The organism is Pseudomonas sp. RIT411 (assembly GCF_003057735.2).
Classification (GTDB): domain Bacteria; phylum Pseudomonadota; class Gammaproteobacteria; order Pseudomonadales; family Pseudomonadaceae; genus Chryseomonas; species Chryseomonas oryzihabitans.
In genome coordinates, this window is the sequence record NZ_QBIZ02000026.1 from 1 (window position 1) to 54,358 (window position 54,358).

The 54,358-nt window shown below is 68.1% G+C and carries 48 protein-coding genes; 13 read left to right on the top strand and 35 right to left on the bottom strand.

The window, feature by feature from the left end; translation table 11 throughout:
* Positions 1-313: 313 nt before the first annotated feature.
* Positions 314-2,746, bottom strand: a complete 2,433-nt coding sequence (locus DBY63_RS23005; RefSeq protein ID WP_108582913.1) for a glucose/quinate/shikimate family membrane-bound PQQ-dependent dehydrogenase — start codon at positions 2,744-2,746, stop codon at positions 314-316.
* Between the two features lie 324 nt (positions 2,747-3,070).
* On the opposite strand from DBY63_RS23005, the gene DBY63_RS23010 reads away from it, so the two are divergent.
* From DBY63_RS23010 to DBY63_RS23040, 7 genes are all read left to right on the top strand, one after another.
* Complete coding sequence (locus DBY63_RS23010) at positions 3,071-4,021, top strand: AEC family transporter (protein ID WP_081347979.1); 951 nt, start codon at positions 3,071-3,073, stop codon at positions 4,019-4,021.
* A 183-nt stretch (positions 4,022-4,204) separates the two neighbouring features.
* Positions 4,205-6,097 (top strand): methyl-accepting chemotaxis protein, encoded by a 1,893-nt coding sequence (locus DBY63_RS23015; RefSeq protein ID WP_108582938.1) that lies wholly within the window; start codon positions 4,205-4,207, stop codon positions 6,095-6,097.
* 120 nt (positions 6,098-6,217) lie between these two features.
* Positions 6,218-8,107: a methyl-accepting chemotaxis protein gene (locus DBY63_RS23020; RefSeq protein ID WP_108582914.1), complete on the top strand. Its 1,890-nt coding sequence runs from the start codon at positions 6,218-6,220 to the stop codon at positions 8,105-8,107.
* A gap of 344 nt (positions 8,108-8,451) precedes the next feature.
* Positions 8,452-13,308, top strand: coding sequence for a PAS domain S-box protein (locus DBY63_RS23025; RefSeq protein ID WP_108582915.1), 4,857 nt, complete (start codon positions 8,452-8,454; stop codon positions 13,306-13,308).
* A complete protein-coding gene (locus DBY63_RS23030; RefSeq protein ID WP_027601031.1) occupies positions 13,305-14,246 on the top strand; it encodes a diguanylate cyclase in 942 nt (313 codons plus the stop codon). The genes DBY63_RS23025 and DBY63_RS23030 overlap by 4 nt, the downstream gene beginning before the upstream one ends.
* A 294-nt stretch (positions 14,247-14,540) precedes the next feature.
* On the top strand, positions 14,541-15,551 hold the full coding sequence (locus DBY63_RS23035) for an AI-2E family transporter (protein ID WP_007161081.1): 1,011 nt from the start codon (positions 14,541-14,543) through the stop codon (positions 15,549-15,551).
* Positions 15,551-15,985: an NUDIX hydrolase gene (locus DBY63_RS23040; RefSeq protein ID WP_108582916.1), complete on the top strand. Its 435-nt coding sequence runs from the start codon at positions 15,551-15,553 to the stop codon at positions 15,983-15,985. The genes DBY63_RS23035 and DBY63_RS23040 overlap by 1 nt, the downstream gene beginning before the upstream one ends.
* A gap of 12 nt (positions 15,986-15,997) precedes the next feature.
* On the opposite strand, the gene DBY63_RS23045 is transcribed toward DBY63_RS23040, so the two are convergent.
* The 5 genes from DBY63_RS23045 to DBY63_RS23065 all read right to left on the bottom strand — a co-directional run bounded on the left by DBY63_RS23045 (position 15,998) and on the right by DBY63_RS23065 (position 22,298).
* Positions 15,998-16,240 carry a hypothetical protein gene (locus tag DBY63_RS23045; protein WP_042137455.1) on the bottom strand — a complete coding sequence of 81 codons (243 nt, stop codon included), beginning with the start codon at positions 16,238-16,240 and terminating at the stop codon, positions 15,998-16,000.
* A gap of 59 nt (positions 16,241-16,299) precedes the next feature.
* On the bottom strand, positions 16,300-17,016 hold the full coding sequence (locus DBY63_RS23050) for a carbonic anhydrase (RefSeq protein WP_027598772.1): 717 nt from the start codon (positions 17,014-17,016) through the stop codon (positions 16,300-16,302).
* 176 nt (positions 17,017-17,192) lie between these two features.
* On the bottom strand, positions 17,193-18,098 hold the full coding sequence (pbpG, locus tag DBY63_RS23055; protein ID WP_027598771.1) for a D-alanyl-D-alanine endopeptidase: 906 nt from the start codon (positions 18,096-18,098) through the stop codon (positions 17,193-17,195).
* Between the two features lie 248 nt (positions 18,099-18,346).
* Positions 18,347-19,882, bottom strand: a complete 1,536-nt coding sequence (locus DBY63_RS23060) for an acetyl-CoA hydrolase/transferase family protein (RefSeq protein ID WP_042137459.1) — start codon at positions 19,880-19,882, stop codon at positions 18,347-18,349.
* 964 nt (positions 19,883-20,846) lie between these two features.
* Entirely contained in the window at positions 20,847-22,298 is a 1,452-nt protein-coding gene (locus DBY63_RS23065) for an anion permease (RefSeq protein ID WP_108582917.1), read from the bottom strand.
* Positions 22,299-22,599: 301 nt separating this feature from the next.
* Here DBY63_RS23065 and DBY63_RS23070 point away from each other — a divergent pair, with 301 nt between their 5' ends.
* A complete protein-coding gene (locus DBY63_RS23070; protein ID WP_108582918.1) occupies positions 22,600-23,124 on the top strand; it encodes a gamma carbonic anhydrase family protein in 525 nt (174 codons plus the stop codon).
* 765 nt (positions 23,125-23,889) lie between these two features.
* Here the strand turns inward: DBY63_RS23070 and DBY63_RS23075 are convergent.
* The 3 genes from DBY63_RS23075 to DBY63_RS23085 all read right to left on the bottom strand — a co-directional run bounded on the left by DBY63_RS23075 (position 23,890) and on the right by DBY63_RS23085 (position 26,543).
* A complete protein-coding gene (locus tag DBY63_RS23075; protein ID WP_108582919.1) occupies positions 23,890-24,813 on the bottom strand; it encodes an SdiA-regulated domain-containing protein in 924 nt (307 codons plus the stop codon).
* 70 nt (positions 24,814-24,883) lie between these two features.
* Positions 24,884-25,789, bottom strand: a complete 906-nt coding sequence (locus DBY63_RS23080) for an SdiA-regulated domain-containing protein (RefSeq protein WP_108582920.1) — start codon at positions 25,787-25,789, stop codon at positions 24,884-24,886.
* A gap of 88 nt (positions 25,790-25,877) precedes the next feature.
* The gene (locus DBY63_RS23085) at positions 25,878-26,543 is read right to left on the bottom strand and encodes a fumarylacetoacetate hydrolase family protein (RefSeq protein WP_027598765.1); all 666 of its coding nucleotides are present in this window, start codon (positions 26,541-26,543) and stop codon (positions 25,878-25,880) included.
* A gap of 224 nt (positions 26,544-26,767) precedes the next feature.
* Here DBY63_RS23085 and serA point away from each other — a divergent pair, with 224 nt between their 5' ends.
* Positions 26,768-27,997 (top strand): phosphoglycerate dehydrogenase, encoded by a 1,230-nt coding sequence (gene serA / locus DBY63_RS23090; protein WP_027598764.1) that lies wholly within the window; start codon positions 26,768-26,770, stop codon positions 27,995-27,997.
* Between the two features lie 266 nt (positions 27,998-28,263).
* On the opposite strand, the gene rpiA is transcribed toward serA, so the two are convergent.
* Positions 28,264-28,938 carry a ribose-5-phosphate isomerase RpiA gene (gene rpiA, locus DBY63_RS23095; protein WP_027598763.1) on the bottom strand — a complete coding sequence of 225 codons (675 nt, stop codon included), beginning with the start codon at positions 28,936-28,938 and terminating at the stop codon, positions 28,264-28,266.
* Positions 28,939-29,051: 113 nt separating this feature from the next.
* On the opposite strand from rpiA, the gene ilvA reads away from it, so the two are divergent.
* Positions 29,052-30,578 carry a threonine ammonia-lyase, biosynthetic gene (ilvA, locus tag DBY63_RS23100; RefSeq protein WP_305890890.1) on the top strand — a complete coding sequence of 509 codons (1,527 nt, stop codon included), beginning with the start codon at positions 29,052-29,054 and terminating at the stop codon, positions 30,576-30,578.
* A 234-nt stretch (positions 30,579-30,812) separates the two neighbouring features.
* Here ilvA and DBY63_RS23105 read toward each other — a convergent pair whose 3' ends face one another.
* From DBY63_RS23105 to DBY63_RS23210, 22 genes are all read right to left on the bottom strand, one after another.
* Positions 30,813-31,049, bottom strand: a complete 237-nt coding sequence (locus tag DBY63_RS23105; RefSeq protein ID WP_027599954.1) for a hypothetical protein — start codon at positions 31,047-31,049, stop codon at positions 30,813-30,815.
* A 59-nt stretch (positions 31,050-31,108) separates the two neighbouring features.
* The gene (locus DBY63_RS23110; RefSeq protein WP_007161066.1) at positions 31,109-31,558 is read right to left on the bottom strand and encodes a hypothetical protein; all 450 of its coding nucleotides are present in this window, start codon (positions 31,556-31,558) and stop codon (positions 31,109-31,111) included.
* A gap of 101 nt (positions 31,559-31,659) precedes the next feature.
* Positions 31,660-32,058 (bottom strand): hypothetical protein, encoded by a 399-nt coding sequence (locus DBY63_RS23115; RefSeq protein ID WP_108582922.1) that lies wholly within the window; start codon positions 32,056-32,058, stop codon positions 31,660-31,662.
* A gap of 23 nt (positions 32,059-32,081) precedes the next feature.
* A complete protein-coding gene (locus DBY63_RS23120; protein WP_042137474.1) occupies positions 32,082-33,314 on the bottom strand; it encodes a beta-ketoacyl-ACP synthase in 1,233 nt (410 codons plus the stop codon).
* The gene (gene fabG / locus DBY63_RS23125; protein ID WP_108582923.1) at positions 33,314-34,051 is read right to left on the bottom strand and encodes a 3-oxoacyl-ACP reductase FabG; all 738 of its coding nucleotides are present in this window, start codon (positions 34,049-34,051) and stop codon (positions 33,314-33,316) included. Before fabG ends, DBY63_RS23120 begins: the two co-directional genes overlap by 1 nt.
* The gene (locus DBY63_RS23130) at positions 34,048-34,497 is read right to left on the bottom strand and encodes a 3-hydroxylacyl-ACP dehydratase (protein ID WP_108582924.1); all 450 of its coding nucleotides are present in this window, start codon (positions 34,495-34,497) and stop codon (positions 34,048-34,050) included. The genes fabG and DBY63_RS23130 overlap by 4 nt, the downstream gene beginning before the upstream one ends.
* Positions 34,494-35,678 (bottom strand): beta-ketoacyl-[acyl-carrier-protein] synthase family protein, encoded by a 1,185-nt coding sequence (locus DBY63_RS23135; RefSeq protein WP_108582925.1) that lies wholly within the window; start codon positions 35,676-35,678, stop codon positions 34,494-34,496. Before DBY63_RS23135 ends, DBY63_RS23130 begins: the two co-directional genes overlap by 4 nt.
* Positions 35,675-36,175, bottom strand: a complete 501-nt coding sequence (locus DBY63_RS23140; RefSeq protein ID WP_108582926.1) for a hypothetical protein — start codon at positions 36,173-36,175, stop codon at positions 35,675-35,677. The genes DBY63_RS23135 and DBY63_RS23140 overlap by 4 nt, the downstream gene beginning before the upstream one ends.
* Positions 36,172-37,419, bottom strand: coding sequence for a tryptophan 7-halogenase (locus DBY63_RS23145; protein WP_108582927.1), 1,248 nt, complete (start codon positions 37,417-37,419; stop codon positions 36,172-36,174). The genes DBY63_RS23140 and DBY63_RS23145 overlap by 4 nt, the downstream gene beginning before the upstream one ends.
* Positions 37,412-39,736 (bottom strand): hypothetical protein, encoded by a 2,325-nt coding sequence (locus tag DBY63_RS23150; RefSeq protein ID WP_108582928.1) that lies wholly within the window; start codon positions 39,734-39,736, stop codon positions 37,412-37,414. The genes DBY63_RS23145 and DBY63_RS23150 overlap by 8 nt, the downstream gene beginning before the upstream one ends.
* Positions 39,733-40,317: an outer membrane lipoprotein carrier protein LolA gene (locus tag DBY63_RS23155; RefSeq protein ID WP_108582929.1), complete on the bottom strand. Its 585-nt coding sequence runs from the start codon at positions 40,315-40,317 to the stop codon at positions 39,733-39,735. The genes DBY63_RS23150 and DBY63_RS23155 overlap by 4 nt, the downstream gene beginning before the upstream one ends.
* Entirely contained in the window at positions 40,305-40,739 is a 435-nt protein-coding gene (locus DBY63_RS23160) for an acyl-CoA thioesterase (protein WP_007161056.1), read from the bottom strand. The genes DBY63_RS23155 and DBY63_RS23160 overlap by 13 nt, the downstream gene beginning before the upstream one ends.
* Entirely contained in the window at positions 40,732-42,258 is a 1,527-nt protein-coding gene (locus DBY63_RS23165) for an aromatic amino acid ammonia-lyase (protein WP_108582930.1), read from the bottom strand. Before DBY63_RS23165 ends, DBY63_RS23160 begins: the two co-directional genes overlap by 8 nt.
* Positions 42,248-43,168: a glycosyl transferase gene (locus DBY63_RS23170; protein ID WP_108582931.1), complete on the bottom strand. Its 921-nt coding sequence runs from the start codon at positions 43,166-43,168 to the stop codon at positions 42,248-42,250. Before DBY63_RS23170 ends, DBY63_RS23165 begins: the two co-directional genes overlap by 11 nt.
* Positions 43,165-43,902: a glycosyltransferase family 2 protein gene (locus DBY63_RS23175; protein ID WP_108582932.1), complete on the bottom strand. Its 738-nt coding sequence runs from the start codon at positions 43,900-43,902 to the stop codon at positions 43,165-43,167. Before DBY63_RS23175 ends, DBY63_RS23170 begins: the two co-directional genes overlap by 4 nt.
* On the bottom strand, positions 43,899-45,545 hold the full coding sequence (locus tag DBY63_RS23180) for an AMP-binding protein (RefSeq protein ID WP_108582933.1): 1,647 nt from the start codon (positions 45,543-45,545) through the stop codon (positions 43,899-43,901). The genes DBY63_RS23175 and DBY63_RS23180 overlap by 4 nt, the downstream gene beginning before the upstream one ends.
* Positions 45,542-46,114, bottom strand: coding sequence for a hypothetical protein (locus DBY63_RS23185; RefSeq protein WP_108582934.1), 573 nt, complete (start codon positions 46,112-46,114; stop codon positions 45,542-45,544). The genes DBY63_RS23180 and DBY63_RS23185 overlap by 4 nt, the downstream gene beginning before the upstream one ends.
* A 10-nt stretch (positions 46,115-46,124) precedes the next feature.
* Positions 46,125-46,379 (bottom strand): acyl carrier protein, encoded by a 255-nt coding sequence (locus tag DBY63_RS23190; RefSeq protein ID WP_027599969.1) that lies wholly within the window; start codon positions 46,377-46,379, stop codon positions 46,125-46,127.
* A gap of 10 nt (positions 46,380-46,389) precedes the next feature.
* On the bottom strand, positions 46,390-46,650 hold the full coding sequence (locus DBY63_RS23195) for a phosphopantetheine-binding protein (RefSeq protein ID WP_027599970.1): 261 nt from the start codon (positions 46,648-46,650) through the stop codon (positions 46,390-46,392).
* Positions 46,643-47,410, bottom strand: coding sequence for a lysophospholipid acyltransferase family protein (locus tag DBY63_RS23200; protein ID WP_074584799.1), 768 nt, complete (start codon positions 47,408-47,410; stop codon positions 46,643-46,645). The genes DBY63_RS23195 and DBY63_RS23200 overlap by 8 nt, the downstream gene beginning before the upstream one ends.
* Positions 47,407-48,129 (bottom strand): beta-ketoacyl synthase chain length factor, encoded by a 723-nt coding sequence (locus DBY63_RS23205; protein ID WP_108582939.1) that lies wholly within the window; start codon positions 48,127-48,129, stop codon positions 47,407-47,409. The genes DBY63_RS23200 and DBY63_RS23205 overlap by 4 nt, the downstream gene beginning before the upstream one ends.
* 368 nt (positions 48,130-48,497) lie before the next feature.
* Positions 48,498-49,733, bottom strand: a complete 1,236-nt coding sequence (locus DBY63_RS23210) for an MFS transporter (protein ID WP_256594512.1) — start codon at positions 49,731-49,733, stop codon at positions 48,498-48,500.
* Positions 49,734-49,882: 149 nt separating this feature from the next.
* Between DBY63_RS23210 and DBY63_RS23215 the strand changes: the two genes are divergently transcribed.
* Positions 49,883-50,773 carry a LysR substrate-binding domain-containing protein gene (locus tag DBY63_RS23215; RefSeq protein ID WP_108582936.1) on the top strand — a complete coding sequence of 297 codons (891 nt, stop codon included), beginning with the start codon at positions 49,883-49,885 and terminating at the stop codon, positions 50,771-50,773.
* A gap of 184 nt (positions 50,774-50,957) precedes the next feature.
* Here DBY63_RS23215 and DBY63_RS24930 read toward each other — a convergent pair whose 3' ends face one another.
* A complete protein-coding gene (locus DBY63_RS24930; protein ID WP_158541742.1) occupies positions 50,958-51,122 on the bottom strand; it encodes a hypothetical protein in 165 nt (54 codons plus the stop codon).
* Between the two features lie 289 nt (positions 51,123-51,411).
* Positions 51,412-51,804 carry a globin domain-containing protein gene (locus tag DBY63_RS23220; protein ID WP_108582937.1) on the bottom strand — a complete coding sequence of 131 codons (393 nt, stop codon included), beginning with the start codon at positions 51,802-51,804 and terminating at the stop codon, positions 51,412-51,414.
* Between the two features lie 217 nt (positions 51,805-52,021).
* On the opposite strand from DBY63_RS23220, the gene DBY63_RS23225 reads away from it, so the two are divergent.
* Together DBY63_RS23225 and DBY63_RS23230 are read left to right on the top strand one after the other, a co-directional pair.
* Positions 52,022-52,714: a bacteriorhodopsin gene (locus DBY63_RS23225; RefSeq protein WP_027599977.1), complete on the top strand. Its 693-nt coding sequence runs from the start codon at positions 52,022-52,024 to the stop codon at positions 52,712-52,714.
* A 2-nt stretch (positions 52,715-52,716) separates the two neighbouring features.
* Entirely contained in the window at positions 52,717-53,568 is an 852-nt protein-coding gene (locus DBY63_RS23230; RefSeq protein WP_077171458.1) for a beta-carotene 15,15'-dioxygenase, Brp/Blh family, read from the top strand.
* On the opposite strand, the gene DBY63_RS23235 is transcribed toward DBY63_RS23230, so the two are convergent.
* Positions 53,542-54,021 carry an Lrp/AsnC family transcriptional regulator gene (locus DBY63_RS23235; RefSeq protein ID WP_007161040.1) on the bottom strand — a complete coding sequence of 160 codons (480 nt, stop codon included), beginning with the start codon at positions 54,019-54,021 and terminating at the stop codon, positions 53,542-53,544. The genes DBY63_RS23230 and DBY63_RS23235 overlap by 27 nt on opposite strands.
* Positions 54,022-54,358 lie beyond the last annotated feature (337 nt).

Below are 54,358 nucleotides of genomic sequence, written 5' to 3' on the forward strand. Positions count from 1 at the left end.
AGAGGGGGAAAAGCGAGAGCTGTGCTTGGTTTGCCCTCTCCCTGGGGATGAGGCGCGGTCTCGACACCGTAGCGTGGAAAACGGCGCAGCCTTTTCCACTGGGGCCCCGGGTGCCAGGGGGCTCTCGTCCCCGCTCCCTTCCGGAAGGAGCAAAGCCCTTTTGATGGAAAGAAAACCCAGGCGAAAAAAATCCCGGCTGGGCCGGGATTTCGGGGTGGGGCGAGGGGGATTCCAACAGGATGTCAAAAATGCTCGAAGCATCCTCGCCCCGGACCCTCTCCCGGAGGAGAGGGGAGCTCGGGCGCGGGCGCCCTTACTTCTTCTCGGGCAGGGCGAAGGCCATCACGTAGTCGCCCTGCTTGGTGCCCAGCGAGCCATGGCCGCCGGCATAGACCAGCACGTACTGGCGACCGTCCTTGCCGGTGTAGGTCATGGGGGTGGTCTGGCCACCGGCCGGCAGGCGGCCTTTCCACAGTTCCTTGCCGTTCTTCACGTCATAGGCGCGCAGGTACTGGTCCAGGGTGCCGCTCAGGAAGGCCACGCCACCGGCGGTGGTGACGGTGCCGCCCAGGCTGGGCACGCCCATGGGCAGGGGCAGCGGAACCGGCGAGTTGTCGCGCACGGTGCCGTTCTTGTGCTTGTAGACCAGCTTGCCGGTGGTCAGGTCGAGACCCGCCACGTAGCCCCAGGCGGGTGCCTGGCAGGGCAGGCCCAGGGGCGACAGGAAGGCCGACAGGATCACGCCGTAGGGCGCGCCCTTGTTGGGCTGGATGCCCTCGGTCTCGCTCTTGCGCGCCGGCTGGTTGGCGATCTCTTCACGCGGTACCAGCTTGGAGGTGAAGGCCATGTAGCTGGGGTTGAGGAAGGCGATCTGGCGTACTGGATCGACCGAGATGCCGCCCCAGTCGAACACGCCGAAGTTGCCCGGGTAGACGATCGAGCCCTGGGTGGACGGCGGGGTGTAGATGCCCTCGTAGCGGTGCTCGCGGAAGGCGATGCGGCACAGCGCCTGGTCGAAGGGCGTACCGCCCCACATGTCGCTTTCCTTGAGGGTCGGCGCGGCCAGGTTGATCGAGGAGACCGGCTGGGTCGGCGAGGTGTGGTCGCCTTCCACCGCGCCCTGGGGCACCGGGGTTTCGGTGATCGGGTAGATGGGCTGACCGTTGGTGCGGTCCAGCACATAGATGCTGCCCTGCTTGGTCGAGGCCATCAGCGCGGGTTTAACGCCGCCTTCGGTCTTGATGTCCACCAGGGTCGGCTGACCGCCCACGTCCATGTCCCAGAGGTCATGGTGGGTGAACTGGTAGTTCCAGCGCACCTTGCCGGTGGCGATGTCGAGGGCGACCACGCCGGCGCTGTACTTCTCGGAGGCCGGGGTACGGTCACCGCCCCACTGGTCGGGCATCTGGTTGCCCATGGGCAGATAGACCATGCCGACCTTTTCGTCGACGGCCATCATCGACCACATGTTGGGCGAGTTGCGGGTGTAGATGCCGTCGGCGGCGATGGGCGCGGTGGCGTCCGGATTGCCGCTGTCCCAGTTCCACACCAGCTTGCCGGTGTGCACGTCGTAGGCGCGGATCACGCCGGACGGCTCGTCGGTGGAGACGTTGTCGGTGACGTGGCCACCGATGATCACCAGGTTGCGGGTCACCGCCGGCGGCGAGGTGGAGTAGTAGCCGCCGGGCGTGAAGCTGCCCATGTTGGCGGTCAGGTCGACCTGGCCGTTGTCGCCGAAGTCGCTGCACACCTTGCCGGTGTCGGCGTTGATGGCGATCAGGCGGGTGTCGGCGGTGGGCAGGAACAGGCGGCGCGGGCAGCTGCTGGCGGCCGGGGTGCTCTGCTCGTCGACCGGGACGGCGCTGCCGGTGGCCGGGCTCTGGCCCGCGGTGGTGGTGCCGGCATAGGTGGCGTCGTCGTGGTAGGCCACGCCGCGGCAGGTCATGTGCGCCCAGCCCTTGAAGCTGTCGGCGTGCTGGGTGCTCAGCTTGGGATCGAAGCGCCAGATTTCCTTGCCGCTGTCGGGATCCACGGCGATCACCTGGCTGTGCGGCGTGCAGACATAGAGCTTGCCGTTGACCTTGAGCGGGGTGTTTTCCGCGGTGGTCTCCTGGGGATCGTTCGGGCCGGGGATGTCGCCGGTACGGAAGGTCCAGGCCGGTTGCAGCTCCTTCACGTTGTTGACGTCGATCTGCTTGAGCGGCGAGTAGCGATCACCGAAGGCGGTGCGGCCATAGGACGGCCAGTCGCCATCGGCGGCGGTCGGCGCGGCGCTCTGGGTGCCGGCGGTGTCGCGGCCCAGGTCACCGTCCAGACGGTTGTAGTTGACGAACTGGGCGACCAGGGCGACGACCGCAGCGATCACCAGGGAGCCGACCAGCGGCAGGCCGCCGCTGCGGCTGTCCAGCGGACGGCGGAACACCGGGATCAGGAGCACCAGGCCAAGGACGAACCAGAGCGCCAGGCGCGGCACCAGCTGCCACCAGTCGAACTGGACTTCCAGTACGGCCCAGGCGGTGGACATCACCAGGAAGAAGGCATAGACCCAGACCCCGCTGGCCCGCCGGATGCACAGCAGGTAACCACTCAGGGCAAGCAGCACGCCGCCGCCGAGGTAGTACAGGGAGCCCCCGAGGGTGGCCAGTTTGATGCCCAGCCCCAAGAGGGCCAGGCCCAGGAGGATGAACAGGATGCCGAGTAACCTGGCAGGCAGGCCTCCCGGTCTCGCGTTGGAAGTGACAGTCATGGCAGCGCTCGCAATGCAATCGTGAAAAGAGACTTCGACTCGATCGACGACATCGCAAATCGGAACCGCATGCGGATCTGTCGTCTGCTACGTCTGAACCTGTTGTCTGTCTTATTGTTCCACCCCTTCGCCGGCTTCCCTGGCAGGAAGTTAGAGCGGTCGCGCTGAGGCGAAGCGGGGGATGGATCGGGGGCGTCGTCTGAATCGGGCGGGTAGATAGTAAGCTAAGCATTGACTGATGTCACTTCGCGATGACGGAAGGAAGGGCCCCGTGGCGCGCCGTGCCTGCTACCATCGCGAGCCGTTTCCGCGATGCCTTCCGCCATGTCCGACGTGCTTGCCCTGGTCCAGGCGACCTTCGACGTCACCGCCCCGGTCTTCGCCCTGGTGCTGCTGGGCTGCGTGCTCAAGCGGCTGGGCTGGATCGACACCCCCTTCATCAACACCGCCTCGGCCCTGGTGTTTCGCGCCACCATGCCGACCCTGCTGTTTCTCGGCATCCTCAAGGCCGATCTCGGCGAGGCGCTGCAACCGCTGCTACTGGGCTATTTCGCCCTGGCCACGGTGGTGAGTTTCCTGGCCGCCTGGGGCTGGGCGATCTGGCGCTGTCCCCATGCCGATCGCGGGGTCTATGTGCAGGGCGCCTTTCGCGGCAACTGCGGCATCGTCGGCCTGGCCCTGGCGGCGACCCAGTACGGCGACTATGGGCTGTCGGTGGGCGGGATCATGGCCGGCATGGTCATCCTCTTCTACAACGTGCTCTCGGCCATCGTGCTGGCGCTCTACAGTCCGCATCTGGAGGCCAACTGGCGCACCCTGCTGCGCAGCATCCTCGGCAATCCACTGATCATCGGCATCCTGCTGGCGATTCCCTTCGCCTATTTCCAATGGCAATTGCCGCGCTGGCTGGACACCTCGGCGCGCTATTTCGCCGGGCTCACCCTGCCGCTGGCGCTGATGTGCATCGGCGCCACCCTGTCGCTGGCCTCGCTGCGCGAGAGCAGCGGTCTGGCGGTGGGCGCCAGCCTGTGGAAGATCGTCTGGATTCCGTTGCTGGGCGTGCTGGGCGCCCTGGCGCTGGGCATCCAGGGACCGGCGCTGGGCATTCTCTTTCTCTACCTCGGGTGCCCGACGGCGGCGTCGAGTTTCGTCATGGCCCGCGCCGCCGGCAGCAATGCCCAGCTGGCAGCGACCATCGTGGTGCTCAGTACCCTGGGCGGGATGCTGACCACCAATCTGGGGCTGCTCCTGCTGAAAGGTTTCAGCCTGCTGTAGGGCACGCCGCCCAGACATCGGCGTTGTGAGAACGTTTATCGGTTGGCGCCAGCTAAAAGTCGGATTTATGCGTAATAGTGCGGCCTCGACCGTCCCCGGTCGATTTGCCCTCTCGATGCCTATCGCAATAAGTATGTGCGAGGAGAGCGGCCGCCCACTCCCCAAGTCTTACGTGTGGTAACCATGAAACGCTCGCTCCAATTCAGCCACAAGATCCTGCTGGCGGCCGCCCTGGTGGTGACCCTGGCCCTGGCCGGCTTCGCCAGCTTCAACGCCTATCTGCAGCGCCAGGCCATCACCCAGAGTCTCGAAGCCTCGCTGGGCGAGATCGGCCGCATCACCGCCGGCAACATCGCCTACTGGCTGGACGCGCGGGTCAAGCTGATCGACAGCCAGGCCCAGGCGCTCAGCCGCGACAGCAGCCCGGCCAACGTGGTGGGCCTGCTGGAAGAGAAGCTCTACACGAGCAACTTCGATTCCACCTACCTGGGAGAGGTCGACGGCACCTTCACCGACCGCCCCCATACCCCCATGGAGGCCGGCTACGATGCCCGCCAGCGCGACTGGTACAAGGCCGCGGTCAGCGCTGGCGGTCCCATCCTCACCGAGCCCTACCTGACCGCGCCGCCGCAGAGCTTTCTGTGCATCACCATTGCCGCGCCGGTCCTGCAGAACGGCAAGCTGATCGGCGTGGTGGCCGGCGACCTGGTGATGGACAGCCTGATGAAGATGATCACCTCGCTGGACGCCGGCGGTCTGGGCGAAGCCTTCCTGGTGGACGGCGACGGCAAGATCCTGGTCAGCAGCCACGCCGACCAGGTGCTGAAATCGCTCAAGGAGGTCTTCCCGGAGCAGACCCCGACCCTGGCCCCGGGCTTCCATCACGTCCTGCAGAACGGCAGCGAGCGGCTGGTGAGCTTTACCCCGGTCGCGGGCCTGCCCTCGGTCAAGTGGTACCTGGCCCTGTCCATCGACCAGGCCAAGGCCTATGCCCCGGTGACCCAGGCGCGCAACCTGGCCATCGTCGCCACTCTGGTGGCGGTGGTCGCCATCATCCTGCTGCTGGGCTTCCTCATCCGCGTCCTGCTGCGCCCGCTGCATGACCTGACCCGCGCCATGGACGACATCGCCGAAGGCGAGGGCGACCTGACCCGCCGCCTGCCGGTGCAGTCCCGCGACGAATTCGGCGCCCTGGCCGAGGCCTTCAACCACTTCGTGGCGCGCATCCATACCTCGATCCGCGACGTGGCCCAGAGCACCGGCGAACTCAACCAGGGCACCCGCCGGGTGCTGGAGGCCTCGCAGTCGTCCATGCAGCAGTCCGACATCCAGGCCCAGCGCACTACCAGCGTGGCCGCGGCGATCAACGAACTGGGCGCCGCCGCCCAGGAGATCGCCCGCAACGCCGCCCATGCCTCCGGCGAGGCCAGCACGGCGCGCGCCCAGGGCGAGGAAGGCCGCGAGGTGCTCGACGAAGCCCTGTACGCCATGCAGGCACTGTCGGCCAAGATCGGCACCAGTTGCGAGCATATCGAGGCCCTTAACGGCAAGGCCGCCAACATCGGCCAGATCCTCGAGGTCATCCGCGGCATCTCGGAGCAGACCAACCTGCTGGCGCTCAACGCAGCCATCGAAGCGGCCCGCGCGGGGGAGGCCGGTCGCGGCTTCGCCGTGGTAGCCGACGAGGTACGCTCCCTGGCCAGCCGCACCCAGAGTTCGGCGCAGCAGATCCAGCAGATGATCGAAGAACTGCAGAGCGGCTCGCGCGACGCCGTGGCCCTGATGCAGGAAAGTCAGCGGCAGAGCGCCCACAGCATGCAGGTGGCCAAGAGCGCCGGCGAGCGGCTGGGCAGCGTGACCGAGCGCATCGGCGAGATCGACGGCCAGAACCAGTCGGTGGCCACCGCGACTGAGGAACAGACCTCGGTGGTGGAGACCCTGAACATGGACATCAGCGAGATCAACCTGCTGAACCAGCAGGGCGTCGACAACCTCCAGGCCACCCTGGCGGCCTGCACCGCCCTGGAAGCCGAGGCCGGTCGCCTGCAGCGCCTGGTGGGTGGCTTCCGCATCTAGCGCGCGCAGGCGGAAAAGAGGGTGCCGCTCCGCTCAAGTCGTAACGTACATGCCCGATAACGAGTGCGATAGCCATGCCCTGAATCCGGCATGGCTCCCTAGCTACGGACGCAGACCTGTATGAAGCGACACCTGAAATTCAGTCACAAGATCCTGCTGGTCGCGGCGCTGGTGATCACCACCGCGCTGGCCGCTTCCGCCGGTTTCAATGCCTATCTGCAACGCCAGGCCATCGACCAGAGCCTGAGTGCCAACCTCGCGGAAACCGGGCGGGTCACCGCCGGCAACATCGCCTACTGGCTGGACGCGCGGGTCAAGCTCATCGAAGGCGAAGCCCAGACCCTGGCGCGCGATCGTTCGCCCGAAGGCCTGGTCGGTCTGCTGGACCAGAAGATCTACACGGGCACCTTCGATTCCACCTACCTGGGCGAAGTGGACGGCACCTACACCACCCGTCCGCTGCGCAGCCTGCCGGCCGGCTACGACCCGCGCAAGCGGCCCTGGTACGCGGCCGTCACCGCCGCCGGCACCACGGTGCTGACCCCGCCCTATATCTTCGCCTCCTCCGGCCAGCTGGGCGTGACCATCGCCACCCCGCTGCAGCGTGACGGCCAGCTGGCCGGCGTGGTGGCCGGTGACCTCAACCTCTCGGCGCTGGTGGAAATCATCACCTCGCTCAACGTCGGCGGCCTCGGCGAAGCCTTCCTGGTCGACGGCGACGGCAAGGTCCTGGTCAGCAGCCATCCCGAGCAGGTGCTCAAGACCCTCAAGGACGTCTTCCCGGAACAGACCCCATCCCTGCAGCCCGGGCTGCACGCCGTCACCCAGAATGGCAGCGACCGCCTGGTGAGCTTCACCCCGGTCAATGGCCTGCCCTCGGTCAAGTGGTACCTGGGCCTGTCCATCGACCAGGCCAAGGCCTATGCCCCGGTGACCCAGGCCCGCAACCTGGCCATCGTCGCCACCGTGGTAGCGGTGATCGCCATCATCCTGCTGCTGGGGCTGCTGATCCGCGTCCTCTTGCGCCCGCTGCATGACCTGACCCGCGCCATGGCCGACATCGCCGAAGGCGAGGGCGACCTGACCCGCCGCCTGCCCGTACAGGCGCAGGACGAATTCGGCGCCCTGGCCGAGGCCTTCAACAAGTTCGTGGCGCGCATCCACACCTCGATCCGTGACGTGGCCCAGACCACTGGCGAGCTGAATCAGAGCACTCGGCGCGTGCTGGAGTCTTCGCAATCGTCCATGCAGCAGTCGGACCTCCAAGCCCAGCGCACCACCAGCGTGGCCGCGGCGATCAACGAACTGGGCGCCGCCGCCCAGGAGATCGCCCGCAATGCCGCCCATGCCTCCGGCGAGGCCAGCACGGCGCGTGCCCAGGGCGAAGAGGGCCGCGAGGTGCTCGACGAAGCCCTGCACGCCATGCAGGCACTGTCGAGCAAGATCGGCACCAGTTGCGAGCATATCGAAGCGCTCAACGGCAAGACCGCCAACATCGGCCAGATCCTCGAAGTCATCCGCGGCATCTCCGAGCAGACCAACCTGCTGGCGCTCAACGCCGCCATCGAGGCCGCGCGGGCCGGTGAGGCCGGGCGTGGCTTCGCCGTGGTGGCCGATGAGGTACGTTCCCTGGCCAGCCGTACCCAGAGTTCGGCGCAGCAGATCCAGCAGATGATCGAAGAGCTGCAGACCGGCTCGCGCGACGCCGTGGCCCTGATGCAGGAAAGCCAGCGGCAGAGCGCCCACAGCATGCAGGTGGCCAAGAGCGCCGGCGAGCGGCTGGGCAGCGTGACCGAGCGCATCGGCGAGATCGACGGCCAGAACCAGTCCGTCGCGACGGCGACCGAGGAGCAGACCTCGGTGGTGGAGACCCTGAACATGGACATCAGCGAGATCAACCTGCTGAATCAGCAGGGCGTCGACAACCTCCAGGCCACCCTGGCGGCCTGTACCGCCCTGGAAGCCGAGGCCGGTCGCCTGCAGCGCCTGGTGGGTGGCTTCCGCATCTGATTCGCGCGAAAAGTCCGCAAAAAGGGAGAGTCGACGTCAGGTCGGCTCTCCCTTTTTGCTGTCCGGAAGGTCAGGAAGACTTGCGTGAATGCCGATCTTTCCTCGACCACTCGTCAGAAACAGTAAAACTAATTAGCGCGTGAACTTGCTCTGGGCTGCCGCTTTGCACGCATCCGCCGCTGCGCTTCAGCCTGGCGGCCGATCCGCGGTATCAAGAAAGCCTTTTTTCCCGCCGATGGGCTAGCTGTTACCGCCAGGTCTGGTGGAGGCCCCGTTCCGTTCGCGCTTCCCGCTCCTGGCATCGCCTAACCAACGGCGTGGCACCTTTTGCCACCAGGGGCTCCATGTTCAGCAGGCTGTGCAAATCCTCTCGCGTACGCTGGAGTCTCGGCGTCTTTCTGTTCGGCGTCCTGCTGACCAGCCTGACCATGCGCCATCTGACCGAGCGCAACGAGCGACAGGTACAGGCGGCCCTCAACGCGGCGGCGACCGACGTGCGCGAGCAGATCGCCGAGCGACTGCGGGTCTATGAGTACAGCCTGAGCGGCATGCGTGACGTCATCGTGGTGGCCGGCGCGGGGCTGTCGCGGGAACTGCTGCAGCACTATGGTCGTACCCACGACCTGAACCAGGAGTTTCGCGGTGCGCGTGGCATAGGTTTCATCCGCCGGGTTCCCGCCGGCGAGGAGGAGCGCTTCGTCCACGCCGCACGCGCCGATGGCTGGCCGGACTTCGCCATTCGCAGCTTCGCGCCCCACGACGGTGACAGATTTGTCGTCCAGTACGTCGAGCCGGTGGCGCTCAACCAGCGCGCCGTCGGCATGGATGCGGCGTCCGAACCGGTCCGCCGTGAAACGGCGGTGCTGGCCATGCAGCGCGGCAGCATGCACCTGTCCGGGCCAGTGGAGTTGCAGGCCTATCAGCCGCCGGAACGTGGCCTGCTGCTGATGCTGCCGATCTATCGTGACGGCCTGCTACCCAAGGACCCGGCGCAACGCGAGGGCGCCACCCTGGGCTGGTCCTATGTGCCGCTGAGCATCGAGGAGCTGTTCGGCAGCCTGCGCCTGGACATTCCGGGTCTGTTGATCCGCCTGACCGACGTGACCGAGCCTGCCAGGCCCACGCCGTTCTATACCCGCGGCGATACCAGTGAGCCGGCGGCCGAAGGACTTTCGGAGGTGGTCGCTACCCGTGATGTCTATGGGCGGCGCTGGCAGATGGCCTTTACCGCCACCCCGGCCTTCGTCGCCGGTCTCAACTTGGTCTCAATACCTCTGGTGCACCTGGTCGGCAAACTGGTCAGCCTGCTGGCTGCCGGCCTCACCTTCGCCGTGCTGACCACGCGCCAGCGGCGCCGCCAGTATCAGCAGGACCAGGCCAACCTCACTGCGGTGGTGGAAAGCTCCTCCGACGGCATCATCAGCAAGGACCTCAACGGCGTGGTACTGAGCTGGAACCACGCGGCGGAAGAGCTGTTCGGCTATCCGGCCAGCGAAGCCGTGGGCCAGCGCCTGCTCGATCTGGTGGTGCCCACCGAGCTGGAACACGAGGAGTGGTGGGTGCTAGAACGCATCGGCCGAGGCGAGCCGGTGCCGCACTTCGAGACCCGTCGCCAGCACCGCGACGGTCACCTGATCGATGTGCTGGTCAGCGTCTCGCCCATGCGTGGCCGTGACGGCCGGGTGGTCGGCGCCTCCAAGACGGTGCGCGACATCTCGCTGCAGAAGGCCGCCCAGGCCGAGATCCTGGCGCTCAACGCCCGCCTGGAAGAGCAGGTGGCCCAGCGCACCGCCGAACTCAGCCAGACCAACCGCCTGCTCGGCGACGTGCTGCGCGCGGCCTCCGAGGTGGGCATCATCGCCACCGACCGCGACGGCCTGATCACCCTGTTCAACGAGGGCGCCGAGCGGCTGCTCGGCTATCGCGCCGAGGAGGTGGTGGGACTCTGGCATGCCAGTGACCTCCATCTGCCGGAAGAACTGGCCACCCAGGGTGCGGCCCTGGAAGCCGAGTACGGCCTGCCGGTCGCCGGTTTCCGGGTGCTGGTGGAGCGCTCCGAGCGCACCGGCGCCGACGCCCGCGAGTGGACCTTCGTCCGCCGCGACGGCGAGCACCGCGACGTCAGCCTGGTGGTGACCACCATGCGCGACGCCGGCGGGCGGATCAGCGGCTACCTGGGCATCGCCTCGGACGTCACCGAACGCAAGGCCGCCGAACAGGAACTGGCGGCCAGCCTGGCCCTGACCCGGGCGATCCTGGACACCGCGGTCAGCCCCATCGTCACCGTGGACAGCCAGGGCCTGGTGCGCTCCTTCAACCCGGCCGGCGAACGCATCTTCGGCTATCGCGCCGCCGAGGTGGTGGGTCAACCGGTCCGCCGGCTGATCCCCGGCTACCTGGCCGGCTACGAAGCGCTGTTCAGCTGCCCGCAGGAGATCCCCGACGACCAGGCCAGCCCGCAGGGCCAGGAGATGGAAGGGCGCCGCGCGGATGGCAGCGTCTTCCCCCTCACCCTGAGCCTGGGGGTGATGTGGACTGACGGCGAGCGCCTGGCAGTGGCCATCATCGCCGACATCACCGAGCAGAGTCGCCAGCGCCAGGCGCTGCTGCAGGCCCGCGACCAGCTGACCATGGCCGCCGACGTCGCCCAGCTGGGCATCTGGTGCTGGCAGCCCGACACCGGCCAGGTGCAGTGCAACGACCGGATGTTCGAACTCTACGAGTGGACCGATGCCCAGCGCGCCGCCGGCATCACCTACAACGACTGGCGCTGCCGCGTGCACCCTGACGACCTGGCCAGCGCCGAAGAGCGCCTGGGCGCCGCCATGGCCGGGCGCGCGGTGTTCGATCCGGTGTTCCGCGTGCGCCGCCAGGACGGTTCGCTGCGCCACATCATCGCCGGCGCCCGCACCGAACGGGATCCGCGCGGGCGGGTGCTGCGGGTGGTGGGCATCAACCGCGACATCACCGAACAGTTGGAGTTGGAGCACCGGCTGCGCGAGGAGCGCACCCGCGCCGACCTGGCCAGCCAGGCCAAGTCGTCCTTCCTGGCCAACATGAGCCACGAGATCCGTACGCCGATGAACGCCGTGCTGGGCATGCTGCAACTGCTGCAGCGCACCGCCCTGGACGCCCGCCAGGGCGACTACCTGACCAAGGCCCAGCAGGCGGCGCGTTCGCTGCTGGGGCTGCTCAACGACGTGCTGGACTACTCCAAGATCGAAGCCGGCAAGCTGCAGCTGGACGTCCATCCCTTCAGCCTGGAGCAGGTGCTGCGCAACCTGGGCGTGGTGCTTTCCGGCAACAGCGGCGAGAAGAACGTCGAGATCAACTACCACCTGGACGCCGGGCTGCCCACCGCCCTGATCGGCGACAGCCTGCGGCTGCAGCAGATCCTCATCAATCTGGCCGGCAACGCCCTCAAGTTCACCGAAGCGGGACAGGTGCTGGTCAGCGTGCGCCAGCTGTCGCGAGCGGACGGTCAGCTGCGCCTGGAATTCTCGGTGCAGGACACCGGCATCGGTATCAGTCCGGCCCAGCAGGAACAGCTGTTCCAGGGCTTCACCCAGGCCGAGGCGTCGATCAGCCGGCGCTTTGGTGGCACCGGCCTGGGCCTGGCCATCTGCAAGCGCCTGGTGGAGCTGATGGATGGCCAGCTGCAGGTGGAAAGCGAACTGGGCGTGGGCAGCCGCTTCTGGTTCGATGCCGCCCTGGCGGTGGATAGTCAGGGCGAGGCCCAGCTGGCGCCGGTACGCCGACGGGTGCTGCTGGCCGACGACAACACCCTGGTCGGCGAGGTGCTGGTGGAGACCCTGGCGGCCCTCGGCTGGCAGGTGGATCTGGTCACCAGCGGCGCCGCCGCCCTGGCGCGGGTCGCCCAGGCCCAGCAGCAGGCACAGCCCTATGAGGCGGTGCTGATGGACTGGCGCATGCCCGACGGCGATGGCCTGCTGGCGGCCCGGCAGTTGCGCGAGCGGCAGGCCGACAACCGCCCCAAGGTCATCATGCTCACCGGCTTCGGTCGCGACTTCCTTACCGAGGCCCAGCAGAGCGACGACGCACCCTTCGACGACTACCTGACCAAGCCGGTGACCCCGGCGCAGATCGTCGAGGTGGTGGAGCGCGCCCTGGGCGCGGAGATCCCGGCCGGCGTGCACGCCGCCGCGGTGGTCGACGAAAGCCATCGGCTGGCCGGCCTGCGCCTGCTGGTGGTGGAAGACAACGCCCTCAACCGCCAGGTGGCCGCCGAGCTGCTGCTGGCCCAGGGCGCCCAGGTGGAACTGGCCGAAGGTGGCCTGGAAGGCGTCGAGCGGGTGCTCTCCGGCGCGCCGCTGGACGTGGTCATCATGGACATGCAGATGCCCGACATCGACGGCCTGGAAGCCACCCGCCGCATCCGCGCCGACGGGCGCTTCCGCACCCTGCCGATCCTGGCGATGACCGCCAACGCCTCCCACACCGATCGCGACGCCTGCCTGGCCGCCGGCATGGACGACCATATCGGCAAGCCCATCGACCTGGAATTGCTGGTCGCCCGTCTGCGGCGCCTGACCGGCCAGGAGGTGAGCGTCGCGCCCGCCGCCGCACCGGTCGCCGAGGATCGCCAGGTGGAACCCCTGAGCATCGTCCTGCGCCGCTTCGGCGGCGATGCCCGGCTATTCGGCTCGCTGCTGGAACGCTTCGCCGAGGATTCCGCCGGCCTGCTGGAAAGGCTCGCCCAGGCCTGGCATGCCACTGACAGCGAGGCGGCAGTGGCGGTACTACACTCCCTCAAGGGCAGCGCCGGCACCATGGGTGCCCAGCGCCTGGCCGCGCGTGCCGCCGAGGGCGAACGCGCCGGCAAGGCCGGAGCGGGTGTCCCCACGGAGGTGGCGGTGGAATTGACGACCCTGCGACAACTGCTCGACGAAGCCCTCGGCGAATTGCGCGGCGCCCTGGCCGAGGTCCTGCCGCCGCCCGTCATTGCCGAAACCACAGCCGCCACCCCCACCGACACCCAGGTCGACTGGCGCGCACGCCTGGACGAACTCGAAGAGTTGCTCAGCCAGGGCAATCTCGACGCCCTGGCGCTGATCGCCGAGCTGCCCGTGCACTGCCGCGCCGAAGCCCAGGTGCGCTACGACCTCTTGCGCGCCCAGGTCGAGACCCTCGACTTCGCGGCGGCGCTCACCACCCTGCCTGACCTGAAGGAAGCCCTATGACTCCGCCGACCGCCGAGGCCGCCGGACGGCGCAGCAAACCCAAACTGCTGATCGTCGACGACCAACCGCTGAACATCCGCATCCTCCACGAACTCTTTCGCCAGGATTGCGAGACGCTGATGGCCACCAGTGGCGCCCAGGCCCTGCAACTGGCCCTGACCCAGCAGCCGGACCTGATCCTGCTCGATGTGATGATGCCCCAGCTCGACGGTCACGAGGTCCTGCGCCGGTTGCAGGCCGATCCGGCCACCGCCGCCATCCCGGTGATCTTCGTCACCGGCCAGGAGGGCCCCGACGAAGAGGTGACCGGCCTGGAGCTGGGCGCGGTGGATTTCATCAGCAAGCCGATCAACCCCGTCATCGTCCGCGCCCGGGTGCGCACCCAGCTGACCCTCAAGGCGCAGCGCGACGCCCTGCGCAGCATCGCCCTGGTCGACGGCCTCACCGGCGTCGCCAATCGCCGCCAGTTCGACGAGGCCTTGCTGCGCGGCTGGCGCCAGAGCCAGCGCGAAGGCACGCCCTTTTCGCTGATCCTCATGGATATCGATCACTTCAAGGCCTACAACGACCACTATGGCCACCTGGCCGGCGACCAGTGCCTGCGCCAGGTGGCCCAGGCACTGGGGCAGGGGCTGTTCCGCCCCTACGACCTGCTGGCGCGCTATGGCGGCGAGGAATTCGGTTGCCTGCTGCCGGGCACCGACCTGGAAGGCGCCACCCAGGTCGCCGAGCGACTGCTGCAGCAGGTGCGCGACCAGCGTCTGACCCATGGCTATTCCTCGGTGACCGGCTACGTCACCCTGAGTCTGGGCGTGGCCACGGCGCTGCCGCCCACCGCCGTCGATCCGGCCGCCCTGATCACCGCCGCCGATGCCCAGCTCTATGCGGCCAAGCACCAGGGCCGCGCCCGGGTCTGCGCCGCGGAACTGGCCGGCTGAGGCGAGGGGTGCCGAAGCGCCCGCTCGGGTAATGCCGGGTAACAGAGGTCCGGGCTTTCTTCGTGGTCCAGTGTGGTGTTTCAGAAGTTCGCGCAAGAATTGGCGAGTGATTTTTGTTTGTGGGCGAGGCGCCGGGACGAGTCATAGCAGGGCTATGGCGAGGAGGGGCAACGACGTCCAAGGACAAAAAGCGCCGGCAAAATTGCGTAGATAACTTTTGAAACACCACACTAGGCTGGGCGGCGAGGCGGCAGACTGTCAGACTGCGGGCAGGGATTCTGCCGCCGGTAATCTATGTACGCCTTCACGCAACGCCAGGCCATCTTGGCCAGCTGGATCATCGTCTTCACCGCGCTCTATCTGGTTCTCCCGCTCAAGCTCCTGCCCAGCCTGCTGGCCGGGCTGCTGGTGTACGAACTGGTCAACACCCTGGCCGGGCGCCTGCAGCGTCATCTGCCCGGCGGGGGCGCGCGCTGGCTCGCCGTGGCCCTGCTCGGCACCCTGGTGGTGAGCCTGCTGACGCTGTTCTTCGTCTGGTTCACCAGCTTCATCATCCAGGAGGTGCAGAACCCCGGACGGCTGCTGGACAAGTTCATGGTGCTCACCGAGCGCGCCCGCGCCCAGTTGCCGCCCTCGCTGGACGCCTACCTGCCGGCCAACGCCGACAGCATGAAGCAGGAGCTGGTGGAATGGGTGCGCGCCCATGTGGCGCAACTGCAGCTGTTCGGTCGCGATGCGGCGCGGACCTTTGTCATCGTGCTGATCGGCATGATCCTCGGCGCCATCGTCGCCCTGCAGCCCACCCCCGATCCCGAGCGCCTGAGGCCGCTGTCCGGCGCGCTGCTGGTGCGTCTCGGCCTGGTGGCCCAGGCCTTTCGCAACATCGTCTTCGCCCAGATCAAGATCTCGCTGCTCAACACCACCCTGACCGGCATCTTCCTGCTCGGCGTGCTGCCGCTGTTCGACGTCCACCTGCCGCTGGCCAAGACCCTGGTGATCCTCACCTTCATCCTCGGCCTGCTGCCGGTGATAGGCAACCTGATGTCCAACACCCTGATCTTCATCGCCGGCCTGTCGCTGTCGATCTGGGTCGCGGTGGCGGCGCTGGGCTACCTGATCGCCATCCACAAGCTGGAATATTTCCTCAACGCCCGCATCGTCGGCGGCCAGATCAGCGCCCGCTCCTGGGAATTGCTGGTGGCCATGCTGGTGTTCGAGGCGGCCTTCGGCCTGCCCGGGCTGGTGGCGGCGCCGGTGTACTACGCCTACCTCAAGAGCGAGTTGAAGGCGGAAGGGCTGGTGTAATGGGCGGTCAGATCCGCGTCCTGGCGCTCTGCATCCTGCGTCAGGACGACCGCATCCTGGTGCGTGAGACGCAGGATCCGCATGATGGCCAACGCTTCTGTCGGCCCCTGGGCGGTGGCGTGGAGTTCGGCGAAACCAGCCAGGCGGCGGTGCGCCGCGAGATCCGCGAAGAACTGGGCGTCGAGCTGACCGAGGTCAGGCTGCTGGGCACCCTGGAGTCGCTGTTCAGCTACGCGGGACGGCCGGGCCACGAGGTGGTGCTGGTCTACGCCGCCGATTTTGCCGATCGGCAGCATTATGCTCAGGCGGAGCTGCCCGGTCAGGAGAGCGATGGTGAAGCCTTTATGGCTACCTGGCGCTCACTCGATTCCTTCGACGACAGCTGTCGGCTGGTACCCGAAGGCCTGCTGGCGCTGCTCGCCAGGGCTACCTGAAGCCGCGCACCCTCACTGACGATCCAGATTCGACCACATGCGCTGCCAGAAGGCGCCGGCCTCCTCGTTGCTGGTGCGCCAGGTCTGTTCCAGGCGCAGGCGTTCGGGTGCCTCGAGATCCTCCGGGCAGGCCAGGTAGCGATCCGCGGCGGCCTGGGCTTCGGCCTGCAGGCGGCGCCATTCGCGCACGTCATCCAGCCAGCAGCGGCCGGTGACGGTCTCGTAGTACTCGTGGGCGATTGCGTCTTTGCTCATGGGGCGTTCCAGGCGGGGGATACAGCCCTAGACCGCGGCTGACGCCGGGGGTGCCCGCCTCAGACGTCGAAGAAATCCACGTGGCCGTTTTCCAGGGTGTAGTAGGCGCCCACCACCTTGACCTGGCCCTTCTGTTGCGGCGCGAGCAGAGTCGGCTCGGAGGCTGCGCGCAGCCGCCTGACCGTGCGTTGCACGTTGCTGCGCACCGCCGCTTCCAGCAGATCCGGCGGGTTGCCGACCCGGGCGCTGAGCACTGCCGGCAGGATGGGTTCGATCATGGCGCCGATGGCACCGGGATAGAGGGCGTTCTGCTCCACCACCGCCACCGCGGCCTCCACCGCGCCGCACTTCTCGTGGCCCATCACCACGATCAGCGGCACCCCCAGCTGGCTGATGGCGTACTCCACCGAGCCCAGGGCGGTGGTGTCCAGGGTATTGCCGGCGTTGCGCACGATAAACAGCTCGCCCAGGCCGCGCCCGAACAGCAGTTCCGGCGAGACCCGCGAATCCGAGCAGGACACCAGCACGCAGAAGGGCGTCTGGCCCTTGGCGATCGCCAGGCGCCGGTCGCGATTGGTTTCCCCGTGCAGCGGCTGGTCGTCCATGAAGCCCTGGTTGCCGTCGATCAGCCGTTGCAGGGCCTGCTCGGCGGTGAGGGTGGTGTGGGCCTTGGTCGGGGCCGCCAGGGCGGGCAGGGCCAGGGGTGCCAGGGCGGCGGCCAGCGGCAGGCAGCAGGCGCACTGGAGGACTTGGCGACGCGACAGGGTGGGCTTCATCGGGACACCTCTTGGCGTGGGGGCGTGCCGGTACTGCGGTCTCCAGCGCTTGAGACAACTATTGTCGCCCGCCGCCGATCCCGCCAGGCGCGGCGCCCGGTATCCGACCCGCGGAAAGGCGCCGGGCAAGAAAAAGCCGCGTCGAGACGCGGCTTCGGGGTGGGCTCAGGCAGGGCTTACTGGCGGGCCAGCACCGTGCTGCGACCGGCCTTGGGCGCGCCCGGCAGAGGGCTCAGCGCGCCGGTTTCCAGCCAGCGGCGGACGCGGGTGGCGTCGGCCATGTGGGTGAACTTGCCAAAGGCGTCCATCACCACGAAGGCCACCGGACGACCGGCCATCACGGTGCGCATCACCAGGCAGTGACCGGCCTTGTCGGTGTAGCCGGTCTTGGTCAGCTGCACGCTCCAGTCGGCGTTGTAGACCAGGTGGTTGGTGTTGCGAAAGCCCAGCACATAGTTGGGATTGTGGAAGGCCTGGGTCTTTTCCGGGGTGGTGCTGAGCTGGCCGAGCAGCGGATAGTGCTCGGTGGCCTTGAGCAGGGTGACCAGGTCACGCGCGGTGGAGACGTTCAGCGGCGACAGGCCGGTGGGCTCGGCGTAGCGGGTGTTTCTCATGCCCAGGGCACGGGCCTTGGCATTCATGGCGGCGACGAAGGCCCGCTGGCCACCCGGATAGTGGTGGGCAAGGCTGGTGGCGGCGCGGTTTTCCGAGGACATCAGCGCCAGTTGCAGCATGTCGCGACGGGTCAGCTGGCTGCCCAGGCGCACCCGCGAGAAGATGCCGCGCATGGCCGGATTCTCGCTGATGTCGATGTCGATGGTCTGCTCCAGCGGCAGCCGGGCATCGAGCACCACCATGGCGGTCATCAGCTTGGTCACCGAAGCGATGGGGGCGACCTGGTCGGGATTCTGGGAAAACAGCACCTGGTTGGTCTTGAGGTCGACGACCAGGGCGTGGTTCGAGGCCAGGCGCTGGGCGGTGGCGGCGGCCGCGGCCTTGACCTTCGGTGGGGTCTGGGCCAGGACGGCCGGACTCAGCCCGACCAAGCCAGCCAGCAACAGGCCGGCAAGTTGATGACAGATCTTCACGGTGGCAGCTCTCGAAAAGGGGGCGGGGTTAGAACAACCGCGAACGGCAATGCCCCTTGCAGATCAAGGACATTGCTCAGAGATTTCACGTCTTTTATCACCCGGAATGTCGGCTGGGAATCCGACAAGGCAGCTTTTTACACAGCGCGCTGGCAAAAAGTCACAATTAGTTGCAGATGGGCGACGGACGGCAGGGATGGCGGAGCGAAAGGGCGCCCGAGAGGCCTCGGGCGCCTTGCCTTTCAGTCGTGGGCTTCCTGGGCAGCGGGGCCGAGCATGCTGCCGGTGACCAAGTAGCGCTCGTGCCAGGCCAGCGCCTCGGGCAGCAGGTGCGGGGTGTGCTTGCCGTGGCTGCCGGCCAGGGCGCGCTCGAAGTAATCCGCCAGCGCCGGACGGAAACTCGGGTGCACGCAGTGCTCGAGGATGGCCCGGGCGCGCTGCTTGGGACTGAGCATGCGCAGGTCGGCCAGGCCCTGGTCGGTGACGATCACCGAGACATCGTGCTCGGTGTGGTCGACGTGGCTGACCATGGGCACCAGGGTCGAGATCAGCCCGTTCTTGGCGGTGCTCGGCGCCATGAACACCGACAGATAGGCGTTGCGGGCGAAGTCGCCGGAGCCGCCGATGCCGTTCATCATCCCCGTGCCCATCTGGTGAGTGGAGTTGACGTTGCCATAGAGGTCGGCTTCGAGCATGCCGTTGAGGGCGATGCAACCCAGCCGCCGCACCAGTTCCGGGTGATTGCTGACCCCCTGCTGGCGCAGGATGATGCGCTTGCGCAGCGACTCGGCGTGCTCGACGAAGCGTTCGATGCCCGCCGGGCTCAGGGAGAAGGAGGTGGCCGAGGCCAGCTCCATCTTGCCGCTGATGAGCAGTTCCAGCATGCCGTCCTGGATCACCTCGGTGAAGGCGGTCAGCCCCTCGAACTCGCTCTCGGCCAGGCCCTGCATGAAGGCGTTGGCGATGTTGCCGACCCCCGACTGGATGGGCAGCAGATTGGCCGGGATGCGCCCCTGGCGGACTTCGAAGCGGAGGAAGTCCAGCAGGTGCGTGGCGATGGCCTGGGAGGCGGCGTCCGGTGCCTTGAACGGGCTGTTGCGGTCGGGGGCATCGGTCTCCACCACGGCCACCACCTTGTCCAGCGGCACTTCCAGATAGGGCGAGCCGATGCGGTCGCCGGGGTGCGCCAGTGGAATCGGCGTGCGGTGGGGCGGCAGGGCGCCGTCGGTGTAGATGTCGTGCATGCCGTCCAGGGCGTCGGGCTGCCAGCGATTGACCTCGAGGATCACCGCATCGGCCATGTCCAGCCAGGTCTTGTTGTTGCCCACCGAGGAGGAGGGCACCAGCAGCCCGTCTTCGCGAATGGCGGCGATCTCCACCACGGCCACGTCGATCTTGCCGAAGAAGCCATAGCGGACCTTTTCCGCCAGCTGGCCCAGGTGGATGTCCATGTAGTCCAGGCCGCCAGCGTTGATGCGGCTACGGAGCTCCGGATCGGACTGGAAGGGCACCCGCAACTCGATGCCATCGACCCGCGCCAGGGCGCCGTCCAGCTCCGGTGCGGTGGACGCGCCGGTCAGCACCTTGATGCGAAAGGGCTCGCCGGCGCCGTGACTGGCGGTGATGCGCTGGGCCAGGGCACCGGGCACGGCCTTGGGATAACCGGCCCCGGTGAAGCCGCTCATGCCCACGGTCATGCCGTGACGAATGAACTGCGCGGCCTGCTCGGCGCTCTGGCGCTTGGCGGCGAAACCGGGGTGGCGAATACGGTGGGACATGACGACCTCTGCGGGTGTTATCGAAAGCACACTAAGAATGTGGATTCTACGCCGAAGGGATGCTTAGGTCCCTAAGCAAAAGGTCGGGTGGAAGGGGAAATTTGGAAAGTGGGGTGGGTTGAGCGATAGCGAGGCCCAACGGATTAGGGTTATGGGTGACCTGGCTGTTTATCGTGGTTTGCTGATGATTTTTGTTTCGCTCACCCGGGCGAGTCATTTTTGCCAATCGCGGCTGCGCGCCCCGGACTACGCGTCCCGAACAAAAGTAACCAAAAGCGCTTGCCCCGGACATCCGGCCCTGCGCTGCGCTCCGGGTCCGCTCACGCCAGCGCCGTTCCGGGGTCGGTCGAGATGGGCCGTCCATGGCCCACTGGACCTCTCGCCGCATCCCTGCGGCTCGACCCACTCCACGACACTGGCGTTCGCCCTTCTGAACGGGGCGATTCGCCAGCCTGAAAGTGTTGGTTGAATAACCCGTAACTCGTAGCGTGGACAACGGCGAAGCCTTGTCCACTGATGGTGTCGGCGCCCAACAGTGGAAAACGCTGCGCGGTTTTCCACGCTACGAACTCTGAACTCCGAATTCCCAGGCTTGCGCCCCGCCCCGTCAGTGAGGCCGAGTGCAGGTGTCGCAGAGGGGGTATGCGAGGCAGGACGCCGAGCAAGGCGCGAGGGGCAGGAGGCCCCTTCGTGCCGAGCCCCCGGAGCGGCGCCGGAGCGAGGGGACCCGGAGCGCAGCGGAGGGCCGAAACGTGGGGACAGCGTTTTTGGTTACTTTTGCCGCGACTGGCAAAAGTGACTCGCCCGGGTGGGCGAAACAAAAGCCCTCAGAGCACTCGATAAACAGCTAGGGCACCCATAACCCTAATCCGTTGGGCTTCGCTATCGCTCAACCCAACCTACGCCGATCCGCCAGGGTCACCACAGCCCGGGCATTGGGCACTTAAAGCCCAACCTGCCCCCCTCACGCCACCATCATGATCCACGGCACCCCGATCCCCAGCAGTACCAGCAGGAACAGCGCCCCGAAGATCGTCCCCAGCCGCCAGTAGTCGGCGCTGGGCAGGTAGCCGCTGCCGTAGTACACCGGGCTCGGCCCGGTGCCGTAGGGGGTGATGACGCCCATCAGCCCCAGGGAGGTACCGAGCAGCAGGGCGAACACCGGCAGGTCGATGCCGGGGATGCCCATGCCGGCGGCCAGCATCACCGGCAGCAGCGCGGTGGTGTGGGCGGTGGAGCTGGCGAAGAGGTAGTGGGCGAGAAAGAAGACCACCACCAGCACCACCATGGCGGTGCCGGCATGGAAGCCGCCCAGATGGCCGGCGACCCACTGGCCGAACCAGGCGACGAAGCCGACCCGGGTCAGGCCATCGGCCAGGGCCACCAGGGTGGCGAACCAGGCGAAGGTGTTCCAGGCGGCCTTGTTGCCCAGGGCGTCGTTCCAGGTGATGACCTTGAGCAGCAACATCAGCACGATCACCAGGATGCCCACCAGCGCCGGATCGGCCCAGGCGGCGCCGAAGATCCACAGCGCCAGGGCACCGATCACCAGGGCCAGCAGCAGCTTTTCGTCGCGCGTCAGCGGGCCGAGTGCGGCCAGTTCCTTGGCCGCCCACAGCGGCACCTGGTCGTTGCGCTTGATCTCCGGCGGATACAGCCAGTAGGCCAGCAGCGGCAGCAGGGCCAGCAGGAGGATGCCCATGGGCGCGGCGGCGATGAACCACTGGCCCCAGCTGATGTGCACCTGGGCGGTCTTCTCGATCAGGGCGGCGGCCAGCAGGTTGGGCGCCAGGGCGGTGAGGAAGAGGGTGCTGGTGACGCAGGTGGAGGAGATCGCCACCCACATCAGGTAGGAGCCGATGCGCCGCGCGCTGGGGTCGTTGGGCTTGGAATCGTAGAGCAGCGGCAGGTTGCGGATCACCGGGTAGACGGTGCCGCCGCTGCGTGCGGTGTTGGACGGGGTGAAGGGCGCCAGGGCCAGGTCCGCCAGCATCACCGCATAGCCCAGGGTCAGGGTCCGCCGACCCATGGCCTTGACCAGCAGCAGGGCGATGCGCCGCCCGAGTCCGGTCTTCTCGTAGCCCAGGGCGAACATGAAGGCACTGAAGATCAGCCAGACGGTGTTGTTGGAAAAGCCCGCCAGGCCCCATTTCAGCGCCTCCTGGGGCGCCCGGAAGCCGGGGGTGGCCAGTTGCGCCGGACTGAACAGCACCCAGGGCGCCAGCAGGGCCGCCAGGGCCACGCCGATCAGGCCGATCACCGCGCCGGGCAGGGGCTCGAGGATCAGCCCCACCACCACGCCGGCGAACAGGGCGAAGTACAGCCAGGCATGAACGGGCAGGCCGTCGGGAGCCGGCAGCAGCGCCAGCAGTCCGGTGACGGCGAGGGGCAGCAGGAATTTCCAGGTGGTACGCATCGGGCGCTCGCAGATTCCGGTGGTCTCGGGAAACCGGCCTGGGCCGGGACGGCTGACGCTGCGGTTACAAGGACGGTGCGGTCAGCGGCCGCCAGCTTTGCAAAGGCCGAGGGCCTTTCCCAGCGTTCTGGCCGTGGTCATTCGTCGCAGTCGGACGGGCTTAGGTTCCCCTGGCATTCTTCCGCTATCGAGAATGACTTGCAACAACGCAGGGGCTCCTGTCGGCGTCGATTGCACCCAGGCCCCGCGCTGGCGAACAATCGGGCGTTCCGCCAACGACAACAATACGAGGAGCGACACCATGAAATACCGCCTGGGAGAACAGCGGGTCGAGTCCCATCCACAGAGCTGGGTCGCGCCCACCGCCGCGGTGATCGGCAAGGTACGCCTGGACGAGGGTGCCAGTGTCTGGTTCGGCGCGGTGCTGCGTGGCGACAACGAGCTGATCCACATCGGTCCGGACAGCAATGTCCAGGACGGCGCCGTGCTGCACACCGATCCCGGCTCGCCGCTGACCCTGGGGCGCGGCGTCACCGTTGGCCACCAGGCCATGCTGCATGGCTGCGAGATCGGCGACGGCAGCCTGATCGGCATCCACGCCGTGGTGCTCAACGGCGCGCGCATCGGACGCAACTGCCTGGTGGGCGCCAATGCCCTGGTTACCGAGAACGCGGTGATCCCCGACGGCTCCCTGGTGCTCGGCTCGCCGGCCAAGGTGGTCCGCGCCCTCAGCGAAGCCCAGCAGGCACAGCTGGCAGCCAATGCCCAGGTCTATGTGGCCAATGCGCGGCGCTATCTGGAGGAGTTGTTCGAGCAGGGGGAGTAGGCGGGGCTCAGGAGCCGAACTCTGCACTGGATGACCCCCTCTCCCCTTGGGAGAGGGCTGGGGTGAGGGTCGAGCCGCTGCCGCCTGTTGGGCTTCGCTGCGCCCAACACCGGCTGCGTAGCGTGGAAAACGGCGCAGCCTTTTTCACATGGAGATCAGGTGCCAAGCGCGCCCTCACCCCAACCCTCTCCCGGTGGGAGAGGGGGCTGTTCGAGCAGGCGTTCGTTGCCAGCGTCAAAGGCAGATTCGCTCCATTGTCGTCACGCCATCCACTAGCGCGGAACCACCCCCTCTCCCAAGGGGAGAGGGGGCTGTTCGAGCAGGCGTTCGTTGCCAGCGCCAAAGGCAGATTCTCTCCATTGTCGCCAGGCCATCCGCTAGCGCGGAACCACCCCCTCTCCCTCAGGGAGAGGGCTGGGGTGAGGGTGAAACCACTCCAGCCCGTTGGGCTTCGCTGCGCTCAACACCGGCTGCGTAGCGTGGAAAACGGCGCAGCCTTTTCCACATGGAGATCAGGTGCCAGGCGCGCCCTCACCCCGCCCCTTTCCCGAGGGGAGAGGGGGCTGTTGGAGCAGGCGTTCGTTTTTAGCGCCAAAGGCGGATTCGCTCCATTGTCGCCAGGCCATCCGCTAGCGCGGAACCACTCCTCTCCAGGTGAGGGAAGGCCAGGAACTGATCGCGGCCATGGGCCGCTCCTACGGATCAGGAAACACCTGTAGGAGCGGTCGCTACGGCGCACCGGCATGGCCGCGATGAGCCTCTACCTCACGGCTTCTCGAACCGATAGAACAGATTCGGCTCGCTGACCACATACAGCCGGCCCTGGTCGTCCATGGCCACGCCTTCGGCCTGGGGCACGCTGCGATTCAGGCCGTGCTGGCCGCGCAGCAGTGACAGCGAGCTGATCGGCTTGCCGTCGTCGTCCAGTTCCAGCACCAGCCGCGACTGATCCGAGAGCGCCAGCAGGTGGCCGGTGCCTGGGTCGAATTGCAGGCTGGAAAGATCGCGCACGAACAGGCGGCGATCGCGTTGCGGATCCGTGCGCAGCGACAGCGCCTGCAGACCTTCGAAGGCTTCGCTGCCGAGACCTTCGATCTCGTAGATGCGCACCGGATCGCTTTCCTTGGCGACGAAGAAGCGCTCGCGCGCCGCGTCGTAGGCCAGGCCTTCGTTGCCGCGGTTGTCGCTTTGCACGTCGCTGAGGCTGAAGGGGTGACTGACCTGGCGGTCGTCGATGTCCACCACCCGGGTGTCGGCACCGATCCGTACCCGCACCAGTCGCTGACGGCGCTCTTCGCTGATCATGTAGACGCCGGGGGCGATGTACTCGATGGCCTCCGGATCGCTGAAGCCCTTGAGCTCCACCTGGCGCAGCAGGCGGCCGTCCAGGTCCAGTTCGAGAAAGCGCGCCGGCTTGTTGGTGACGCTGACCAGGGTGCGGCGGTCGGGGTCGAAGCTCAGCGCCGAGACGTCGGTGATGCCGTCGCCGATGGGCCTGGCCTCGACGGTGACCCGGTAGCCCGGCAGCCACAGCGAGCGGGCCTGGCGGCTTTCGGCCTGGAGCTGGCTCTGGACGTTGAACCAGAGCCGCTCGAACAGCCGGTGCTGCTGGGCCACCAGGGTCAGGGCCAGCAGCAGGGCCCCGCCCAGCAGGGCACCCAGGGTGCGAGGGGAAAACAGCGGAAACATCGACAGGGTCCTGAGGCGGTAATGCCGCGCAGCCTAAGGGCGCGACCCTGAATTCAAGCTGAATAGGCGCTCATTGCGCCGCGGCGGACACCTTGTGAAACACGTGAAAGAGATTGGGTTCACCAATCATGTAGAGATTGCCGGCTTCGTCGAGGGCCACGCCTTCCGGTTGCTCCATGGTCGCCTTGAGACCGTGCAGGCCGCTTCTAAGGCTGATGAAGCTGACCGGCTGGCCGTCCGCGGTCAGCTCCACCAGGGTGTGGGACTGGTCGGACAGTGCCAGCAGGTGACCGGTGCGCGGATCGACCGCTACCGCGGAATAGTCGATTACCAGCTGCTTGAGCGCAAAGGGCTGCAGGTTGCCGGAGACGCCGCGGCCGTCGCTGGCCAGGGTGAAGAGGGCGGCCGGATCGCGTTCCTTGCTGAGGATCAGTCGCTGGTGCCGCGGATCCCAGGCGATGCCTTCGAAGCCCTTGTTGCCGGCGTCGGGAAAGCCCAGGTCGTGGTGTTCGAAGGTGTTGGCGTCCAGTTCGCGGGCGTCTTCGGCCAGCTGGAACAGCGATAGCCGCCGCTGGCGCTCGTCGACGATGGCCAGGCGCCCGTCTTCCAGAGCGGTCACCCCTTCGAGGTTGGAGACGTTGCGGATCGGGATGCGTCTGAGGATGTCGCCGGTCAGGCTCAGTTGCACCAGATAGGGGGTGCTGCCGGTGACGGCGAAGAGGGTGCGGGTACGGGGATCGTAGGTGAGGTCGGAGGTCTCGGCCTCGGCCAGGCCCGGCAGCGGCTTGCCCTGGATCACCGCCTGGTAGTCCGGCAGCCAGACCGCCTGGGCGCGCACTTCCGGCGGCGTGCGGTATTCCTGCCACCAGAGCAGCGCCCGGTCGTTCCAGTGCCAGACGAAGGTGAGGACGATCAGCACCAGCAAAACGAAGGCGGGGAGGAGGCGCGACAGGATGAGGCGGAGGAGTCTGGACATGCGGGCTCGGACGGCTTCTTGTTAGAGCGTCGCGGCCGTGCCGACACACCGTCGCCAGGCACCGGCCAGGCGACGGTGGGTGGCGGGGTTATAGCACGCGCGTTTCGAAGCGGCTAACGTCCGGCAGCTCCAGTACCAGGTCATCGCCCACGTTGAGAGGTCCGACACCTACCGGCGTGCCGGTGAGGATGACGTCGCCCGGTTGCAGGGAGAAATGCCCGGCGATGGTCTGGATCAGCGGCAGGATGGGGTTGAGCATGTCGCGACTGTTGCCGTCCTGGCGCACTTCGCCGTTGATGGTCAGGCGCACCGGGATGTCGGCCAGGTCCTCGAAGGCATCGCCCGGCACGAAGGGCGCGAGCACGCAGGCGCCGTCGAAGCTCTTGGCGATCTCCCAGGGATAGCCCTTTTCCTTGAGGCGGCTCTGCACGTCCCTGAGGGTCAGGTCCAGGGAGGGAGCGAAGCCGGAGATGGCGTCGCGCACTTCCTCGGCCGACGGCTTCTTCGACAGCGGCTTGCCGATCAGCACGGCGATCTCGGCCTCGTAGTGCACCGAACCCTGATCGGTGGGGATGGCGAAACCCTCGGCCACCGGCACCACGCAGCTGGCCGGCTTGATGAACAGCAGGGGCTCGGTGGGAACCGGGTTGTTCAGCTCCTTGGCGTGCTCGGCGTAGTTGCGGCCGATGCAGACGACCTTGCCCAGGGGGAAGTGGATCTTGGTGCCATCGAGGTACTGGTGCTGGTAGGCCATCTTGTGCTCCTGGTGAGTGGCGTCTGCTGGCGATCTTAACCAAAAGCGGAGGCCGCGGCGCGGTCCTGGTCGCAAGGCGCTCATGGTCGCCCTGAGAAAGCTTCAGGTCGCAACCGGACCTGCATCCGGTGGCTCATGCTAAGATAGCGACCCCTTTGCCGCTGGCTGACCTGGCCTGCGCCGCGCCGGCATCCTTCTCCCTGGACACTCTGGATTCAACGCAGATGAGCAAGACTTCCCTCGACAAGAGCAAGATCCGCTTCCTTCTCCTGGAAGGCGTCCACCAGTCCGCCGTGGATATCCTCAAGTCCGCGGGTTACAGCAACATCGAGTACGTCACCAGCTCTCTGCCGGATGCCCAGCTCAAGGAAAAGATCGCCGACGCCCACTTCATCGGCATCCGCTCGCGCACCCAGCTCACCGAAGAGGTGTTCGACTGCGCCAAGAAGCTGGTCGCCGTCGGCTGCTTCTGCATCGGCACCAACCAGGTCGACCTGCAGGCCGCCCGCGAGCGCGGCATCGCCGTGTTCAACGCCCCCTATTCCAACACCCGTTCGGTGGCCGAGCTGGTGCTGGCCGAGGCCATCCTGCTGCTGCGCGGCATCCCGGCCAAGAACGCCTCCTGCCACCGCGGCGGCTGGATCAAGAGCGCGGCCAACTCCTTCGAGATCCGCGGCAAGAAGCTGGGCATCATCGGCTACGGCTCCATCGGCACCCAGCTGTCGGTCCTGGCCGAGGGCCTGGGCATGCAGGTGTTCTTCTATGACGTCATCACCAAGCTGCCCCTGGGCAACGCCCAGCAGGTCGGCTCCCTGACCGAACTGCTCGGCATGAGCGACATCGTCACCCTGCACGTGCCGGAAACCCCCGCCACCCAGCTGATGATCGGCGAGCGCGAGATCCGCGCGATCAAGAAGGGCGGCATCCTGATCAACGCCGCCCGCGGCACCGTGGTCGACCTCGACGCCCTGGCCGCCGCCATCAAGGACGAGCACCTGATCGGCGCCGCCATCGACGTCTTCCCGGTGGAGCCGCGCTCCAACAACGACGAATTCGTCTCGCCGCTGCGTGGCCTGGACAATGTCATCCTGACCCCGCACATCGGTGGCTCCACCGCCGAGGCCCAGGCCAACATCGGCCTGGAAGTGGCCGAGAAGCTGGTCAAGTACAGCGACAACGGCACCTCGGTGTCCTCGGTCAACTTCCCCGAAGTGGCCCTGCCGTCGCACCCGGGCAAGCACCGCCTGCTGCACATCCACCAGAACGTGCCGGGCGTGCTGTCGGAGATCAACCGCGTCTTCTCCGAGAGCGGCATCAACATCTCCGGTCAGTACCTGCAGACCGACGAGAAGGTCGGCTACGTGGTGATCGACGTCGACGCCGAGTACTCCGACCTGGCCCAGGAAAAGCTGCAGAACGTCAAGGGCACCATCCGCTGCCGCGTGCTGTTCTAAGCTGCCAGGTGGCATGAAAAAGCCCCGGTCGGGTTCGCCTGACCGGGGCTTTTTTTGTGAGGTGGTGTCTATGATCGCGGCCATGCCGGTGCGCCGTAGCGACCGCTCCTACAGGTATATCGTGCTTTTGTAGGAGCGGCCGCATCGGCGGACCGCCATGGCCGCGATAAACGCCGTAGCGTGGATAACGGCGTAGCCTTATCCACTGGCCGTGCATGAGCTCACCTGTGGAAAACGCTGGCGCGGTTTTCCACGCTACGGGTGGCTCAGCTGCGCTCCAGCCGCTCCACGCCCTGAGCGGTGCCCAAGAGCAGCACGTCCGCCGGGCGGGCGGCGAAGAGGCCGTTGGCGACCACGCCGACGATGTTGTTGATCCTGGCTTCCAGGCCCACCGGATCGACGATGTGCATATTGTGCACATCGAGGATGACGTTGCCGTTGTCGGTCACCACGCCGTCGCGGTACTCGGGGTCGCCGCCCAGTTTCACCAGCTCGCGGGCCACGTGGCTGCGGGCCATGGGGATGACTTCCACCGGCAGCGGGAATTCGCCGAGGACGTCGACGCGCTTGCTGGCGTCGGCGATGCAGATGAACTTGCGTGCTACGGCGGCGACGATCTTCTCGCGGGTCAGGGCCGCGCCGCCGCCCTTGATCAGATTGAGGTGGCCGTCGGCTTCGTCGGCGCCGTCCACATAGAATTCCAGGTCGCTGACACCGTTGAGGTCATAGACGGTGATGCCATGGCTTTTCAACCGGTCGGCGGTGGCCTGGGAACTGGCCACGGCGCCATCGAACTCCAGCTTGTGCTTGGCCAGCAGGTCGATGAAGAAGTTGGCGGTCGAGCCGGTGCCCACGCCGACCACGCTGTCGCGGGAGAGCTGGGGGAGGATGAGGTCGACCGCGGCCTGGGCGACGGCCTGCTTGAGCTGGTCCTGATTCATGGGGGTATCCGCGAAAACGGGTGGAGGGTCGCCGATTATAGCCGCTCGGACGGCCTGGCTAACCCACCCGGAGGTGCCCGTAGTAGACTTTTCGCCCCCGCCGCACCCACCGGATCGCTCCGCCGATGCTCGAACACTATGTGAAGAAGACCCTGCTCGCCCCCGTCTACGACGTGGCCATCGAAACGCCCCTGCAACCGGCGCGGGCGCTGTCCGAACGACTGGGCTGCCAGGTGCTGCTCAAGCGCGAAGATCTGCAGCCGGTGTTCTCCTTCAAGATCCGCGGTGCCTACACCAAGCTGGCCAGCCTTTCGGCCAGCGAAAAGGCCCGTGGCGTGATCACCGCCAGCGCCGGCAACCACGCCCAGGGCCTGTCCCTGGCGGCGCGCGAACTGGGCGTGCGGGCGATCATCGTGATGCCACGCACCACGCCGGAGCTCAAGGTCATCGGCGTGCAATCGCGCGGTGGCGAGGTGGTGCTGCACGGCGACGCCTTCCCCGAGGCCCTGGCCGAGGCGCTGCGCCTGGTCGAGGAGCAGGGTTACACCTTCGTCCCGCCTTACGATGATCCCGACGTCATCGCCGGTCAGGGCACCGTGGCCATGGAGATCCTGCGCCAGCATCCTGGTCGGCTGGATGCCATCTTCGTCCCGGTCGGGGGCGGTGGTCTGATCGCCGGTATCGCCGCCTATGTGAAATACCTGCGCCCCGAGATCAGGGTGATCGGTGTCGAACCGGACGATTCCAACTGCCTGCAGCAGGCCATGGCCGCCGGTGAGCGGGTGGTCTTGCCGCGGGTGGGGCTGTTCGCCGACGGCGTGGCCGTGGCCCAGATCGGCCATCACACCTTCGAGATCTGCCGGCGTTATGTCGATGAGGTGATTACCGTCAGCTCGGACGAGATCTGCGCGGCGATCAAGGACATCTACGACGATACCCGCTCCATCACCGAGCCCTCGGGCGCCCTGGGCGTGGCGGGGATCAAGAAATACGCCGAGCGGGAAGGTTCGAGCGGCCAGGTGCTGGTGGCCATCGACTCCGGCGCCAACATCAATTTCGATCGGCTGAGACACGTGGCCGAACGTGCCGAATTGGGCGAGCAGCGCGAAGCCATCATCGCCGTGACCATCCCCGAGCGGCCGGGCAGCTTTCGTGCCTTCTGCGAGGCCCTGGGCCGGCGGCAGATCACCGAATTCAATTACCGCTACCACACTGGCGAAGAGGCCCACATCTTCGTCGGCGTCCAGACCCATCCTCAGCGCGATCCGCGCGACGCCCTCATCCAGGGCCTGCGCGACCAGGGTTTCCCGGTGCTGGACCTGACCGACAACGAGCTGGCCAAGCTGCATATCCGCCACACCGTGGGCGGCCATGCCGCGCGGGTCGGCCAGGAGCAGGTGTTCCGCTTTGAATTCCCCGAGCGCCCCGGGGCGCTGTTCGACTTTCTCGAAAAGCTGGGCGGGCGCTGGAACATCAGCATGTTCCATTACCGCAACCACGGCGCGGCGGACGGGCGGGTGTTCGCGGGGCTGGAGGCCAGCCAAGCCGAGCGGGAAGAGCTGCTGGCGACCCTGGATGCCATCGGCTATCGCTATTGGGACGAGACGGAGAATCCGGCGTACCGGTTGTTCTTGGGCTGAGGTTCGGTGTGTTGGGCTTCGCTGCAGGTAGGGTGGACAACGGCACAGCCTTATCCACCGTTGGCACCGGAGCCTGTCAGTGGAAAAGGCTGCGCCGTTTTCCACGCTACGGCGATGCGCCCACAAGCCCACGCTGGAGCAGACCGCCCCCTCTCCCTCGGGGAGAGGGCTGGGGTGAGGGTAGCCCGATACCGCTAGTCCCGCCCGTTGGGCTTCGCTGTGCTCAGCACCAATCTACGAAGCCAGCGGCTCCACCCGGATATCCGTCAATCCATGCACCTCCGCCTGGCGCAGGATGGCCGCGGCGGGAGCATCGGCGGGCGGCAGGGCCAGGCTGTTCTCGGCGTCGGCGCGCAGCTGTTCCAGCACGGCCAGGGCGGCTTCGTGCGGGGCGAGACTGGCCTGCGGATGCTCGAGGTCGAGCTGGCGGGACTCGCCGTCCTTGCGGTAGTGGACGCGAAACATGGGCATGGCGGCGGCCTCGGGGCGGGTTTCTACACAGACTTCCCCGAGCGCACCGCCGTTCCGATCTACTTGAGGATGACCAGTTTGCCCTTGAGGGCGACACCGGCCATGAGGGCACCGGCGTGGCACTCGTAGCGGGTGGGGTCGCTCCACTCGTTCTTCTTGTAGTAGCTGGTGATGTCGGTGACCGCATTGGCACCGGCGGCCTTGGCCGCTTCCTGCAGGCGGATCAGCGCCGATTGCAGCACCCAGCGGCAGGCGACCTCGTCGGTCTTGTTGAAGGCGTTGGTCTTCTGGTTGGTGGTGATGCTGGAGTTGACCACCGTGGCCTTGCCCGGCACCGGGTTGCCGGCCAGGTAGAACTTCACGCTGCCATCCAGGCGCTTGGCGGCCAGGGCTTCCTGGACGACTTCGGCGAAGGGCAGTTGCAGGGTGGTGTCGCGGGCCTGGGCGGCGCCGGGCAGCAGCGCGGCCAGGCTCAGGGTGAGGGCGAGGGTGGAGGTGAGGATACGCATGGTGACTTCCTTGTGGTGGTGGGGATGACTGTTTAACCCGGAACGCCCGCTCCGTCAGCCGTGGGACCGGCGTTCTGTGCTATCGCGCAGGCCGCGGATGGTCACTCCGCGGCGGCTGCGGGGGCCGGTAACTGCAATTGCCGCCGGATGTCTGCGTCGAGCAGCTGGACCCATTTGTTGTAGTTGCGATGGATGCGCTCGCCGTCGTAGTCGAGGCCGGCGCTGTCGCGGTAGCGGATCTGGTAGCCCTTGGTGCTGTAGGGGATGTCGATCCAGGCCTGGTGGCGATCGCGCACCACGATGCTGGCGACCACCAGGCCGGGGCTCTCCTGGCCGACGCTCCAGCCACGGCGTTCGAGGGTGTCGACGATGGCGCGCCGGACATCGGCGGCGTTCTCCACCCGATCCGCCGGAAAGACCTCCTGGGGCGTCACCAGGGGCGCGCGGGTGCAGGCCGCCAGGAACAGCAGAGCGGAGACGAGCAGCAGGCGACGCAACATGGGCATACCTCGGGATAGGGTCATCAGGACCAGCGGCGGAAGATCAGCGAGGTGTTCACCCCGCCAAAGGCGAAATTGTTGTTCATCACATGGTCCGTGCGCAGCGCGCGTGGCCCGCCACGCAGATAGTCCAGCTCGCCGCACTGGGGATCCAGTTCGTCGAGGTTGAGGGTAGGCACGAACAGCTCCTCGTTCATCATGGCGATGCTGAACCAGGATTCCAGGGCGCCGCAGGCACCCAGGGTATGGCCCAGGTAGCTCTTCTGCGAGCTGATGGGCATGCGGGCGCCGAACAGCGCCTGGGTGGCGCGGGTCTCGGCGATGTCGCCCTGTTCGGTGGCGGTGCCGTGGCCGTTGACGTAGCCGATGGCGTCCGGGGTCAGCCCGGCGTCTTCCAGGGCCAGCTCCATGGCGCGCTGCATGGTGGCCTGCTCGGGACGGGTGGAGTGCTGGCCATCGGCGTTGCTGCCGAAGCCGACGATCTCGGCGTGGATACGCGCACCTCGCGCCTGGGCGTGTTCCAGCTCCTCCAGCACCAAGAGGCCGGCGCCTTCGCCGATCACCAGCCCGTCGCGACTGCGGTCGTAGGGACGCGGCGAGGTCTGGGGCGCGTCGTTGCGCAGGCTGGTGGCATAGAGGGTGTCGAAGACCATGGCCTCGCTGGGACAGAGTTCTTCGGCGCCGCCGGCCAGCATCAGCGGCAGGCGCCCGAACTTGATGGCCTCGTAGGCGTAGCCGATGCCCTGGCTGCCGCTGGTGCAGGCGCTGGAGGTGGGGATCAAGCGGCCCTTGAGACCAAAGAACAGACTCAGGTTGGCGGCCGCCGTGTGCGGCATCATGCGCACATAGGTATTGGCGTTGAGGCCCACCGCGGCGTCGCTGAGCAGCATGTTGGCCAGGGCCTTGATGTCGTCGGTGCTGCCGGTGGAGGAGCCGCAGGCCACGCCCATGCGACCGTCGGTGATGCGGGCGTCGTCCAGCAGTCCCGCATCGGCCAGGGCGCGCTCGCCGGCGGCTACCGCCAGCTGGGACACCCGCCCCATGCTGCGCAACTGCTTGCGGGTCCAGTGGCCCGGCACCTGGAAGTCGACGATGGGGCCGCCCAGGCGGGTGTTCATCTCGGTATAGCGATCCCAGGCGTCCATGCGGCGGATGCCGCTGTGGCCGGCGAGGAAATGGTCGCGGATGGTCGGCCAGTCACTGCCCAGGGCGGTGACGCCGGCCATCCCGGTGATCACGACGCGGCGCGCGCTCATCAGCACAGTCCTCCGTTGACCGCCAGCACCTGGCGGGTGATGTAGCCGGCCTCGGGGGCGAGCAGGAAGGCCACGGCGTGGGCCACCTCCTCGGGGGTGCCCATGCGCCCGGCCGGGATCATCTCGAGGATCTTCTCCACGGGGACGTGCTCGTCGAGGATCTCGGTGTCGATCAGCCCCGGGGCCACGCAGTTGACGGTGATCTTGCGCTTGGCCAGCTCCACGGCCAGGGCCTTGGCGGCGCCGATCAGGCCGGCCTTGGAGGCGCTGTAGTTGACCTGGCCGCGATTGCCGATCAGTCCGGAGACCGAGGTGATGCAGACGATGCGCCCCGGCGCGCGGCGGCGAATCATCGGCATGACCACCGGGTGCAGCACGTTGTAGAAGCCGTCGAGGTTGGTGCGCAGGACCAGGTCCCAGTCTTCGCCGGTCAGCGCCGGAAAGGCGCCGTCGCGGGTCAGGCCGGCGTTACAGACCACCCCGTAGTAGCCACCGTGGGCCTCGGTGTCGGCCTCCAGGATGGCGGCGCAGGCGGCGCGGTCGCCGACGTCGAATTGCAGCACCCGGGCGCTGCGACCCAGGGCCTCGACCTCGGCGCGCACGGCCTCGGCTTCCTCGCGGCGGCTGCGGCAGTGCAGCACCAGGTCATGGCCGGCGGCGGCCAGGCGCAGGGCGATGGCGCGGCCCAGGCCGCGGCTGGAACCGGTCACCAGGACCGGAGCGGGGGCGACGCTCATGGCGCGGGCTCCTCTAGGTACAGATCCACCTGGGGTGGACGGTAGACGTTCAGGCGGGCGCTGGCCTGGCAGCCAGGGCCCTGCAGGTGGCAGTCGAAGATGGCCATGCCATCGTCGTTTTCCAGCGCCGGCTGGGCGCGGATGCGTAATTCGCCAACAGCGGGAAAGGCCGGCACGTCGCAGGCGAACTGGCGGGTGCCGAGCAGAAAGCCCAGGGCCGGGGCCTCACCGCGACGGCGCGCCTGGCAGCCGGCGAAGGCGGCCACGCTCTGGGCCATCAGTTCCACGCCGATCCAGGCCGGTAGGGCGCCCGCGGCATCGGTGAAGAGGCCGGGCCTGACCACCAGGCGGGTCTCGATGCCGCTCTCGTCGCAGGCGAGGATCTCGTCGATCAGCAGCATGTCGCCGGCGTGGGGCACCAGCTCGGCGAGGGTCCAGGGGATCATGGCGTGGCTCCGAGGATGAGGCTGACGTTGCTGCCGCCAAAGGCGAAGCTGTTGCTCATGGCGTGGCGGCGACCGTCCAGGCGGCTGTCGGCATCCGTCAGCGCCAGCCGTGGCAGGGCCGGATCGGCCTGGCCGTCCCAGCGCTGCGGCGGCAACTGGCCGGCGGGATTGAGCCGCGGGTCCAGGGTCAGCCAGGCGAAGGCGGCTTCCAGGGCGCCGGCGGCGCCGAGGGTATGGCCGGTCAGCGGCTTGGTGGAGGAGCAGGGCACCCCGGCCGGAAACACCTGGTGGGTGGCCTGGCTTTCCATGGCGTCGTTGTGCGGCGTGGCGGTGCCGTGCAGGTTGAGATAGCCGATGTCCCCCGGTTGCAGGCCGCTGGCGCGCAGGGCCGCCTGCATGGCCTGGACGGCGCCGCGCCCGCTGGGATCGGGGGCGGAGATATGGTGGGCATCGGAACTGGCGCCGCCGCCGAGCAGGGCGATGGGGCCGGGTTCGCGAGTCAGCAGGAACAGCGCCGCCCCCTCGCCGATGTTGATGCCGCAGCGATTGACCGAGAAGGGATTGCACAGCGATTCGCTGACCGCTTCGAGGGCGGCGAAGCCGTTCAGGGTCAGGCCGCAGAGGCTGTCGACACCGCCGCAGAGCACGGCGTCGCAATGCCCCTGGACCAGCAGCCGCCGGGCGCTGAGCAGGGCGCGGGCGCTGCTGGTGCAGGCGGTGGAAAGGCCGTAGCAGGGGCCGCTCAGGCCCAGGTAGCGGGCGAGGAAATCCGCCGGCGCCACCAGTTCCTGCTGGGCGTACTGATAGCCCTCGGGCAACTGGCCGCTGCGCTGGTGCACGGCGATGCCCAGGCTGGCCTCGTGGATGCCCGAGGTGCTGGTGCCCAGCACCACGCCGATACGCGCCGAACCGTGGCGCTCGATGGCCTGGCGCACCTGGGGTTCGATCTCGGTCAGGGCCGCCAGCAGCAGCTGGTTGTTGCGGCTGAAAAAAGGTGTCCACTCCAGCGGCCAGGCTGGCAGCGGCGCGGTGACGGTACCCACCGGCGGCTGGCGCTCGGGAATCCAGCCCGGGGTAGGCTGCATGCCGGCCGTATCACCGGCGAACAGGCCACGGGCCACCTCGGCCTTGCCCTGGCCCAGGGCGCAGAGCAGGCCCAGGGCATTCAGGTAGGCGCTCAAGGCGTGGACTCCGGCAAGAGCGTCAGGCGATAGCTGGACCCATCCGGCGCCTGCAGCTCCAGGCGGTCGGCGGCGGGATAGCGCACCTGCCAGTCCTTGAGGCTGCGGCTGCCGTCGGCGGCCCTCTGCCAGTCGCCCGCGGCATAGGCCCGTGGCAACTGGTCGGTCGGGGTCAGGGCGAACAGCAGCACGCTGAAGAAGGTGCGCGCCCTGGGATTGGGCGGCAGGAGGCCGTCGGCGTGCCAGGCGCCGTCGATCAGTTGCTGGCGCGCCTGGGGCACGCCAAGGGGATCGAACAGCGAAAAGCGCAGGGCGGCGCCTTCCGGCTGGATGGCCAGCAGCAGGGCGTCGCTGCCCTCGGCGGTCTGGCGCTCCACCTGGTAGACCAGGGCACGCGCCAGCGGCGGCGGACTGCTGGGCAGCGGCGGCTGGCTGGCGCAGGCGGCGAGCAGCAGCAGGCAGGCCAGCGCGAAGACGAACGGACGAGGCAGGGTCATGCAGGATGGGCCGAATTCAGCTGACAGAGCTCGACGAGCAGGCGCAGGCGCCGCCGGGGCTCCTTGACGAAGGGGTTGCGAACGTCCCAGGCGTAGCCGGCGAGAATGGCGCAGATCATGCGCTTGATCTCGGGATCGGCGTGTTCGAAATAGATGACGTCCTGGAAGCTGCCATCGTACCAGCCCTCCACATAGGCACGGAACGTATCGACGCCCGCCTTGAGCGGCCGGGCGAATTCGGCCTCCCAGTCCACCGACTCGCCGCGCAGCTGGCGATCCACCAGCGGTGCGGCCAGACTGGCCGAACGCAGGGCGATGGTCACGCCCGAGGAAAACACCGGATCGAGAAACTCGGCGGCGTTGCCCAGCAGGGCGAAGCCGGGGCCGTGCAGGCGCTTGACGTTGGCGGCGTAGCCACCCAGTTCGCGCACCGGCGTATCCCAGACCGCATTGTGCAGCACCCGGGCCAGGCTCGGGGTCTCGGCCACCCAGTCGCGCAGACAGGTGGCGAGATCGGCGGCGCGTCCGGCATAGCGCTCGGCGGCGGCGACCACCCCGATCGAGGTGCGGCCGTCGCTGAAGGGAATGGTCCAGAACCAGACGTCGCGCAGGGTCGGATGGGTGGTGATGAGGATGCGCTGGCGGTCGAAGCCGGGCTCGTCGATGCGATCCTCGACATGGGTGAAAAGGGCGCGGCGCATAGGGAAGTCCGAAGGCGCCTCCAGATCCAGCAGGCGGGGCAGCACCCGGCCGTAGCCGCTGGCGTCGAGCAGGAAGTCGGTGGTCAGCGCATAGGCTTGGCCGTCGTCGCCCTGCACCTCGAGCCGGGTCCTTTCGCCGTCTTTACCCAGGGTCACGGCGGTTACGCGCTGACCGTAGCGGATCGTAACCCCCTGGCGCGCGGCGTCGTCGGCAAGGATCTTGTCGAAGGGGCCGCGCTGGACCTGGAAGGTGCTGCGGCCACCACTATAGGTGTCGCGGAAGTCGAAGTCGGTGTAGCGCTCGCCCCAGGCGAAGGCCGCGCCAATCTTGGTCTGGAAGCCGGCGGCCTCGACCGCGGGCAGCATCCCGGCTTCCTCGACGAAGTCCAGGCTGTGGGAGAGCAGGCTCTCGCCGATGGAAAAGCGCGGAAAGTGCTGGGCTTCCAAGACCAGCACCGGATGGCCGCGGCGCTTGAGCAGGGCGGCGACCACGGCGCCCGCCGGGCCGGCACCGATGACGATCAGGGGATGATGTTCAACCATGACGAAGGTCCTTTTCGTGGGAGACGGGGGGCGAGGCCCAGGGCGCCAGCAGAAAGCTGAACACCAGGCCCAGGCTGATGGCCAGGCCGAAGTTGGCGATGGCCGGGGTGCTGCTGAGCATCAGCAGGCCAAAGGACAGCCAGCTGCCGACGCCGGACAGCAGGCCGCCGAGCAGACTGACCGCCGCCCCGCCGATGGCCTCGTGCATGAGGATGGCGTAGTCCACGCCGATGGCGGTGATGAGCAGCAGGGCGAAGAGGCTGAACAGGGTCAGCGGCTGACCCAGCCAGCCCAGGCAGGCCAGGGCCGCCAGGGCCGCCAGCAGCGGCAGGCAGACGATGCGCAGCGCCGCGCGGCGGCCAAAGGCCCACAGCAGCAGGAGGAAGATGGCGCCCGAGGCCAGCAGCTTGAGTTCCACCGCCAGGCGCTGGGTGTGGACGAACAGTCCGCGCAATTCGCCCAGGCGATCCACCAGTTGCACGCCGGGCAGGCCCGCAGCCACTGTCTGTAGTACCTGGGCATTGCCCAGGCCTTGCAGACTGACCAGGCCGGCCGCGCCGCCCTCGGTCGTGCGGCCCAGCCAGAGTGGGCGCCAGGGTTCGCCCAGGGGGCCGGCCAGCGCCTGGTCCAGGTTAAGGTCGGGCAGCTGCTGCAGTTGCTTGAGCTCGGCCTCCAGCGCCTCCGCCGGGATGCCCACGGCCAGCAGCGGTTGCAGGCGCTCGCCCCAGCCGGCCAGGGCCTGGCGCAATTCGGCCTGGGCCGCGGCGGGAGCGAGCAGACCGCTGAGGGCGCGATAGCCCTGCAGCTGGCCGGCGCTGACGAGGGCGTCGAGGCGCTGGCCCAGGGCGGTCTGGCGCTCCAGCACCTGGTCGGCATCGGCGCCACGCACCAGGAAGAACTGGCTGGTGGGTTGCAGGCCGGTGAGGCGGGCGATGGCCTGGGCTTCGCGGGTCAATGTCGGGTCCTGGCCGAGCCAGAGGCGCAGGTCGTTCTGCAGGTGCAGCTGCCAGACACCGGCGCCGCAAAAGGCCAGCAGGGCCAAGAGCAGCGGCAGGCTGCCGGTGCGCGCCAGCAGGCGCAGGCGCAGCTCGAGCAGGCGTTGCATGACGCGCAGGGGCGCGGCGGGCGGTGCCAGGTCCAGGCGCTGCCACCAGGCTGGCAGCAGGCAGACGGTGGTGAGGTAGGCGCCGATCAGGCCGGCGGCGGAAAACACCGCCACCTGGGTCAGCGCCGGAAAGGGCGTGCAGGCCAGCGCCAGATAACCGAGCAGGTTGGTGGCCAGGCTGAGGGACAGACCGGGCAGGGTCTCACGCAGGATGGCCGTGGCGTCCCAGGGACCGCTCTTCCAGCTCTTGCTGAGATAGTGCAGCGGATAATCGGCGGCCACCCCGGTCAGGCTGGCGCCGAGGATCAGGGTGAGGGCGTTGATCTGGCCGAAGAGCAGCACGCAGGCGGCGCTGCCGGCCAAGAGGGCCACGCCCACCGCCAAGAGGCTGAGCAGCACCCGCCAGCGGCGGAACAGCCCCAGCAGCAGGGCCAGGGTACCGAAGGTGGCGAGGCCGCCGATCAGTGACATCTCGCGACTGGCGGTGGCCTGGCCGGCGGCGGCGTATCTCAGGCCGCTGGCGGCCAGCAACTGACCGCCGTCGGCCACCACCTCGCGGCGCGCGGCCTCGATCAGGGCTTCCACCCGCGGCGGGGCATCGAAGTCGAAGGCATCTGCGCGGGTGCGAGCACGAATCAGCGCCCAGCTCAGGCCGTCGCCCTGGGTCAGCAGCAGGCCGCTGCCGGCGTCGAATTGCACTTTGCTGGCCGGGGTGAGCTGGCGCTGCAGCAGCAGGCCGAGGCCGAGCCAGTCCTCTTCCAGGGGCAGGGCGCCGGCGCCGGCGAAGGGCTCGAAGAGGGCCGCGGCGCGGGCTTGCAGATAGGCGTCGGGCGTCTTGATCAGCTCGTCGCGCGCTGGCCCCGGTGCCAGCGCCAGGCGATTGGCCAGAAGTTGCTGGCGCAGGCCGGGCAGGTCAGGGGTGAGTTGCCACTGCACCCTTTCGAACAGCGGCTCCCGCGACCAGGCCTGGCCCAGGCGCTCGGCCAGGGCCGGCAGTCGCTCGCGCTGGGGATGGCCCACCAGCAGCAGCACCTCGCGATTGAGCGGCTCGGCCATGCGCGCCTCGGCCTGCAGGGTCAGGGCATCACCGGCGCCCTGGGGCAGCAGCGCCAGCAGATCGGCGGCCACCGGCGGACCGTGCCGCCACTGCCAGGCGCTGAGCGCCAGCAGGGCGAAGAGGAATAGCAGGAAGGGGCGCTGCAGGCGGATCACTGGAAGGCCGCGCGCTGGTCGGCGGAGAGGGCGTCGCGGGCCTGGCCGTCGAGCCTGAGCAGGCTGCGATCGCCCTGGGTCTCGCGGATCTCCACCTGCTCCACCAGCTCACCACCCTGGATGAGGATGCCGTCGAACACCTGCTTGAGCAGGGCGCCGCGCGGGGTCAGGCGCAGTTGCCAGTGGCCGGCGTCACCGCTCAGGGCCAGTTCGAAGTCGCGCTCCAGGCCGCTGCGATCGCCGCCGAGCACGGCGAGGAACAGCGCACTCTGGCGCGCGGCCAGGTCGCTGCCGGGCAGCGGCGTCCAGCCGGCGGGGGTCTCTTTGGCGATGGCGCCGGGGGTGATGCGATAGGTCTGGGTCAGCGGCTTCTCCAGCCGCCAGAGCAGGCCCAGGCCGCGGGCCAGGGTGAAGTGGCCGCTGCTGGTGAGCGGCTGCGGCAGGGCGCGCAGATAGCGTTGCTGGACGAAGCTGCCCGCGACCGCGGCCGGACGCGCCAGCTGGGTGGCCAGGTCGTCGAGATCGAAGGCCTGGGCCAGGGGGGCGGCGAGGATGAGCAGCAGAGCGATCAGCTTGCGCATGCCAGGGCCCTCTCCACGGCGTCGATGAAGACCCTGGGCGAAGCCAGCTGCATCTCGCGGCTGGCCATGTCCACGGCCACCTGCACGGTGCTGGCGCGGGTCAGGCGCTCGCCGGTGGCGGCATCGCTGATCAGGTAGTTGAGCTTGAGGCGGTTCTCCCACTCCACCAGATCGGCCTTTACCCGCACGCGCTGCTGGAACAGCAGGGGACGGATGTAGCGGATCTGCAGGTCGATCACCGGCCAGCCATAGCCGGATTCGCGCATCTGCAGGTAGTTGTGGCCCAGGCGGTCGAGCAGGGCGCAGCGCGCCACTTCCAGGTATTTGACGTAATGGCCGTGCCAGGCGATTTCCATCATGTCGACGTCGAAGAAGGGGATCTGCATCTCCACCTCGACCTGCAGGGCACCGGTCTTACGCATAGAGCCTCCAGTGGCGGGCGCGGATCAGGGTCAGGGTCTGGCGCAATTCGGCCTCCAGGGCGCGGTCTTCGATCAGCGGCGCAAAGGCCTCGCCCAGGTCGCGGTGCATGGCGGCCAGCGGTGCGGGCGGCTCCACGCCCTGCTGGCGCCTGAGCCAGACGCCCTGCTGGGCAGCCAGCAGGGTGGCGGCGGCCACCTGTTCGGTGAGCTCCAGCACGCGCAGTGCATCGCGGGCGGCGATGGTGCCCATGCTGACCTTGTCCTGGTTGTGGCATTCGGTGGAGCGGGAAAAGACGCTGGCCGGCAGGGTGCCCTTGAGCGCCTCAGCGGTCCAGGCGCTGGCGCCGATCTGCACCGCCTTGAAGCCGTGGTTGAGCATGGCGCGTTCGGCCGGTGCGCCGGAGAGATTGCCCGGCAGGCCGTGGTTGTAGCGCGCGTCCACCAGCAGGGCGAGCTGGCGGTCGAGCAGGTCGGCGACGTTGGCCACCAGGGTCTTGAGGCTGTCCATGGCGCAGGCGATGTGGCCGCCATAGAAGTGGCCGCCGTGCAGCACCCGCTCGTCCTCGGCGTCGATCAGCGGATTGTCGTTGGCGCTGTTGAGTTCGGTCTCGATGAACTGGCGCAGCCAGGGCAGGCTGTCGGCCAGCACCCCCAGCACATGGGGCGCGCAGCGCAGCGAATACCTGTCCTGCAGGCGGTGCAGCGGCGCGGCCGGGCCTTCGGCGGCCAGGTCCGCGCGCAGCCAGGCGGCCACCTGGCCCTGGCCCGGATGGGGCTTGGCGGCGAACAGGCGCTGGTCGAAGTGCTCGGGATTGCCGGCCAGGGCCACCACGTTGAGGGCAGTGATGCGGGTGGCCAGGCGCAGCAGGTATTCGGCGCGGGAGAAGGCCAGGCAGGCCAGGCCGGTCATCACCGCGGTGCCGTTCATCAAGGCCAGGGCTTCCTTGGGCCGGAGCACCAGGGGCGTCCAGCCCAGTTCGGCGTGGACCTCGGCGGCGTCCCGTATTTCGTTGCGCCAGAGCACCTGACGCTCGCCGCAGAGGGCGGCGGCGACGTAGGACAGCGGGGTGAGATCGCCACTGGCGCCCACCGAGCCCTCTTCGGGGATCAGCGGCAGGATGTCTTCGCGCAGGAAGGCGGTGAGGCGTTCGAGCAATTCGACGCGCACCCCGGAAACCCCCTGGCACAGCGACTGCAGCCGCGCCGCCAGCACCGCGCGGGTCGCCGCCGGATCCAGGTGGCGCCCTAGGCCGCAGCCGTGGAAGGTATAGAGCTGGCGTGGCAACGCCTCGACCTGGGCGAGGGGCACGGCGACCACGCAGGAGTCGCCATAGCCGGTGGTGATGCCGTAGACCGAGCCCTCGCGGGCCAGCAGCGACTCGACGAAGCGCGCGCCGCGGGCGATGCCGTCGCGAAAGGCCGCATCGTCCTGCAGGTCGGCCCGGGCCCGGCCCTCGGCCAGGGCGACCAGGTCTTCGAGGGCGAGGGCCTGGCTACCAAAGCGAACACTAGCGTTCATCGCGACTCCAGAAGGGATAGAAGTTGAACCACTGCCGCGGCGCCTTGAGGCAATGGGCGGCGAGGCGCTCGGCATAGGCCTGGGCCAGGCCCTGGATGCCGGCGGCGCGCTCCTGGCGGCGCCAGCTTGGCGCCGGGGCGAAGTCTTCCAGGTAGAGGTGGTAGCCGTCGGCTTCGCGCAGGCAGAACAGCAGGTTGGTCGGGCAGCGCAGCAGGTGGGCCAGCAGCCAAGGCCCCTGGGGGAAGGGTGCCGGGGCGCCGAGAAAATCCACCGTCACGGTGCGCCCGCCATGCAGCGGCACCCGGTCGCCGGCGATGGCCAGCCACTCGCCGCGCTCCAGGCGCTCGCTCAGCTGCAGCATCACCGCCGGGTCCAGCTCGCTGACCTGGATCAGCCGCAGGTCGCTGGCGCCGGCTTCTTCCAGCAGGCGATTGAAGGCCTCGGCGTGGCGGGTGTGCACCAGCACGTTGAGGCGTACCCGCCGCCCAAGCTGGGCCAGGGCGCGACAGACTTCGAGGTTGCCCAGGTGGGCGGTGACCAGGATCTCGCCGCGCGGCCCGTGCATGCGGCTGTGCACCTGATCCGGGTCGTGCAACTGCACCTGATCCAGGCCGAGACGGCCGTTCCAGGCATCGAGCTTGTCCAGCAGGGCTTCGGCGAAGGCCATGAACTGGGCATAGCCGCTGCGCCAGCTGGGCTGCAGCTCGGGACGGCCGCTCCAGTCGGCCAGGCGCTGCTGGTACTCGCGGATGCCACGGCGGGCGCGGGCGCCGAACAGAAAGAAGTACAGCACGATCAACCGCAGCAGCGGGGCGATGGCGCGGCGGCCCAGGTGCCGCGCCAGCCAGGCGGTGAGGCGCATCAGCACGGGGCTGCCGCGCTCGCGCTGCTGCGCCCAGTGGCCGCTCATCCGCGCACCCGGCGCCAGAGCAGGCGCGGCGCACGCAGCAGCATGCCGAAGAACAGCCGGGTGTGCATGCGCGAGATCAGTACGTTGTCCTGCCAGAGGCGAAAGTGCGAGCGGCCATCCAGCGGATAGTGCACCCGGGTCGGGCGCCAGCGCATGGGCTGCTCGCGCCAGGCCAGACGCACCAGGATCTCCGGATCGAAATCCATGCGCTTGCCCAGGCCGCCGGCGCGGATCACCGCCAGGGTCGGTGCCAGCGGATAGACGCGAAAGCCGCACATGCTGTCGCGGATCTCCAGCGACAGGCTGTTGATCCAGACCCAGACATGGGTGAGGTAGCGGGCATAGAGCCGGCCCTTGGGCACCGAGTCGTCGAATTGCGGATAGCCGCAGATCAGCGCGTCTGGATAAGCCTGGGCCTCGGCGAGAAATGCGGTCACGTCGGCCAGGTCGTGCTGGCCGTCGGCGTCCACCTGCAGCGCATGGCTGAAGCCCAGGCGCTGCGCCTCGGCGAGGCCGGCCATCACCGCGCCGCCCTTGCCCTGGTTGACCGGCAGGCGCAGCAGATGGATGTTGGGTTGCGTGGCCAGCTCGTCCATCACCTGGGCGCAGGCGGGGCTGGAAGCGTCGTCCACCAGCACGCAGGGCAGGGCGCGCTGGCGCAGCGCCTGGACCACCAGCGGCAGAGCGTGCTCGTGGTCGAACACCGGGATCACCGCGCAGGCACGAAAGCTCAAGACCGCGCCTCCTTGAGCAGGATGCGCCCGGACGAGCAGGCCGCCGTGCCCTGGCGAAAGGCGAAGTGCAACTTGTTGCGGCTGGCGTCGAAATGGAAGGTCAGGGTCACCCGATCGCCGGGGCGCAGCAGCTGCTGGAATTTCAGCACCTCCATCCCGGCGAAGTCCGCCGGTAGGGCCAGGTGCTGGCGCGCCAGGCGCTGGGCCCAGCCCACCTGGACCACTCCGGGCACCACCGGCGCCGTGGGGAAGTGGCCGGAAAAGAACGCCAGGTCCGGCGCGACTTCCAGCTCCAGCCGCCAGCCATCTGCGGTCTGCTCGACACTGAGGGGCTCGATCTCCACCGGCCGGGGCTGGGCCAGCAGGCGCTCCACCTCGGCCTGGGCCAGTTTGCCCTGGGCGCTATAGGGCAGCGCCAGCAGCAGGCGCCAGCGGCGCGGCAGGGCGATGGCCTCGCAATGGCCGACCAGGTATTCGCGCAGCTCGGCCACCAGGGCGCGGCGACCGCCGTTGCGCAGCTGGTGCAGACCGCGCTCGCTCAGGGCGACCAGGGCGCCGAGCAGGGCGCGGCCCTGCTGCACCACGCCCAGGCGGACATCGGCGATGGCGGGATGGCCGAGCAGCCGCGCTTCGAGGGCTGGCAGGGCGATGCGTTTCTCTTCCAGCTTGACGATGCGATCCAGGCGGCCGAGCAACTCGAAGCGGCCGTCGCCCAGCAGGCGCACGTCGTCCATGGTCTGCTCGCGCATGCCCTGGGGCAGGTAGGGCGAGGTCAGCCAGAGGGCGCCCTCGGCATCCTGGCCCAGCTCGATGTCGGCAAAGGCCTGCCAGGGTTGCGGGCCTCTCCGCCAGGCGATGCCGCCGGTCTCGGAGCTGCCATAGACCTCGGTGGGATAACGACCGAAGCGTTGCTGACAGGCCTTGGCGGCCGCGCCTGGCAGCACGCCGCCAGAAGAGAATACCTGCACCACCTGGCCGAGGACGGCATCGTCGAGATTCTCGCCCAGGCGCTTGAGCAATGCCGGACTGCTGATCCACACCGCGCGCCGGCCCTGGCGCGACAGGGCGGCGGTCTCGCGCTGCAATTCCTCGGTGAAGGGCAGCGCCTGGCGGGCGAAGGGCCGCCCGGCGCAGAGCGGCCAGAGCACGCGAAACAGCAGGCCATAGATGTGCTGGGTGGAGACGCTGCCAAGGACGGTCGCCGCGCCAAGGGACGCGCCCCAGAGGCGCTCCAGGGCGGCGACCTCGTTGGCCAGCTGGAACAGCTGCTTGGCGATGAGTTTGGGTTCACCGCTGGAGCCCGAGGTGCTCAGGGTCAGCAGCGGCGCCTGCAGATCGAGCCGGGCGGGCGTCAGGGGTTCGGCCGCGGTCCAGCCGTCGAGGTCGTCGAGCCAGGCATCGAGCGTCGGCGCCAGGCGCGCGCGGGTGGCGGGCTGGGCATCCGCCGGCAGGATCACCTCGATCCCGGCGCGCCAGGCGCCGAGCAGGGCGCAGGCCAGGTCTTCGGCATCGTCCAGGTGCAAGGCCAGGCGCCTGAGACCGGCGTTCTGGAAGGCGGCCGCCAGCTGCAGGGCGCGCTGCCTGAGCACCAGGTCCAGCGGACTCGCGGGCGCGAGCAATTCGGCCAGGGGGGTAAAGGTCATGGCAGCCTCCGCACGCGCTGGCGGACCAGCCATTCGCCGGCGAACAGCAGGCCCATCAGGCCATAGGCGATGAAGCCGGTATAGAGCGTCCACCAGGCCAGCGGCGCCCACAGCGCCAGGCCGGCGGCGGTCAGCGCATTGCCCAGAAAGAACAGGCACCAGACCTGGGTCACCCGGCGGGTATAGCGCACCGCGCGCGGCGGCAACTCGGGTTCGCGCAGCCGCGCCAGGCGCTCGATCAGCGGCTGGCCGCGCAGCAGGCTCAGGCCGAACACCGCCAGCAGGAAGAGGCTGAGTAGCACCGGATACCAGCGCAGCAAGACGGCGGCGTCGCTCAGGGCCAGCAGCAGGCAGAAGCCCAGGGCGACCAGGGCGGTGCCGCGCTGCAGGCCGTTGAGACCGGGTTGCAGCAGGCGCAGGCCCCAGAGGGCGCCGAGGCCGGCGGCGAAGAGGCGCGGCGAGAGGTGCTGCAGGCCGAAGTAGACGGCGAAGGGATAGGCCAGGCCGAGCAGGAGCAGCAGGGCACTGGCGACCAGGCCCAGGGGAGAGCGGGAAGGCAGGGCACTCATAAGCGGCGGATCAGGCGTCCGCCTGGCTGATGCGATGGACGGCCTCGACCACGTCGCCCACGGTGCGCACCTGGCGGAATTGCTCGGCGGCGATCTTGTGGCCGGTCTGGCGGCGCAGGTGGTCGATCAGGTCGACGGCGTCGATGCTGTCGATCTCCAGGTCCTCGTAGAGGTTGGCCTCCAGGGTCACCCGCTCGGGCTCCAGTTCGAAGAGTTCGACCAGGGCGCTGCGCAGGGTCTCGAAGATGGCTTCACGGCTTTGCATGGCGATCTCCTCAGGCGGCGCGCTGGGCGGCGACAAAGGCCGCAAGGGCGTTGACGCTGGCGAAATGGGTGCGGGTGTCCTTGGCTTCGGCGTCGATGCGGATGCCGTAGCGCTTCTGGATCGCCAGGCCCAGCTCCAGGGCGTCCACCGAATCCAGACCCAGGCCGTCGCCGAACAGGATCTGGTCGTCGCCGATGTCGTCGACGGTGACGTCCTCGAGGCCGAGTGCCTCGATGATCAGGCCTTTGAGCTCGAGATTGAGATCAGTCATGGTTGCCGGTTTCCTTCAGGTAGAGCTGGTGTAGCTGGTCGTTGAGTTCACGCGACGCCAGCGGCAATGGCCGTCCGGCGAAGGTGGAGGGATCGATGTCGGCGCCGACGTCCAGCTGGAAGTCGAAGCGCCGCGCGGGAATGCGATACCAGGGCGTGGCCTTGGTCAGGGTGCTGGGCACCACGCGGATGATCACCGGGGTGATGCAGCGGGCGCCGCGCAGGGCGATGGCCGCGGCGCCGCGATGGAAGCGCGGCGGCTCGCCGGGGGTGGTGCGGGTGCCTTCGGGAAAGATGATCAGCGTCTGGCCGTCGCGCAGGGCGTCGGCGGCTTCGTCGAGCATCTCGGCGCTGCCGTTGTTGCTGATGTAGCCGGCGGCCTGGATCTGCCGCTTGAGATACGGGTTCTGCCAGAGGCCCTGCTTGACCACGCAATTGGCGTCGGGCACCAGGCCGATGAGCACCACCACGTCGATCAGCGAGGGGTGGTTGGCGATGATCAACTGGCCCGGACGCCCCAGGCGCTCGCGGCCCTGGATGCGCAGATTCATCACCCGGGTCAGCACCATGAAGGCGACGAAGAAGCGGAACAGCCGGGCATTGGCCCGCCGCGCGCGCTGGCGGCGGCGCAGGGGAGTGCCCGGCAGCACCAGCAGGAGCGGCAGGATCAGCAGGCGAAAGACCAGGGCGCCGCAGCCGAACACCACGAAGTTGAGCCCCGTGGCCAGCAGGCGGTAGCCGTAGTCCAGGCGGCCGTTCACCCGCGGGCCTCCGCTCGCCAGTGCCAGGCGCGCCCGGCATAGGCGAGATGCAGGGCGCCCGGCGCTTCCAGCAGGCGCAGCAACTCCAGGGCATGGGGCCAGGCGCTGGGCGCGGCCTCCGCCGGCGCCGGCGCGCCGCTCAGGCCATGGCTGCCGCCCGGGGTCAGCAGCAGGCCCACGGCATAGGGAAAGGGGACGTCGTCGATCTGGGGGGCATAGAGCGTCGGCGGGGCCTCCTCGGCGATCACCACCAGCACGCCGCTGGCGCCTTCGGCGAGCAGGGTGCAGGCCTCCAGCACGGCGTGTTCGAGGCCGTCGCGACCGGTGGCCAGGGCGTTCATCTCGCTGTGGTCGCCGCGCAGGATCGACCACTGGCCGATGATGGCGTTGTGCACCGAGAGGCTGAACTGAGTCGGCGAGAGCGGCTCGCCGCGGGCCAGTTCCTGGAGGATGGCCAGGGTGCGTGGGGTCTCGCCATGGCGCGAGGCGAAGATCAGCGGCAGCGGCTCGCCATGGGCGTCGGCCAGCGGCCAGGCGACCTGGAAGGTCATGCGCGCCAGCCGGCTCAGGCGGCGCCGCTGCATGGCCGGCAGGAAGCTGGCATCGGGCTGGCTGCCGTCGTCCGCCGGACGCCAGGGCGCGGCGCACCACTGCCGCCAGGCGTCCTGGTCGCCAAGACCAGGTGCCCAGGCGCGCCAATCGCTAATCTGGAAGTGCATGTTCACAGCCGAATCTACCCCGGAGCCTTACGTGCTTGCCGTTTCATCTATCCCTGATGAGCAGGGTATTGCAGCGTTCGGCGCGCATTATCCAAGCGGCTCCCACCCTAGGCAAACATTTGTCTGAACTTTGCGAAGAGGTGACAGTCGCGCCGCCAAGCCAGAGACAGGCTAGCGTGGCGGGAGGTAGAGAGCCCCTTTTCAGGGAGTGAAACGCCGCTCCGTGCGACGAGCGGCAGCGCCAACCCCGATTTGCGGGACAGGGATGAAGGTAAAGGAGAAGCTGTCGCTGAAGGTTATCGCGATCAGGGCCTTCCCGGCGGCTCCAGGGGGAATTTCCTCCTGCCTGGAGCCGCCGCGGCCCGCGATCAGGCCGCCGGCAGCGGCTGCAATCGCGACAGCCGAATCGCCACGGCCAGGGCCGCCAGCAGCAGGGCGCCGATGAACAGGCCGACCCCGGTCCAGCCACCCAGGTGCCAGCAGAAGCCGCCCAGGGTCCCGGCCACGCTGGAGCCGGCGTAGTAGCTGAACAGATAGAGCGACGACGCCTGGCCTCGCGCCTGGCGCGCCCGGCGGCCCACCCAGCTGCTGGCCACCGAGTGGGCGCCGAAGAAGCCGAAGGTGAACAGCAGCATCCCCGGCAGTACCAGCCACAGCGGGGTGAACAGGGTCAGCAGCAGGCCGCCGAGCTTGAGCACGATGGCCGCGGCGAACACCTGTCGCCGACCGAAGCGATCGGCCAGGCTGCCGAACTTGGCCGAGCTGTAGATACCGGCGAGATAGACCAGCGAGAGGACGCCGATCCAGGCCTGGCTGAGATGATAGGGCTCGGCCAGCAGGCGATAGGCGATGTAGTTGAACAGGGTGACGAAGGCGCCCATCAGCAGGAAGGCCTCCAGGAACAGCCAGGGCAGGCCGGCGTCGCGAAAGTGCAGGGCATAGCCGGCGAGCAGGCTGCGCGGTCGCAGCGGCCGTGGCTGGAAGCGTTTCGACGCCGGCAGGCTGCGCTTGAACAGCAGCGCCGCCACCAGTGCCAGCACCCCCAGGGCGCCGAGGGCGATGCGCCAGGAGACGAAGTCCACCATGACACCGCTGATCACCCGGCCGGACATCCCGCCCAGGGCATTGCCACTGATATAGAGGCCCATGGCATAGCCCAGGTGCTCGGGGTGCACCTCCTCGGCCAGGTAGGTCATGGCCACCGCCGCCACCCCGGCCAGCGACAGCCCGACCAGCGCACGGGTCACCAGGATGCCGTCCCAGGTGGGCATCAGGGCGCTGAGCAGGGTGAAGGCGCCCGCGGCGAACAGCGCATAGACCATCACCGACTTGCGCCCGATGGCATCGGAGATCGGCCCGGTCACCAGCAGGCCGCAGGCCATGAGGCCGGTGGCCAGGGACAGCGACAGACTGCTGGCCGCGGCGGTGAGGCCGAAGGCCTGGGAAAAGATCGGCATCAGCGGCTGCACGCAATAGAGCAGGGCGAAGGTGGCGAAGCCGCCGCAGAACAGCGCCAGGGCGGTGCGCAGGAACTGCGGCGTGCCCTTCTCGATGAAGACGTCCGGTTCGTGGTGGGCTTCGTTGGCGGCGGGCAGGGTGGCCAGGGTGGGGGTGGATGGCGTGGCGGACGACCGGGACGTGTTCACGGGTACCTCGGGGCAGGTCTGATCTCACCACCCTAGGCTGGTGGCTGCCATATATCCAATATATTGTCCGTCTCGATTGATAGGTTCTACGACTCAATGGAAGACGTATGGAATTGCGCCACCTGAGGTATTTCGTGGCGGTCGCCGAAGAACTGCACTTCGGCCGCGCCGCCGAGCGCCTGAACATCTCCCAGCCACCGCTCAGCCAGCAGATCCAGGCCCTGGAAAGCGAACTGGGCACCCGCCTGCTGGAACGCACCAACCGACGCGTCGCCCTGACCGAGGCCGGCCGGCTGTTTCTCGACGAGGCCCGGCAGATCCTCCTGGCCAGCGAGCGTGCCGCCGAACGGGTCCGTCGCGCCGGCCGCGGCGAGACCGGGCAACTGCAGGTGGGCTTCAGCGCCTCCTCGCCCTTCGTCGCCACCATCCCCAAGACGCTGTTTGCCTACCGCCGCGCCTATCCCGAGGTGCGCCTGCAACTGCAGGAGATGAGCAGTCGCGAACAGATCGACGCCATGCTCGCCGGCAACCTGCAGATCGGCCTGATCCGCCCCATCGAATTGCCCGACGCCCTGGTGGCGGTCGAACTCTTCCGCGAACCCCTGGTTGTCGCCCTGCGCCACGACCATCCCCTGGCGCAGCAGGGCAGCGGCCCGCTGCCCCTGGCCGCCCTCGCCGAAGAGCCCTTCGTCTACTTCCCGCGCAGCTTCGGCACCGGTCTCTACCAACAGCTCCACAGCCTCGCCGCCCGCGCCGGCTTCACCCCGCGCATCGTCCAGGAGGCCAGCGAGGTCCTCATCATCCTCGGCCTGGTCGCCGCCGGCCTCGGCGTCACCGTGCTACCCGCCACCTATCAGCGCACCCAAATGGAAGGGCTGGTGTATCGCGAGCTGGACGATCCCGAGGCGACCTCGGCGGTGTGGTTGCTCAGGCGCCGGGACGAGGTGTCGCCGCAGGCGGAGGCGTTTGTGAGGTTGTTGATGAGCGCAGCGCAGTAGCGGCCTTGCCCGGCCAGGCGCTTTGCTCGCCCTAGTCCGGTGTCGAGTCGGCCGGCTTCTTGCGGCGCAGGCGATTGGCGGCACGGGCGTCTTCGCTCGAGGCGAAGAAGTCGAGCTTGACCAGCCGCGACACGATGGCGCCCTCGCTGCGCTGGACCTGTGCGGCGATACGGGCGACATCCAGTTAGGCCTCGTACCAGAGTTGCGCGAGCTGGGTGTCGTCTTCGGCTGTCCACCGGGCGCCCGCCTGGGCGGGTTTGTTGACCGTATCGGCGACCGCATCGGGAGAGGCAGCAGGGATCGGCGGCAGCGGTTGCCAGCCGTCGGCGGCCTGGAAGCCCACAACCACAGCGAACCGTCGTCGCAAAGAGCGCAAAGCCGGTTGGACGCCGATTCCGCATCGGCAGGCAGTACCTGAATCTGGACGATCTTGCGCACGGCTGGGCCTCCGGTTGCTGGTCAGGAGGTGAGGATAGAGCAGGAAGATTGCAGCGGTTCCTGGTGCCTTGTCCAAATCCAGACGCTTGGGTTTGCCCTCACCCCGGCCCTCTCCCTGAGGGAGAGGGGGTGTTTGGGGCGAGTACGGTGCAGGTGGGGCGTAGGTTGAGCGCAGCGCAGCCCAACAGGGCCCAGTCCGGTCAGTAGTAGCTGCGCATCACCGCGATCCCGGCTTCCAGCACCTCCCGCCATTCCTGGTGCAGCGCTGGAGAGAAGTCGGCATCGTGCTCGGCCAGGGTGGCGAGCAGGCAGTCGACCCAGAGGCCGTAGAGTTCGGCGTCGATGTCCAGCCGGGCGCGGCAATGGCTTTCGCCGAGCTGGCGCAGCCGGGTGGCGGGCATGCCGCGGGCGACGAGGACCAGGTTCATGATGCCGTGGCGCAGCAGCAACTGCTGGGCAGCCATGTCGGTGCGGGCGAATTTCTCCTGCACCCGGGGCGAACTGGCCAGGAAGCGCTGGTAGAAGTCATCGAAGAAGGCGGGGCTGGCGCAGCAGCGTCCGTAGCTCAGCATCACGTTCTGGGCCGGCAGCATGCGGATTCCTGGGCGGGCATGAAGCGGCGCAGCCTGCCTGGGGGCGGGGGCCGGCGTCTTGATCCGGGTCAAGGCGACAGCCAATTGACAGCACTGAAACATTTTGAACCAACTCACACGGCGGCTTCTCTACCTTAAGCGCAGCGGTCGCCGAGAAACCCCTACTCCAGAGGGCCTGGCCCGTCAGTGCGCACCTATCGTCCCCTGGAGAACCCCCATGAGTCCCACCCCTCTGCTGATCGGCTTCGTCATCATGTCGCTCGCCTCCCTGGCCATCTATGCCAAGGGCGCCCACCGCGGTCCGCTGCGTGGCCATACCCTGGTCCATGCCGCCGTGCCCTTCATCGCCGCCACGGCCTATCTGGCCATGTACCTGGGGGTCGGCAACCTGATCAAGCCGGACGGCAGCATCACCTATGTCGCCCGCTACCTGGACTGGACCTTCACCACGCCGCTGCTGCTGGCCGGGGTGGTGAGCTCGGCCTACCTAGGTGCCCGCGAGCAGGAAGGCCAGGCCGGTTTCGTGGCCTCCATCGTGACTCTCGACGTGGTGATGATCGTGACCGGTCTGGTCGCCTCTCTGGCGCCCTACGGCACCATCAAGTGGGTGTTCTTCGCCTGGTCCTGCGCGGCCTTCGTCGGGGTGCTCTATCTGCTGTGGAAGCCGCTGGCGACCCTGGCCGGGCAGCATGCCGCCATCGGTGCGGCCTATCGCAAGAACGTCGGCTTTCTCAGTGTGCTCTGGCTGATCTATCCGGTGGTCTTCGCCGTGGGACCCGAGGGTGTCTGGGCGGTGAGTGATGCGGCCACGGTCTGGGTCTTCCTGATTCTCGATGTGCTGGCCAAGGTGGTCTACGCCTTCACCTCGGAGCGCAATCTCAAGACGGCCCTGGCGCGGTCTGGCGTCTGAGCATGACGGCCATCGGGCGCGGCGGATGGCTGTTGCTGCCGGCCGCCGGGCTCGCCAGCCTGGCGGGTGGGGCAGGGCAGCTGGCCTTCGCGCTGCTGGTGGGCCTGGGGCTGGGGCTCCTGCATGGCGCCAGCGATCTACGCCTGGTCGCTTCCGCACGGCGCCTCGCCTTTCTTGGCAGCTACCTGGCGACGGCTCTGGCCTGCCTGCTCTGCTGGCAACTGGCGGGGACGCTGGCGCTGCCGCTGTTCCTGCTGTTGTCGATCTGGCATTTCGCCCATGAAGACGAACTCCTCGCCGATCGGCTCAGTGCGCTGGCGCTGGGACTATTCATCGTGGGTGGTCCGGCGGTGCTGCACGAGACGGCCGTGGCCCGGCTACTGGCGCTGGCCATGGGGCCGGATGCCGCTCCGGCATTGGCCGAGTGGCTGGCCAGGCTGCTGGTGCTGGCTGGGACGCTGGCGTTGCCGGTGCTGCTGCTGGCCGCCTGGCAGCGTCGCCGTCCCTGGCTGGCGGCCACGCTGCTGGCCGTGGTGCTGGCGCCACCTCTGGTCGGTTTCGCCCTGGGCTTCTACCTGCTGCATGCCGCACCCCAGACCGGGGTACGCCAGCGGCTGCTGGGGGCGCCTACCTTCACGGCCTATCTGCAGCTGACCTGGCCGATCCTGCTGGGCGCGGCCGTCTTCACCCTGGCCGGTGGCCTGCTCTTCGTGCTGCAGGAGCGCACCGGCATCCGGGCGCTGTTCGCCGTGCTGGCGGCCTTCGCCGTACCCCACATGCTGGTGCTGCCGCGCTTTCTTGCCCCGGGTGCCGAGGCCGCACCGCGCTCAGGGCCGCAGATGGTTGAGCGGTAGCTCGGTGCTGGCCAGGATCTGGTTGAGCACGAAACTCGAGCGCACGCTGGAGACCCCCTCGATGCGCGTCAGGGTGCCCAGCAGCAGCTGCTGATAGTGCTCCATGTCGGGCACCACCACCTTGAGCTGATAATCCGCATCCATGCCGGTGACCAGGCAGCACTCCAGCACCTCGGGACACTGGGCAATGATCCCCTGGAAGTTCTCGAAACGCTCGGGGGTGTGCCTGTCCATGCCGATCAGCACGAAGGCGGTCAATGACAGCCCGAGTTTCTTGCGATCCAGCAGGGCGACCTGGCGGGTGATGTAGCCACTGTCTTCCAGTTGCTTGACCCGTCGCGAGCAGGGTGAGGGCGACAGGCCGATGCGTTCAGCCAGTTCCTGGTTGGAGAGGCGCGCGTCGCGCTGCAGTTCTGCCAAGATTTTCAGATCGAAGCGATCGAGTTTGTCCATTTTGCATGCCTTGCGCTAGCCGATTGCGCCCAATGCTAGGTTTATGGCCAGGGATTGCGCAAGAGGTGGGAAAGAAGCTGCACAACGCAACCCGCTGCTGGCAGCAGGGGCGTAAGCTGAACTCAACTTCGATAGCCCGGTAGAGCTGTCCAACGAAGGCGCCCCAGGAGGGCCTTTCGCATCGCCAACGACGGTATCCCGTCCGCCGCGCCCGGGCCCGCCCAGGTCACCATTCCTGGTCGATCGCAGCCACCGTCACGAGCGGTGCGAGAGGACAACGAATTCAAGGGGAGGCCGCAAGGTCTACCCTTTTCTTTTGGGCGGAAGTTTTGGCGTT

Bases quoted from the DNA above. Each gene is read 5' to 3' on its own strand.
- fabG (WP_108582923.1), bottom strand. From the start codon at position 34,051: ATGAGCGTCGCCCCCGCTCCGGTCCTGGTGACCGGTTCCAGCCGCGGC.
- DBY63_RS23215 (WP_108582936.1), top strand. From the start codon at position 49,883: ATGGAATTGCGCCACCTGAGGTATTTCGTGGCGGTCGCCGAAGAACTG.
- DBY63_RS23190 (WP_027599969.1), bottom strand. From the start codon at position 46,379: ATGCAAAGCCGTGAAGCCATCTTCGAGACCCTGCGCAGCGCCCTGGTC.
- DBY63_RS23010 (WP_081347979.1), top strand. From the start codon at position 3,071: ATGTCCGACGTGCTTGCCCTGGTCCAGGCGACCTTCGACGTCACCGCC.
- DBY63_RS23005 (WP_108582913.1), bottom strand. From the start codon at position 2,746: ATGACTGTCACTTCCAACGCGAGACCGGGAGGCCTGCCTGCCAGGTTA.
- DBY63_RS23140 (WP_108582926.1), bottom strand. From the start codon at position 36,175: ATGACCCTGCCTCGTCCGTTCGTCTTCGCGCTGGCCTGCCTGCTGCTG.
- DBY63_RS23035 (WP_007161081.1), top strand. From the start codon at position 14,541: ATGTACGCCTTCACGCAACGCCAGGCCATCTTGGCCAGCTGGATCATC.
- DBY63_RS23110 (WP_007161066.1), bottom strand. From the start codon at position 31,558: ATGCGTATCCTCACCTCCACCCTCGCCCTCACCCTGAGCCTGGCCGCG.
- DBY63_RS23160 (WP_007161056.1), bottom strand. From the start codon at position 40,739: ATGCGTAAGACCGGTGCCCTGCAGGTCGAGGTGGAGATGCAGATCCCC.
- DBY63_RS23195 (WP_027599970.1), bottom strand. From the start codon at position 46,650: ATGACTGATCTCAATCTCGAGCTCAAAGGCCTGATCATCGAGGCACTC.
- DBY63_RS23155 (WP_108582929.1), bottom strand. From the start codon at position 40,317: ATGCGCAAGCTGATCGCTCTGCTGCTCATCCTCGCCGCCCCCCTGGCC.
- DBY63_RS23025 (WP_108582915.1), top strand. From the start codon at position 8,452: ATGTTCAGCAGGCTGTGCAAATCCTCTCGCGTACGCTGGAGTCTCGGC.
- DBY63_RS23075 (WP_108582919.1), bottom strand. From the start codon at position 24,813: ATGTTTCCGCTGTTTTCCCCTCGCACCCTGGGTGCCCTGCTGGGCGGG.
- DBY63_RS23220 (WP_108582937.1), bottom strand. From the start codon at position 51,804: ATGCTGCCGGCCCAGAACGTGATGCTGAGCTACGGACGCTGCTGCGCC.
- DBY63_RS23045 (WP_042137455.1), bottom strand. From the start codon at position 16,240: ATGAGCAAAGACGCAATCGCCCACGAGTACTACGAGACCGTCACCGGC.
- DBY63_RS23015 (WP_108582938.1), top strand. From the start codon at position 4,205: ATGAAACGCTCGCTCCAATTCAGCCACAAGATCCTGCTGGCGGCCGCC.
- DBY63_RS23235 (WP_007161040.1), bottom strand. From the start codon at position 54,021: ATGGACAAACTCGATCGCTTCGATCTGAAAATCTTGGCAGAACTGCAG.
- DBY63_RS23185 (WP_108582934.1), bottom strand. From the start codon at position 46,114: ATGAGTGCCCTGCCTTCCCGCTCTCCCCTGGGCCTGGTCGCCAGTGCC.
- DBY63_RS23020 (WP_108582914.1), top strand. From the start codon at position 6,218: ATGAAGCGACACCTGAAATTCAGTCACAAGATCCTGCTGGTCGCGGCG.
- DBY63_RS23060 (WP_042137459.1), bottom strand. From the start codon at position 19,882: ATGTCCCACCGTATTCGCCACCCCGGTTTCGCCGCCAAGCGCCAGAGC.
- DBY63_RS23145 (WP_108582927.1), bottom strand. From the start codon at position 37,419: ATGGTTGAACATCATCCCCTGATCGTCATCGGTGCCGGCCCGGCGGGC.
- DBY63_RS23230 (WP_077171458.1), top strand. From the start codon at position 52,717: ATGACGGCCATCGGGCGCGGCGGATGGCTGTTGCTGCCGGCCGCCGGG.
- DBY63_RS23130 (WP_108582924.1), bottom strand. From the start codon at position 34,497: ATGATCCCCTGGACCCTCGCCGAGCTGGTGCCCCACGCCGGCGACATG.
- DBY63_RS23030 (WP_027601031.1), top strand. From the start codon at position 13,305: ATGACTCCGCCGACCGCCGAGGCCGCCGGACGGCGCAGCAAACCCAAA.
- DBY63_RS23085 (WP_027598765.1), bottom strand. From the start codon at position 26,543: ATGGCCTACCAGCACCAGTACCTCGATGGCACCAAGATCCACTTCCCC.
- DBY63_RS23070 (WP_108582918.1), top strand. From the start codon at position 22,600: ATGAAATACCGCCTGGGAGAACAGCGGGTCGAGTCCCATCCACAGAGC.
- DBY63_RS23170 (WP_108582931.1), bottom strand. From the start codon at position 43,168: ATGAGCGGCCACTGGGCGCAGCAGCGCGAGCGCGGCAGCCCCGTGCTG.
- DBY63_RS23080 (WP_108582920.1), bottom strand. From the start codon at position 25,789: ATGTCCAGACTCCTCCGCCTCATCCTGTCGCGCCTCCTCCCCGCCTTC.
- DBY63_RS23065 (WP_108582917.1), bottom strand. From the start codon at position 22,298: ATGCGTACCACCTGGAAATTCCTGCTGCCCCTCGCCGTCACCGGACTG.
- DBY63_RS23225 (WP_027599977.1), top strand. From the start codon at position 52,022: ATGAGTCCCACCCCTCTGCTGATCGGCTTCGTCATCATGTCGCTCGCC.
- DBY63_RS23180 (WP_108582933.1), bottom strand. From the start codon at position 45,545: ATGACCTTTACCCCCCTGGCCGAATTGCTCGCGCCCGCGAGTCCGCTG.
- DBY63_RS23115 (WP_108582922.1), bottom strand. From the start codon at position 32,058: ATGTTGCGTCGCCTGCTGCTCGTCTCCGCTCTGCTGTTCCTGGCGGCC.
- DBY63_RS23205 (WP_108582939.1), bottom strand. From the start codon at position 48,129: ATGCACTTCCAGATTAGCGATTGGCGCGCCTGGGCACCTGGTCTTGGC.
- DBY63_RS23050 (WP_027598772.1), bottom strand. From the start codon at position 17,016: ATGAAGCCCACCCTGTCGCGTCGCCAAGTCCTCCAGTGCGCCTGCTGC.
- DBY63_RS23040 (WP_108582916.1), top strand. From the start codon at position 15,551: ATGGGCGGTCAGATCCGCGTCCTGGCGCTCTGCATCCTGCGTCAGGAC.
- DBY63_RS23165 (WP_108582930.1), bottom strand. From the start codon at position 42,258: ATGAACGCTAGTGTTCGCTTTGGTAGCCAGGCCCTCGCCCTCGAAGAC.
- DBY63_RS23120 (WP_042137474.1), bottom strand. From the start codon at position 33,314: ATGAGCGCGCGCCGCGTCGTGATCACCGGGATGGCCGGCGTCACCGCC.
- DBY63_RS23105 (WP_027599954.1), bottom strand. From the start codon at position 31,049: ATGCCCATGTTTCGCGTCCACTACCGCAAGGACGGCGAGTCCCGCCAG.
- rpiA (WP_027598763.1), bottom strand. From the start codon at position 28,938: ATGAATCAGGACCAGCTCAAGCAGGCCGTCGCCCAGGCCGCGGTCGAC.
- serA (WP_027598764.1), top strand. From the start codon at position 26,768: ATGAGCAAGACTTCCCTCGACAAGAGCAAGATCCGCTTCCTTCTCCTG.